The 45,361-nt window shown below is 67.0% G+C and carries 49 protein-coding genes and 1 tRNA gene; 25 read left to right on the top strand and 25 right to left on the bottom strand.

Features of this window, described 5'->3' with window-relative positions; all coding sequences use genetic code 11:
- The 3 genes from JZ792_RS27180 to JZ792_RS27170 form a co-directional block, all read right to left on the bottom strand.
- The coding region (locus JZ792_RS27180) for an SRPBCC family protein (protein WP_216914730.1) at positions 1–1,012 on the bottom strand (1,012 nt) is incomplete at its 3' end.
- Between the two features lie 110 nt (positions 1,013–1,122).
- Positions 1,123–1,980, bottom strand: a complete 858-nt coding sequence (locus JZ792_RS27175) for a M23 family metallopeptidase (RefSeq protein WP_308165478.1) — start codon at positions 1,978–1,980, stop codon at positions 1,123–1,125.
- A gap of 370 nt (positions 1,981–2,350) precedes the next feature.
- Positions 2,351–3,616: a M23 family metallopeptidase gene (locus tag JZ792_RS27170; protein WP_216914728.1), complete on the bottom strand. Its 1,266-nt coding sequence runs from the start codon at positions 3,614–3,616 to the stop codon at positions 2,351–2,353.
- A gap of 556 nt (positions 3,617–4,172) precedes the next feature.
- On the opposite strand from JZ792_RS27170, the gene sucC reads away from it, so the two are divergent.
- The 7 genes from sucC to JZ792_RS27135 all read left to right on the top strand — a co-directional run bounded on the left by sucC (position 4,173) and on the right by JZ792_RS27135 (position 13,040).
- Positions 4,173–5,336 (top strand): ADP-forming succinate--CoA ligase subunit beta, encoded by a 1,164-nt coding sequence (gene sucC, locus JZ792_RS27165; RefSeq protein ID WP_216914726.1) that lies wholly within the window; start codon positions 4,173–4,175, stop codon positions 5,334–5,336.
- Positions 5,337–5,365: 29 nt separating this feature from the next.
- Complete coding sequence (gene sucD, locus JZ792_RS27160) at positions 5,366–6,280, top strand: succinate--CoA ligase subunit alpha (protein ID WP_109528718.1); 915 nt, start codon at positions 5,366–5,368, stop codon at positions 6,278–6,280.
- 210 nt (positions 6,281–6,490) lie between these two features.
- Entirely contained in the window at positions 6,491–7,582 is a 1,092-nt protein-coding gene (locus JZ792_RS27155; protein ID WP_308165477.1) for a DUF5336 domain-containing protein, read from the top strand.
- A 179-nt stretch (positions 7,583–7,761) separates the two neighbouring features.
- Complete coding sequence (locus tag JZ792_RS27150) at positions 7,762–9,360, top strand: cell division protein PerM (RefSeq protein WP_216914722.1); 1,599 nt, start codon at positions 7,762–7,764, stop codon at positions 9,358–9,360.
- A 105-nt stretch (positions 9,361–9,465) separates the two neighbouring features.
- On the top strand, positions 9,466–10,134 hold the full coding sequence (gene purN / locus JZ792_RS27145) for a phosphoribosylglycinamide formyltransferase (protein ID WP_254190423.1): 669 nt from the start codon (positions 9,466–9,468) through the stop codon (positions 10,132–10,134).
- Complete coding sequence (gene purH / locus JZ792_RS27140; RefSeq protein ID WP_308165476.1) at positions 10,127–11,728, top strand: bifunctional phosphoribosylaminoimidazolecarboxamide formyltransferase/IMP cyclohydrolase; 1,602 nt, start codon at positions 10,127–10,129, stop codon at positions 11,726–11,728. The genes purN and purH overlap by 8 nt, the downstream gene beginning before the upstream one ends.
- A gap of 427 nt (positions 11,729–12,155) precedes the next feature.
- Complete coding sequence (locus tag JZ792_RS27135) at positions 12,156–13,040, top strand: TIGR01777 family oxidoreductase (RefSeq protein ID WP_216914716.1); 885 nt, start codon at positions 12,156–12,158, stop codon at positions 13,038–13,040.
- A 75-nt stretch (positions 13,041–13,115) separates the two neighbouring features.
- Here JZ792_RS27135 and JZ792_RS27130 read toward each other — a convergent pair whose 3' ends face one another.
- Genes JZ792_RS27130 through JZ792_RS27110 form a run of 5 tightly spaced genes read right to left on the bottom strand, consistent with a single transcriptional unit; the run spans position 13,116 to position 17,377 of the window.
- The gene (locus JZ792_RS27130; RefSeq protein WP_254190417.1) at positions 13,116–13,571 is read right to left on the bottom strand and encodes a hypothetical protein; all 456 of its coding nucleotides are present in this window, start codon (positions 13,569–13,571) and stop codon (positions 13,116–13,118) included.
- A gap of 48 nt (positions 13,572–13,619) precedes the next feature.
- Positions 13,620–14,414, bottom strand: coding sequence for an AAA family ATPase (locus JZ792_RS27125; protein ID WP_308165475.1), 795 nt, complete (start codon positions 14,412–14,414; stop codon positions 13,620–13,622).
- Between the two features lie 12 nt (positions 14,415–14,426).
- Positions 14,427–15,101, bottom strand: a complete 675-nt coding sequence (locus JZ792_RS27120; RefSeq protein ID WP_216914714.1) for an HAD family hydrolase — start codon at positions 15,099–15,101, stop codon at positions 14,427–14,429.
- A 1-nt stretch (position 15,102) separates the two neighbouring features.
- On the bottom strand, positions 15,103–16,707 hold the full coding sequence (locus JZ792_RS27115) for an MFS transporter (RefSeq protein ID WP_216914712.1): 1,605 nt from the start codon (positions 16,705–16,707) through the stop codon (positions 15,103–15,105).
- A gap of 40 nt (positions 16,708–16,747) precedes the next feature.
- Positions 16,748–17,377 (bottom strand): AAA family ATPase, encoded by a 630-nt coding sequence (locus JZ792_RS27110; RefSeq protein ID WP_216914710.1) that lies wholly within the window; start codon positions 17,375–17,377, stop codon positions 16,748–16,750.
- A 150-nt stretch (positions 17,378–17,527) separates the two neighbouring features.
- Between JZ792_RS27110 and JZ792_RS27105 the strand changes: the two genes are divergently transcribed.
- Positions 17,528–18,133 carry a TetR/AcrR family transcriptional regulator gene (locus JZ792_RS27105; protein ID WP_109529090.1) on the top strand — a complete coding sequence of 202 codons (606 nt, stop codon included), beginning with the start codon at positions 17,528–17,530 and terminating at the stop codon, positions 18,131–18,133.
- On the opposite strand, the gene JZ792_RS27100 is transcribed toward JZ792_RS27105, so the two are convergent.
- The 6 genes from JZ792_RS27100 to rpmB form a co-directional block, all read right to left on the bottom strand.
- Entirely contained in the window at positions 18,107–19,096 is a 990-nt protein-coding gene (locus JZ792_RS27100) for an AvrD family protein (protein WP_216914708.1), read from the bottom strand. The two genes, JZ792_RS27105 and JZ792_RS27100, sit on opposite strands and share 27 nt — an antisense overlap.
- Before the next feature lie 36 nt (positions 19,097–19,132).
- On the bottom strand, positions 19,133–20,107 hold the full coding sequence (locus JZ792_RS27095; RefSeq protein WP_216914732.1) for a beta-ketoacyl-ACP synthase 3: 975 nt from the start codon (positions 20,105–20,107) through the stop codon (positions 19,133–19,135).
- Between the two features lie 478 nt (positions 20,108–20,585).
- Positions 20,586–20,840, bottom strand: a complete 255-nt coding sequence (rpsR, locus tag JZ792_RS27090) for a 30S ribosomal protein S18 (RefSeq protein ID WP_011211513.1) — start codon at positions 20,838–20,840, stop codon at positions 20,586–20,588.
- Positions 20,841–20,872: 32 nt separating this feature from the next.
- On the bottom strand, positions 20,873–21,178 hold the full coding sequence (gene rpsN, locus JZ792_RS27085) for a 30S ribosomal protein S14 (RefSeq protein ID WP_216914706.1): 306 nt from the start codon (positions 21,176–21,178) through the stop codon (positions 20,873–20,875).
- On the bottom strand, positions 21,178–21,348 hold the full coding sequence (gene rpmG, locus JZ792_RS27080) for a 50S ribosomal protein L33 (protein ID WP_216914704.1): 171 nt from the start codon (positions 21,346–21,348) through the stop codon (positions 21,178–21,180). Before rpmG ends, rpsN begins: the two co-directional genes overlap by 1 nt.
- 10 nt (positions 21,349–21,358) lie before the next feature.
- A complete protein-coding gene (gene rpmB, locus JZ792_RS27075) occupies positions 21,359–21,595 on the bottom strand; it encodes a 50S ribosomal protein L28 (RefSeq protein ID WP_216914702.1) in 237 nt (78 codons plus the stop codon).
- 100 nt (positions 21,596–21,695) lie between these two features.
- Here rpmB and mrf point away from each other — a divergent pair, with 100 nt between their 5' ends.
- From mrf to rpmF, 3 genes are read left to right on the top strand one after another with little or no spacing between them, the layout of a single operon-like run.
- Positions 21,696–23,015, top strand: a complete 1,320-nt coding sequence (mrf, locus tag JZ792_RS27070; RefSeq protein ID WP_216914700.1) for a ribosome hibernation factor-recruiting GTPase MRF — start codon at positions 21,696–21,698, stop codon at positions 23,013–23,015.
- Positions 23,012–23,275, top strand: coding sequence for a type B 50S ribosomal protein L31 (locus tag JZ792_RS27065; protein ID WP_216914698.1), 264 nt, complete (start codon positions 23,012–23,014; stop codon positions 23,273–23,275). Before mrf ends, JZ792_RS27065 begins: the two co-directional genes overlap by 4 nt.
- Before the next feature lies 1 nt (position 23,276).
- Positions 23,277–23,450 (top strand): 50S ribosomal protein L32, encoded by a 174-nt coding sequence (gene rpmF, locus JZ792_RS27060; protein WP_216914696.1) that lies wholly within the window; start codon positions 23,277–23,279, stop codon positions 23,448–23,450.
- A 45-nt stretch (positions 23,451–23,495) separates the two neighbouring features.
- On the opposite strand, the gene JZ792_RS27055 is transcribed toward rpmF, so the two are convergent.
- The 7 genes from JZ792_RS27055 to JZ792_RS27025 all read right to left on the bottom strand — a co-directional run bounded on the left by JZ792_RS27055 (position 23,496) and on the right by JZ792_RS27025 (position 29,680).
- On the bottom strand, positions 23,496–23,717 hold the full coding sequence (locus JZ792_RS27055) for a hypothetical protein (protein WP_216914694.1): 222 nt from the start codon (positions 23,715–23,717) through the stop codon (positions 23,496–23,498).
- 468 nt (positions 23,718–24,185) lie between these two features.
- Positions 24,186–24,707, bottom strand: coding sequence for a hypothetical protein (locus JZ792_RS27050; RefSeq protein WP_216914692.1), 522 nt, complete (start codon positions 24,705–24,707; stop codon positions 24,186–24,188).
- 64 nt (positions 24,708–24,771) lie between these two features.
- Positions 24,772–25,545: an MHYT domain-containing protein gene (locus tag JZ792_RS27045; protein WP_216914690.1), complete on the bottom strand. Its 774-nt coding sequence runs from the start codon at positions 25,543–25,545 to the stop codon at positions 24,772–24,774.
- 11 nt (positions 25,546–25,556) lie between these two features.
- Positions 25,557–26,186, bottom strand: coding sequence for a GTP-binding protein (locus JZ792_RS27040; protein ID WP_198654550.1), 630 nt, complete (start codon positions 26,184–26,186; stop codon positions 25,557–25,559).
- Positions 26,167–26,541 carry a DUF742 domain-containing protein gene (locus JZ792_RS27035; protein ID WP_216914688.1) on the bottom strand — a complete coding sequence of 125 codons (375 nt, stop codon included), beginning with the start codon at positions 26,539–26,541 and terminating at the stop codon, positions 26,167–26,169. The genes JZ792_RS27040 and JZ792_RS27035 overlap by 20 nt, the downstream gene beginning before the upstream one ends.
- Positions 26,542–26,549: 8 nt before the next feature.
- Positions 26,550–26,960 (bottom strand): roadblock/LC7 domain-containing protein, encoded by a 411-nt coding sequence (locus JZ792_RS27030; protein ID WP_216914686.1) that lies wholly within the window; start codon positions 26,958–26,960, stop codon positions 26,550–26,552.
- Complete coding sequence (locus JZ792_RS27025) at positions 26,957–29,680, bottom strand: sensor histidine kinase (RefSeq protein WP_216914684.1); 2,724 nt, start codon at positions 29,678–29,680, stop codon at positions 26,957–26,959. The genes JZ792_RS27030 and JZ792_RS27025 overlap by 4 nt, the downstream gene beginning before the upstream one ends.
- Positions 29,681–30,035: 355 nt before the next feature.
- Between JZ792_RS27025 and JZ792_RS27020 the strand changes: the two genes are divergently transcribed.
- The 6 genes from JZ792_RS27020 to JZ792_RS26995 all read left to right on the top strand — a co-directional run bounded on the left by JZ792_RS27020 (position 30,036) and on the right by JZ792_RS26995 (position 36,351).
- Entirely contained in the window at positions 30,036–30,722 is a 687-nt protein-coding gene (locus JZ792_RS27020) for a response regulator transcription factor (RefSeq protein ID WP_216914682.1), read from the top strand.
- Positions 30,723–30,734: 12 nt separating this feature from the next.
- Positions 30,735–32,210 (top strand): ATP-binding protein, encoded by a 1,476-nt coding sequence (locus tag JZ792_RS27015; protein ID WP_216914680.1) that lies wholly within the window; start codon positions 30,735–30,737, stop codon positions 32,208–32,210.
- A gap of 73 nt (positions 32,211–32,283) precedes the next feature.
- Positions 32,284–33,654 carry a S1C family serine protease gene (locus tag JZ792_RS27010; protein ID WP_216914678.1) on the top strand — a complete coding sequence of 457 codons (1,371 nt, stop codon included), beginning with the start codon at positions 32,284–32,286 and terminating at the stop codon, positions 33,652–33,654.
- A gap of 92 nt (positions 33,655–33,746) precedes the next feature.
- Positions 33,747–34,241 (top strand): MogA/MoaB family molybdenum cofactor biosynthesis protein, encoded by a 495-nt coding sequence (locus tag JZ792_RS27005; protein WP_232840176.1) that lies wholly within the window; start codon positions 33,747–33,749, stop codon positions 34,239–34,241.
- Between the two features lie 693 nt (positions 34,242–34,934).
- Positions 34,935–35,609: an MspA family porin gene (locus tag JZ792_RS27000; protein ID WP_216914674.1), complete on the top strand. Its 675-nt coding sequence runs from the start codon at positions 34,935–34,937 to the stop codon at positions 35,607–35,609.
- A 70-nt stretch (positions 35,610–35,679) separates the two neighbouring features.
- The gene (locus JZ792_RS26995) at positions 35,680–36,351 is read left to right on the top strand and encodes an MspA family porin (protein ID WP_216914673.1); all 672 of its coding nucleotides are present in this window, start codon (positions 35,680–35,682) and stop codon (positions 36,349–36,351) included.
- Positions 36,352–36,429: 78 nt separating this feature from the next.
- Here JZ792_RS26995 and mscL read toward each other — a convergent pair whose 3' ends face one another.
- The 4 genes from mscL to JZ792_RS26975 all read right to left on the bottom strand — a co-directional run bounded on the left by mscL (position 36,430) and on the right by JZ792_RS26975 (position 38,739).
- The gene (gene mscL, locus JZ792_RS26990) at positions 36,430–36,834 is read right to left on the bottom strand and encodes a large conductance mechanosensitive channel protein MscL (RefSeq protein WP_216914672.1); all 405 of its coding nucleotides are present in this window, start codon (positions 36,832–36,834) and stop codon (positions 36,430–36,432) included.
- Between the two features lie 135 nt (positions 36,835–36,969).
- Positions 36,970–37,638, bottom strand: coding sequence for an SAF domain-containing protein (locus tag JZ792_RS26985; RefSeq protein WP_216914670.1), 669 nt, complete (start codon positions 37,636–37,638; stop codon positions 36,970–36,972).
- Between the two features lie 100 nt (positions 37,639–37,738).
- Entirely contained in the window at positions 37,739–38,062 is a 324-nt protein-coding gene (locus JZ792_RS26980; protein ID WP_216914668.1) for an FmdB family zinc ribbon protein, read from the bottom strand.
- An 80-nt stretch (positions 38,063–38,142) separates the two neighbouring features.
- Entirely contained in the window at positions 38,143–38,739 is a 597-nt protein-coding gene (locus JZ792_RS26975) for a 5-formyltetrahydrofolate cyclo-ligase (RefSeq protein WP_254190416.1), read from the bottom strand.
- A 79-nt stretch (positions 38,740–38,818) separates the two neighbouring features.
- On the opposite strand from JZ792_RS26975, the gene JZ792_RS26970 reads away from it, so the two are divergent.
- The 8 genes from JZ792_RS26970 (at position 38,819) to JZ792_RS26935 (ending at position 45,095) form a co-directional block, all read left to right on the top strand.
- Positions 38,819–39,775 carry a UTP--glucose-1-phosphate uridylyltransferase gene (locus JZ792_RS26970; protein ID WP_109528690.1) on the top strand — a complete coding sequence of 319 codons (957 nt, stop codon included), beginning with the start codon at positions 38,819–38,821 and terminating at the stop codon, positions 39,773–39,775.
- Between the two features lie 171 nt (positions 39,776–39,946).
- Positions 39,947–41,206: a molybdotransferase-like divisome protein Glp gene (gene glp, locus JZ792_RS26965; protein ID WP_109528689.1), complete on the top strand. Its 1,260-nt coding sequence runs from the start codon at positions 39,947–39,949 to the stop codon at positions 41,204–41,206.
- A 12-nt stretch (positions 41,207–41,218) separates the two neighbouring features.
- Positions 41,219–41,869: a GNAT family N-acetyltransferase gene (locus tag JZ792_RS26960; protein ID WP_216914664.1), complete on the top strand. Its 651-nt coding sequence runs from the start codon at positions 41,219–41,221 to the stop codon at positions 41,867–41,869.
- A 300-nt stretch (positions 41,870–42,169) separates the two neighbouring features.
- Entirely contained in the window at positions 42,170–43,378 is a 1,209-nt protein-coding gene (gene sepX, locus JZ792_RS26955) for a divisome protein SepX/GlpR (RefSeq protein ID WP_216914662.1), read from the top strand.
- 85 nt (positions 43,379–43,463) lie between these two features.
- Positions 43,464–43,539 (top strand) — tRNA-Ala (locus JZ792_RS26950).
- A gap of 195 nt (positions 43,540–43,734) precedes the next feature.
- Positions 43,735–44,043: a type II toxin-antitoxin system Phd/YefM family antitoxin gene (locus JZ792_RS26945; RefSeq protein ID WP_216914740.1), complete on the top strand. Its 309-nt coding sequence runs from the start codon at positions 43,735–43,737 to the stop codon at positions 44,041–44,043.
- On the top strand, positions 44,030–44,569 hold the full coding sequence (locus JZ792_RS26940) for a type II toxin-antitoxin system RelE family toxin (protein ID WP_216914660.1): 540 nt from the start codon (positions 44,030–44,032) through the stop codon (positions 44,567–44,569). Before JZ792_RS26945 ends, JZ792_RS26940 begins: the two co-directional genes overlap by 14 nt.
- A gap of 229 nt (positions 44,570–44,798) precedes the next feature.
- Complete coding sequence (locus tag JZ792_RS26935) at positions 44,799–45,095, top strand: hypothetical protein (protein ID WP_216914658.1); 297 nt, start codon at positions 44,799–44,801, stop codon at positions 45,093–45,095.
- Positions 45,096–45,361: the final 266 nt, after the last annotated feature.

Raw genomic sequence — 45,361 nt, 5'->3', positions numbered from 1 at the left:
GGCCCGCTCGCACCAACTGGGTCAGCCGTTTCAGTGCCGGAGCCTGCGGATCGAGCACGATGGACGTGCGAAGGACGGTCGATCGGACGGCGGCCGCGTCATCGAAGGCCCGCTCCCATGGTTCGGCAACGCCGGTCATCTGCGGCAAGCCATCGGGCAGGGGAGTTGTTTCCGTGCAACGCTTCTCGCCCGCGTCCGACCAGATCGCGGTGGTACTCGCCTGCACCCAGTAGTCGACGGGGGCGGGCAGTGAGGCCACCGCGTCGACCAGCGCGCGCGTGGAATCGACTCGGCTGCGGCGTAATTCGTCGACATTGCGTTCGGTCGGGCGGCAGTCGACGATCTTGCCCGCCAGGTTCACGATGGCGGTGCGGCCCGGATTGCGTAGTGCCCCCGTCCATTCGCCCACCGTCCGGCCGTCCCATTCGACCTGGTCGAAGGGGGATTCGGGATCGCGTCGGCGGGTGAGGACGGTGACCCGGTGACCTCGGCAGAGCAGGTCGGCGGCGATCTGCCTGCCGAGCGCGCCGCTGCCTCCGGCTATCACGACGTTCAGCGCGGATTCGGCGGCGGTGATTCCCGCCGACCGCGCGAGCCGCGCGAAACCCACCCGGCCGTCGCGTTCCAGCAGACCGCCGACCATCGCGCGTGTGACCGAGGCCGACGGCCCGTCGAACGTGAGTCGTTGCTTCACAAGGGTTCCGCCGTCACGCGCCGACAATTCCCAGCTCAGTCGCATCACCCCGGCGGGCTCGGGCTGCTCGAGCGCGAGTTCGCGTCCCGGCACCACCGACGTCAGGACGAACGGGGCGGCGGCGCGTGTGTGCAGCGCTTCGAACAGTCGTCCGCGCGGCACGTAATCCCCGGTCGTGCCGGTCTCGACCGGTCCGTGCAACACCACCGACGTCACGCCGGGGTTCCACTGCGGCCACCGCACCGGATCTCCCACGACCTCCCACACCCGATCGGGAGGTAACGCGATGAACTGGGTGTACGTCGATGTACGAGCCATGAGCCACACGCTAATCCGCGCGATCACCGCACCGGTAGGTGTGCTTGCTCACCGGCCGGTCGCCCGACTGGATGACACCGGCGGCTTCGACCGCCCCACCGGCCGTGCCGTCAGTCGCGCTCCGGCCCCAGACTGATCCCGCGAGTCGCGAGCCAGGGGATCGGGTCGATGCGGTCGGTGCCGTTGAGCCAGACCTCGAAATGGCAGTGCGGACCGGTGGATTCGCCACGATTGCCGACCGTGGCGATCTCGTCGCCCGCGGTGACGTACTGGCCGACGGTGACCAGCGCGGTGTTGATATGCCCGTAGACGGTGACGGTCCCGTCGTCGCCCCGCACTCGGACCCACATGCCGAAGCCGCTGGCCGGGCCGGCGTCGATGACAGTGCCGTCCTCCACCGCGTAGATCGGCGTGCCGATCGGTGCGGCGACGTCGACGCCGGGATGCAGCGTGCCCCAACGGGCGCCGTAGCCGGAGGTGAAGGTACCCGAGGTGAATTTCGTGAACAGGGGGCGTAGTTTTGCGGCTTCCTCGGCGGCGAGTTCCTGCGCGTACCGTGCGCCGCTGTCGAGGAGTTCAGAGAACTGCGTGGGATCGCTGGGCCGCACCGTGTCGAGCAGTTCCGGGGTGTCGGGTGTGGCAGGTGTGTCGATGACCGCCGGTGCGCCCGCGGGGAGCTGATCCGCCGCGGACGCCTGACCCATCGCCTCGTATTCGACGGTCGGTACGGACTGACCTTTTTCCTGGAGCAGGGTGTGTCCTGCGGAGACGAACGCTCCGGCAGCCACGGCGAAGGCGACGACCCGGCCGCGCAGCGAATGCGGGGGCGGCGGTGGGCGATGTGCGCCGCGACGGCGGCGCGAGGTCCCCGTGTCAGGGTAATAACTGAAAGATTGCTCGCCGCTGGATTCTTCGTACCATGACGATTGTCCCCAGCTGTCGACTTCGTGGTCGCGCCCTTGTCTCACGGTGCGATCCGACGTTCGCGCGAAAAATGACCGAATTGCCGGAGAATCGAAGATTGTCCGTTAATTCCAGGTCCCGCAGCGGATCTCGCGATGTGTGCGACGATCTTCACGCGCATCGAGTTCTTCATCCTCCGAATACCCGCATCGTTAGGTCAGCGAACTATCGACGGTAACGAATCAATTGCTGTAAAGCAACACCGGAATGCTGTGAATTTTCGTGTCGCGCTGCGGGATTGATACTTCCGAGATTCGGATCCGGTAGGGCGAACGACAGTTCGACGGCCGGGTGCACCGAACAACGCGGAACGGTCCCGGGGCGCGTATTTACGCGTCCCGGGACCGTTCCGGAATTCGATGGAGGGGAGGGTGACTAGTCCCCGCGCGGGCCGAGGCTGATGCCGCGAGTGGCCAGCCAGGGCAGCGGGTCGACCTTGTCGGTCCCGTTGAGCCAGACCTCGAAATGGCAGTGCGGGCCGGTGGAGAAGCCGCGGTTTCCGATGGTGGCGATCTGGTCGCCCGCCATCACGCGCTCACCCTGCTCGACGGTCGAGGTGTCGATGTGGCCGTAGATCGTGACGGTGCCGTCGTCGTGCAGCAGTCGCACCCACATGCCGAAACCGGCGGCGGGGCCGGATTCGATGACGGTGCCGTCGGCGACCGCGTAGATCGGGGTGCCGATCGGACCGGCGATATCGATGCCGAGATGCTGCACGCCCCAGCGTGCGCCGTACCCGGATGTGTAAGTGCCCGCGGCGAATTTGGTGAAGAGCGGACGAAGTTTGGCGGCCTCCTGGGCTGCCAGATCGTCGGCGAACCGCTGGCCCTTCTGGAGCATGTCGTTGAACTGGCCCAGATTGGCCGGTGCCGAAACATTCAGAACCTGGGGCGAATCGGGGTCAAGACTCGGATCGGCGAGGCTCACCGACTGCGCGGCGATCTCGTGGATCTGACCGGATGCCTCGTAGTCGATCGTGGACGACGGCTGGTCGGGCGAGGCGAACGCGGCCTGGCCCGCGGCGACGACCGCGCCCGCTGCCACGGCGACGACAGCGGCCCTGCCCTTGAAAGCGGCGGGCGGGGCGGGCATGCGGTGCGCGCCGCCGCGCCGGTTGGTGCCCTTGCCGGGGATGAAGGCCGGTGAAGCGATGGCGTCGGGATCAACCGGTTCCGGCGCCCACGAACCGTCGGCGTCCGGGGTCCAGCCCTGGTCGGTGGGGGACCACTGACCGTTGGCCTCGGGGGTCCACGCACCGTCGGAATCCTGCGCCCAGGAGGCGTTGGAATCCGGTGTCCACGAATCGTCGGTCTGCGCGCTCCACGTGCCGTCCGCGTCGGGCGTCCAGGCGTCGCCGGAGGACCACGCGCCGCCGTCGGTCCACGAATTCTGTTGGGACCAATCGGCATTCGCGGCCCACTGGCCCGTGTCGCAGGTCCCGGTGTAGGGGCCGCCGTCGTGCTGCGCGTCGTAGGCCGCACTCGCTCCCGCCGCCGCGCCGCCCGCCGCGGGGGCGTAGCGGTGGTCGGAGGGGAAGGCGCGTCCGCTCCGGTCGGCATGGGGGAAGGGCTCGTTGTCGTCGCGATAACGATGACCCGACCGCGCGCGATTACCGGGAGCGAGGGTGGAGCGATTAATCATCGGCTATGCCACATCGTGAAGCTGGAGTGGACGGACCGAAAGGTCACGCTGCCGGGAGTCCGGCGAAATGTCGATGTCGGGTCGATCAACGCTGAAACGGCTCTCTACCTGCGGAGCAATGTGCATCAAGGCTTGCCGTCCTCCTAGTCGTGACCTGGCTGTGACATCGACCGCATTGACGGTAACGAAACGATCGCGAAGTCCGCAAGCGCTGCGATCCATCTGTACTAACATGTGAGATTGATCACGGTGGTGGCGGGGAATTTCTCACTGTGCATCGGGCGGTCGGGTGAGGTCGGCCGACGACGATTCGTAGTAGGCGTGAGCGGGTCCCGGCTTACCGGCCCCTACCTGGCGCACGGTCAACAAGCTACTCGCCAGTAGCGTTGGCCAGCGGTTTTCCCGCCTCGAGTATCGGCCCGTGACCTGCGCCACTTAGGATGAACGTGGCCGATTGGCCCTCCATGTGACTGGTTAGAGTCCGACCCGACCCGCTTCCGACGTCGGGCCGCCAACAAAGACGTTGTCATGACAACGCAGACGAGACGGTGAGTACATGGATCTCTTCGAATATCAGGCGAAGGAGCTCTTCGTTAAGCACGGAGTGCCTTCGTCCGAGGGCCGCGTCACGGACACGGCCGAGGAAGCCCGCGTCATCGCGGAGGAAATCGGCAAGCCGGTGATGATCAAGTCCCAGGTGAAGGTCGGTGGACGCGGAAAGGCGGGTGGCGTCAAGTACGCGGCCACCCCCGACGACGCCCTGACGCACGCGCGGAACATCCTGGGCCTGGACATCAAGGGCCACGTCACCAAGAAGATCCTTGTCGCCGAAGCCAAGGACATCGCGGAGGAGTACTACATCTCCTTCCTGCTCGATCGTTCCAACCGGACCTACCTGGCCATGTGCTCGGTCGAAGGCGGCATGGAGATCGAAGAGGTCGCCGCCACCAAGCCGGAGCGCCTGGCCAAGGTCCCCGTCGACGCCGTCAAGGGCGTCGATCTCGCGTTCGCGCGTTCGATCGCCGAGCAGGGCCACCTGCCCGCCGACGTGCTGGACGCGGCGGCCGTGACCATCCAGAAGCTGTGGGAGGTGTTCGTCAACGAGGACGCCACCCTGGTCGAGGTCAACCCGCTGGTGCGCACTCCGCAGGACGAGATCCTCGCCCTCGACGGCAAGGTCACCCTGGATGAGAACGCCGAGTTCCGGCACGAGGATCACGCGGCCTTCGCCGACGTCGACGCGACCGACCCCCTGGAACTCAAGGCCAAGCAGAACGACCTCAACTACGTCAAGCTCGACGGTGAGGTCGGCATCATCGGCAACGGCGCGGGTCTGGTCATGTCCACCCTCGACGTCGTCGCCTACGCGGGCGAGGCCCACAACGGCGTCAAGCCTGCCAACTTCCTCGACATCGGCGGCGGCGCCTCGGCCGAGGTCATGGCGGCGGGCCTGGATGTCATCCTGGGCGACGCGCAGGTCAAGAGTGTCTTCGTGAACGTCTTCGGCGGCATCACCGCCTGTGACGCCGTCGCCAACGGCATCGTCAAGGCGCTGGAGATCCTCGGCGCCGAGGCGAACAAGCCGCTGGTCGTCCGTCTCGACGGCAACAAGGTCGAAGAGGGTCGCAAGATCCTCGTCGACGCCGCGCATCCGCTCATCACGCTTGCGCAGACAATGGACGAAGGCGCCGACAAGGCCGCCGAACTGGCTTCCCGGTAATCGCCGAGCCGAGTAAGGAAAAACCTGACATGTCTATCTTCGTGAACAAGGATTCCAAGGTCATCGTCCAGGGCATCACCGGCGGCGAGGGCACCAAGCACACCGCACTGATGCTCAAGGCCGGCACCCAGGTCGTCGGCGGCGTCAACGCGCGCAAGGCGGGCACCACCGTCGCGCACACCGACAAGGACGGCAACGCGGTCGAGCTGCCGGTGTTCGGCACCGTCGCCGAGGCCATCGCGGCGACCGGAGCCGACGTCTCCATCGCGTTCGTGCCGCCGAAGTTCTCCAAGGACGCCATCATCGAGGCCATCGACGCGGAGATCCCGCTGCTCGTGGTCATCACCGAGGGCATCCCGGTGCAGGACACCGCCTACGCGTGGGCCTACAACCTCGAGAAGGGCAACAAGACCCGGATCATCGGCCCGAACTGCCCCGGCATCATCACCCCCGGCGAGGCGCTGGTCGGCATCACCCCGGCCAACATCACCGGCAAGGGCCCGGTCGGCCTGGTGTCCAAGTCGGGCACCCTGACCTACCAGATGATGTACGAGCTGCGCGATTTCGGCTTCTCCACCGCCATCGGCATCGGCGGCGACCCGGTCATCGGCACCACCCACATCGACGCCATCGAGGCGTTCGAGAAGGATCCCGAGACCAAGCTGATCGTCATGATCGGCGAGATCGGCGGCGACGCCGAAGAGCGTGCGGCGGCCTACATCCAGGCCAACGTCACCAAGCCGGTCGTCGGCTACGTCGCGGGCTTCACCGCGCCGGAGGGCAAGACCATGGGCCACGCGGGCGCGATCGTCTCGGGCTCGGCGGGCACCGCCCAGGCGAAGAAGGACGCGCTGGAAGCGGCGGGCGTCAAGGTCGGCAAGACGCCGTCCGAGACCGCGGCGCTGGCTCGCGAAATCCTGGAGAAGGCAAGCATCACCGCCTGATCCCGCCGGGAAGCGGGAACTCCCGCATATCAGGACAAGGCCGCCGTCCGGTACGAACCGGTGGCGGCCTTCGTCGTATCGGTCGGGGGAGGTGACCCGGGCGGAGCCGTGCAGTAGCGTCAGAAGGGTCAAGCCGAACACGACGAACGACTCGATCGAGGAGACGACGACATGTCATACCCGACCGGAGGCTCCGGGTACAACACGCCCGTGACGCCCTCCGCACCCTCCGATACCGGCCAGTCGGCGGTTGGTGCAGCAGGGACAGGTTCGAGCGGTTCCGCTTCCGATGCCACGGCGCAGCGGGGTCTGCCGTTCTTCCTCGTGGTGGGTGTCGCCGCACTCGGTGTGATCAATTTCCTGCTCGGATTCCTGCCGTTCTTCGGCAGTGAGTTCGTCAACCCGGTCACCGGCGCGATCCTCGCCGAGGGCAGCGCGAACGCGTTCGAGGCGCGGGTCACCAGCCTGCTCGCCGTCCTGTTGTTCGCGGGTGTGCTGGCCGGACTCTCGTTGCTGCCCAAACAGAATTGGAAGGGCGTCGCGGCCGCGGCCTCGGTGGCCGGATTCCTCGGCCTGGTCTTCCAGGCACTGTTCCTCGGCGAGGGTTCCGCGCTGAAGATCGGCGCCTTCCTGCTGCTGTTCCTCTCGTTCGTGCAGGCCGCGATCGCCGTCGCCGCCGTGCTGTTCGAGGCGGGCATCCTGAAACCGCCCGCGCCCAAGCCGGTTACGCCGCCCGCGCAGCAGGGCGGATACGGACAGGGATACGGCCAGCAGGGTTACGGGCAGAGCCAGCCCGGCGGTGGCTACGGCCAGGCGCAGGGCGGCCAGTACGGTCAGCCCGGCTATGGTCCCCAGTCCGGCACCGGGGCGCAGTACCCGGCGCAGCAGCCCTACGGTCAGAGTCAGCCGAGCCAGCCCGCCTACGGGCAGAGCCAGCCGAGTCAGCCGACCTATCCCGGTGCGCCCGGTCAGTCCTACGGTCAGCCCTCCTACGGCCAGCAGCCCGGATACGGGGCCCAGCAACAGGGTTCGCCCTACGCGGGCGGCCAGCCGCGCCCCGACGAGAGCGCCACGCAGCACTTCGGCGGAAACCTGGGCCAGCCGCGCCCCGACGAGAGCGCGACCCAGCACTTCGGTGGGAACCAGGGCCAGCAGTACGGCGCGCCGAGCTACGGCCAGCCCCCGCAGGCTCAACCGCCGCAGCAGCCCCAGCAGCCCCAGCAGCCGTTCGGCGGCGAGCAGAGCAAGGACCCGTCCTCCGACGCGACCCGGGCGTTCCGGCCCTCCGACGACAACAAGTAGCCGTCGACGACCAGAAGTCGACACGATTCCCCGCGAGCGCTCGACCCGATCGGGTTGGGCGCTCGCGGTGCGCGCGGACCCTGTCGCACGCACCGATTTCCGCGTGTCGCGTCACCGCACCGGCCGGTCGCGGCGCGCCTGCACCGATCCCCTCGGCAGAACTGACACGCTGAATTGCCATGAGCTCCACGAGAAATTCCCTTGTCCGCCGGAGCCCGGGAGAGCGCGGTGGACCCGATGACGCGACCGGGCGCGGCGGCGATTCCCGATCGCGGCGCGCCAGGCCGACGCCGGAGGAGCACGACGACGCCGGATTCCTCTCGCTGACTCCCGAACGGGCCAGGGTGCTGCTGTTCGTCGCCGCCCGCCCCGCGACGCTCGCTCTGACCGTCATCGCGGTGCTGATGCCCGCCGCGCTGCTGTTCGCAGACAGCGGACTCGACGGCACCTCCGGTGCGATCGCGTCGGGCTGGCTTGTGGCGCACCAGGTTCCGTTGGTGATCGGCAAGACACCGCTCGGCCTGCTTCCGTTGCTGCCCACCGCGCTGCTGGCCTGGCTGTCCGCGCGCGATTGCGCGCGCGCCGTCGAGCCGGACAGTTCGCGCGCCGATCTCGGCTGGATCGTCGGGGCCGCGCTGTCGGGTCCGTTGCTGGTCACCGCGGTCTGTCTCGCGGTCGCCGAGGACGCGTCGGGTGTGGTCGCGCTGCAACCGCCGAACACGCTGTCGGCGTTCGCGTGGGTCGGCGGTCTGTATTCGGTGGCCGCGACGGCGGGGATCGCGAATCGCGATCGCCGCCGGTTCTTCGCGCTGCTGCGCGCTCCCGATTGGGCCGTCGCCGGGGTCTACGGCGCGGGCCGCACGGTGGTGCGTCTGCTCGGGTGCGCCGCCGTCGTCACGCTGGTGTCGTTGCTCGCGCACGGGTCGCGCTTCCTCGAGGGCTATCGGGCGTCGGGCAATTTCGCCGGTGTGCTCGGGCTGACGTTGCTCTCGCTGGCCTATCTGCCGAATGTGGTCATCGGAGCGACGGGGATACTCGTCGGCTCCGGGGTCGAATTCGGCGATGCGTCGGTCGGGGTCTTCTCGGTGGTCGGCGGACCGGTTCCCGCGGTGCCCGTGCTCGCCGCGCTGCCGTCGGGACCGGCGGCGGGCTGGTGGGTGGTGTTGCTGCTCATCCCGGCCGCGGTCGGGGTACTGGGCGGCATCGACGCCGGACGGACGTCGGCCGACCGCGCCACCGCGCCCTGGGCGACGCTGAGTTCGGCCGGATTCGCGACGCTGGCGCTCGTGCTGCTCGGCGCCGTCGCGGGCGGTGAACTCGGCACCTTCGGCAGCGTGGGTATCGATCTACCGGTCTTCGCCGTGGTCACCTTCGCGTGGCTCGCGCTCGCCGGATACGCGGGTCTGCTGTTCGCGCGGTGGTTCGTGGTCCCGGTCGGGGCGCCGATCGCGGGTCGCGACCTGCACGGGGCGTACGAGGAAACCGACTACGACGATCACGACGACGCCTACTACGACGACCGCCACAACGACGGTGACCACGGCGGCGACTACGAAGCCGACGAGTACGACGAGCACTACCCGGACGACCACTACGACGAAGACGATTACTACGACTACGCCGACCATCCCGAGGACGACGCGCTGGAAGGCGAGCTGGTGGACGAACAACCCTCGCTGCCCGCACGGCCCGCTCGCCCCTCCGCGCCCCCCGACATCGTCGACGCCGAGGTGGTCGAAACCCCGCACGACGACCTGCCTCCGCTACGCGAGCGCTGACGAGCCGAGGGCCCCCACCGGTCGAAAGTGAGCTGACCGACACCACTAGGCTCGAACCCGGCGGTGTATCTCCGCCGCCCCGACTCGAGACCCAGGAGTGGAGCGCTGACGTCCTCCGACGCCCCGTCCAAGCCCGCTGAGCCCTTCGGGGCCGCCGCCACCGTCGTCGTGCTCGCCTCGGGCACGGGATCGCTGCTGCGCGCGTTGCTCGAGGCGGCGTCCGCGGCGGACTACCCCGCGAAGATCGTCGCCGTCGGCGTCGACCGGGTATGTGACGCCACCGGCCACGCGGACGCGGCGGGCGTGCCGCACTTCCTGGTGGCGCTGAAGGATTTCCCCGACCGCGCGGCCTGGGATCTGGCGCTGACGGACGCGGTCGCCGCCTACGAGCCCGATCTGGTGGTCTCGGCCGGATTCATGAAGATTCTCGGCCCGGCCTTCCTCGAGCGCTTCGGCGGCACGATCGTCAACACCCATCCCGCGCTGCTGCCGTCCTTCCCCGGCGCGCACGGGGTACGTGACGCCCTCGCCTACGGGGTGAAGGTCACCGGCTCCACGGTTCATCTGGTCGACTCGGGCGTCGACACCGGTCCCGTCCTCGCGCAGGAGGCCGTACCGGTGCTGCCCGACGACGACGAGAGCACCCTGCACGAGCGCATCAAGGTTGTCGAGCGACGGTTGTTGGCGGAGGTTGTCGCCGCTGTCGCGACGCGAGGCATTGTCTCCGACGGACGAAAGGCAGTTATTCCAGTGAGCGAGTATGCCGGTGACTGACAACAGCGAACGATCGATCACTCCTGGCGTGCGTCGGACGATCCGCCGCGCGCTGGTCAGCGTCTACGACAAGACGGGGCTCGTCGAACTCGCGACCGGTCTGCACGCCGCGGGTATCGAACTGGTCTCGACGGGTTCCACCGCGGGCCGGATCGCCGACGCGGGCATTCCGGTCACCAAGGTCGAGGATCTGACCGGTTTCCCCGAGACCCTGGACGGGCGGGTCAAGACCCTGCACCCCAGGGTGCACGCGGGGATTCTCGCCGACACCCGCAGGCCCGAACATCTCGAGCAGCTGACCGAACTCGGTGTCGAGGCGTTCGAGCTGGTCGTGGTGAATCTGTATCCGTTCACCGAGACGGTGGCCAGCGGTGCGAGTCAGGACGAATGCGTCGAGCAGATCGATATCGGCGGGCCGTCGATGGTGCGCGCCGCCGCCAAGAATCATCCGTCGGTCGCCGTCGTCGTCGACACCGGCGATTACGACGAGGTGCTCGACGCGGTGAAATCCGGCGGATTCACCCTGGCCGAGCGGACCGCGCTGGCGGCCAAGGCCTTCCAGCACACCGCCTCCTACGATGTCGCGGTGGCGAGCTGGATGACCGGCGTCCTCGCGCCCGCCGTCGCGCAGGAACCGCCGAGCGCGCCGTTCCCCGGCTGGATCGGTGGCAGCTGGGAGCGCGCCGCGGTGCTGCGCTACGGCGAGAATCCGCATCAGGAGGCGGCGCTCTACACCAACGGCGACGGCCGGGTCGGTCTGGCGCAGGCTCGGCAGTTGCACGGCAAGGAGATGTCGTACAACAACTACACCGACGCCGACGCGGCCTGGCGTGCCGCCTACGACCATTCCGCGCCCGCGGTGGCGATCATCAAACACGCCAACCCGTGCGGTATCGCGGTCGGCGCGGATATCGCGCAGGCACACCGCAAGGCGCACGCGTGCGACCCGGTCAGCGCCTTCGGCGGGGTGATCGCGGCGAATCGTGAGATCACCGTGGACATGGCTCAGCAGGTCGCGGAGATCTTCACCGAGGTCATCGTCGCGCCGTCGTACGCCGACGGCGCCGTCGAGGTGCTCCAGCGCAAGAAGAACGTGCGCATCCTCGTCGCCGAGCCGCCACGTCGACCGGGTATCGAATTGCGGCCGATCAGCGGTGGTGCGCTGGTGCAGCGTCGAGACATCCTCGACGCCGAGGGCGACGACCCGGCCAACTGGACCTTGGTCTCCGGTGAGGCCGCCGACGCCGACACCCTGACCGATCTCGAATTCGCCTGGCGCGCGTGCCGCGCGGTGAAATCGAACGCCATCCTGCTCGCGCACGACGGTGCGTCCGTCGGCGTCGGCATGGGGCAGGTCAACCGGGTCGACGCGGTGCAGCTCGCGGTGCAGCGGGCGGGCGATCGGGCCAAGGGTTCGGTGGCCGCCTCCGACGCGTTCTTCCCGTTCCCGGACGGACCGCAGCAGCTCATCCAGGCGGGTATCCGCGCCATCGTGCAGCCGGGCGGTTCGGTGCGCGATCAGGAGACCATCGACCTCGCCCGCGAGGCGGGGGTCACGGTGTACCTCACGGGTTCTCGGCACTTCGCGCACTGAACGCGCGGATCGGATGGTCCGAACGCCACGTCGGGATCGACGTGGCGTTTTCCGTACCCGGACACGGTGTTCCGGAGTGTGCCGTATCGAGGTGAATTCGATGTCGGCGATGTCCTCGGGCGAATTCGTGGACAACTTCACGACGGTGCCGCGGCCGTGACGGTCGCTGTCGCGACACTTTCGGTGCGGGCGGGACGGATGGCGACCGTCGCGTTGCCTCGGTAATCACCGGCAAAGTTGACATATCACAAGCGGTCGCGTCCCTCGCGGCGACGAGACCAGCGCAGACCGCGTGTTTGCGGCGACGCTCTAGCGGGTATATTTGTGCGCCTTCACGATTCGAGCCGATTCAGCGTTTCGGCGGCGACCGTTGAGATTGCGTTACGTGCGGTGCGTGTCCGAATTGTCGTGGTGCACAATAGGCGGCATGCGCATAGTCATCGTGGGATCATCCGGCTTTCTGGGCAAGCATCTGGTGACCGCTCTCGGGGCCGACGGTCACGAGGTCGTTCGACTGGTGCGGCGTGAGCCCGACGCCGCCGACGAAATCCGTTGGGATCCCTACACCTCCGAACTCGATCCGGCGATCCTCGCCGGCGCGGACGCCGCGATCAATCTCTGCGGCGCGGCCATCGCGGGCGACCGCTGGACCCCCGAATACAAGAAACTGCTGCGCGACAGCAGGATCACCACCACCGCGGTGCTGTCCGAAGCCGTCGCGCAGGCGCGGGTGCCCGTTCTGCTCAACGCCTCGGCGGCGGGTTACTACGGCGACACCGGTGACGCCGACGTCGACGAATCGGCCCCGGCCGCCACCGATTTCCTCGGCACCATGTGCGGGGAATGGGAAGACGCCACCGCCGTCGCCGCGGCGTCGGGCGCGAGGGTCGTCCTGCTGCGCACCTCCAACGTGCTCGCCTCCGATTCCGAGATCATCACCAAACTGCGCCCGATCTTCGCGCTCGGCCTCGGCGGACGCTTCGGTACGGGTCGGCAGTACATGCCGTGGATCTCGTTGCCCGACTGGGTGGCGGCGGTGCGTAGCCTGCTCACCGGTTCGGTATCGGGCCCGGTCAACCTGGTCGCGCCGGAAGCGGCGACCAACGCGCAGTTCGCCAAGGCCTACGCGAGCGCGCTGCGTCGCCCGTCGTTCATGGTGCTGCCGGGCGCGGTGCTGAAGATGATCGGGGGCGAGGCGGGCGCGGAACTGCTGCACGGCCACAAGATGCGCTCGAAGGTGCTGGAGAGCACCGGATTCCGGTTCGAGCACCCCACCCTGCGCGAAGCGCTCGCCTGGACCGTGGCCCGCTGACCTCTCGTTCGAACAGCGCCGTGGAGTCCGTGCGTACCGAAGGGGTTTTCGGTACCGGCTCCGGGGGACGGCGCGTCACGCCGCGCTGAGTACCGGGCGATCGCCGAGGGAAGTCTTCAGCGGCACTTCCAGCGTTCCGAAGACCGCCACCATCGTGCACATCTTGCCCACCGCGTCGGCCCTCTTACCGGAGCGCAATTCCACCACGACCGTCTTCGACGTCTCGGTCACCTCGGCGTCGACGCCGTAGCATTCGGGCGCGCCGGTCTGGAAATCGACCGCGATCCGGTCGTCGGAGATTCGCGTCCACGACGTGAACGGGATGGAATGCGCCCCGACGATCGTCGGATCGGCAATGAACGGCCTGCCCTGGTTCTGGCCCGCGTTCTCGGTCGGAGTACTCGGTGTCGCGGTGCCCGAGGTCGGCGGCGCGGCACTGTCGTCGTCGGAAGCGCCGCAGCCCGCCACGGCGATCGCGGCGAACAACGCCACGACGGTTGCGGTGATCCGTGCTCCCGGGTTCCGATCCATACGGCAAACCCTAGTGGTGGGGCTCCGCCGGGTTCCGGCTCGGTGGCGTCAGTAACGCATGGCGTAGGAAAGCTTGCGCCACAACGATTTCTTGCGCTGGGCGGATTTGAAGCGGTCGTCCTCCTCGAGAATCTTGGTCGCCGCCCTGACGCGGCGCTGCGATTCCTCGATGGCCTCCTCCACCGGCATCACGGTGTCGAGATCGAACAGATCGATGATCCTGGCGACCCGTTCGGCCACCGTGCCGCCGACCACCTCGTAGGGCAGTCCGAGTTCGCGGACCACCGAGAGCAGGCTGTCGTCGGAGAGCGCGCGGAACGGCTCGGACACCGGTCGGTGGCCGTCGGCCCTCATCGGAAACTCCACGGGCAGATGGACATAGGCGTCGTAGAGATGCCTCGCCCGCTCCTTGACGACATCGCCGACGATATCGGTGTACTCGTGCAGCGGTTTCTTGCGGCCGATCCCGGCGACGGTCTTGATCGCGCGCAGCGCGAATCCGGCTCCCGGGTTGATGCCGACCGCCATCCTGGCCGTGCCGTACACCCATTCGTGCACCACCGAGCCGTCGGAGATGAAGGACCCTTCGATCGACTCGTTGTGCACCCGCTCCTCGAACCTGCGCAGACCGAGTTGGAGCAGTTCGATCGAATTGAGTTCCATCACGGTCTTGCCCGGCGCGAGGTCGACGAGCAGTTCGCGCGAGGTCAGCGCGTGCGTGCGCGGGATACCGGTCGCGATCGACAGTGCCTCGGTGGTGGTGCTCTTGCCCACACCGTAGGTGCCGGAAATCGCCAGTTTGATGTTGTCGCGATGTTGTCCGCCGACTATGTACACCGTCACGCCTCCGATCGATCAACGCTGGTCATCACGCAGAATCTCCCAGCCACGTTCCCGCGCCACCGATTCCAGTGCCGGGTCGACCGGGATCACGGCCGGATGACCGACACTCTCCAGGACGGCCACATCGCTGATGTGGTCGCCGAATCCGTAGTCCTGCGCGAGGTCGTGACCGGGATATCCGGCCGCGAACGCCTCGACCTCGGTGCGCTTGGCCGGTCCGATGAGCGAACGCAGGACTTCGCCGGTGAACAGCCCGTCGGCCTGCTCGAGTTCGGTGCACAGCACGGCGGCGCAGCCGAGTTCCTCTTCGATCGGGCGCAGGCAGGCGCGGAAGGAGCCGGAGACGAGGACCGTCTCGACTCCCTCCGCCCGCAAGGCGCGCAGCCGGGTGAGCACCGAGGTGCGATACAACCCGGCCGCGCGCAGTTCGTCGTGCCAGATCACCGCGGCGGCCTCGACCTCGCGTACCGGGATATCCGCCCAGAGCAGGTAGTAGCTCTCGTTCAGCGTCGCCCGGTCCGCTCCGGTCTCGGCCAACCGCCGCATCCGCGTCCGGTGGCCCGCCAGCACCTCGCCACGCCCCGTCGTCTCGAAGAAGTACTCCCCGAAATGATGCAGCGTGCTCACGCGCAGCAGGGTGTGGTCCACATCGGTGAACGCGAAGCGCGGTCTGGTCGCGAGCGTCAACTCAGGCCACCGGGGCCTTGTCGAGTGTCAGTGCCTCGGTGGGCACACCGGGGGTGGCCAGCGCCGCCTCGTCCAGATCACCGCTGCGCAACGTGAGGAACGCGATGACACCCGAGATCGCCGCCAGCACCGCCGCGAGCACCATGGCGTTGTGCAGGCCGCTGACGAACGCGGATTCCGCCGCCGAGCGCACCGCGTCGGCCGCGTTCCCGAGTTCGTTCGTGCCGAGCACCGACGGTCCGCCCGCGGCGATCGCGTCGCCCGCCTCGGCGGCCTTGTCGCCGAAGACGGTCTTGGCGGTCTCGGTGTCGGCGAAGGCGCCGCCGACCCGGTTCTGGAAGAACGCGCCGACCGCCGCGATGCCGATCGCCAGACCCGCCTGCTGGAAGGTCTCGTTGATGCCGGAGGCGGCGCCCGCCTTGTCGGGAGTGGTCACGGCGATGGAGAAGGCGGCACGCGGCGGATTGAACAGGCCCATGCCGAGCCCGATCAGCACCATGCCGGGAATAAGGGCCGTCCACGAATCGCCGACATCGACCAGCAGGACCGCGAAAAGTCCTGCCGCGATGAGCAACTGCGACGCGCCGACGAGCAGGGCGGGGGCCAGTTTGGCGACCAGGCTGCCCGCGACCGCCGCCGCGACGAACAGCAGCAGGGTCAGCGGCAGGAAGCGGACGCCGCTGGCGAAGGCCGAGTATCCGAGCAGATTCTGCACGTAGGAGATGAGCAGGAACAGCGCGGGCATCACCGACAGCGCGCACAGGGCGGTCACCACGGACAGGCCGTTGAACGTCTTGTTGCCGAACAGCGTGAGATCGAACATCGCGCGGCCCGGTCGGGTGAGCTGCAAGTACACGAAGGCGACCAACAGCAGGATCGCCACGACGAAGCAGCCGATGATCCGCGCGCTGCCCCAGCCGTCCTGCTGGCCGCGCATGAAGGCGAGCACGAGGAAGAACAGACCCGCCGAGAAGGTGGCCATACCCGGCCAGTCCAGCGGAGGCGGTGTCTCGCTGCGGGATTCGCGCATCTTCAGGAAGCCGACCGCGAGCGCGGCGATCGTCACCGGGACATTGATCAGGAAGATCCAGCGCCAGCCGAGGGATTCGGTGAGGCCGCCGCCGATGAGGGGGCCGAACGCGATGGCCAGACCGGCCACGCCGCCGAAGACACCGAAGGCCATGCCCCGGTCCTTACCGCGGAACTCGTGTCCGAGCAGCGCTGGTCCGACCGCGAAAAGGATCGCGCCGCCGAGGCCCTGGACGAGCCTGGCCACGATCAGCGTCAGGTCGTTCGGCGCGAGACCGCACGCGAGCGAGGCGAGTACGAAGATGACAAGGCCCGCGTCGAACACCTTCTTGCGGCCGATGCGGTCGGCGAGTGATCCGGCGGCGAGCAGGACCGCGGCCAGCCCGAGCGCGTAGGCGTCCAGGATCCACTGCAACGACGAGAACGACGAATCGAAGGCGGCGCGGATATCGGGTAGGGCGACGTTGACGACCGTCAGGTCCAGCATGAGCATGAAGGTCGCCAACGCGACCACGACGAGCGTCCATATCGAGCTGTCGGAACGCTGTCCGGTTTGTTCGGCACCGGCTGTTGCCATCGGTTTACCCTTCTGATTTCCAGTACGGCGGTGTCGGGTGTCAAGCGGCTCGGAGCGCGGCGTTCACCGCATCCGTGACGGGAATGACCTGTGGTAGCTCGAACATCCCCGCTACCCGGGTGACGATTTCCTCCAACGGACCCCCGGTCACGAGATAGGGGACCGACGTTTCGTGCAGGGTGTCGAGCAGGAGGCGATCTATGACAGTGTGAAATTCCGACTCCGGCTCGGCGGTGGCCGCCTCGCCGTCCAGCCGGAGATGGACGAAACCGTCGTAGGTCGTCCGTGCGCGGCGTACGACGATGCCCGCGTGCGCCACGAGGTAACGCTGTTCGAAAACGCGATAGGGCAGATCCTGCGGACGGCGCAGCCAGTGCCCGAGCCGCCTGGTGCTTCGCAGGGTCTCCGCGACAGCCCATTCGTGCAGAACCGAACCGTCGGAGACGAATCCGGTTCCCAGCCTCGCCTCCGAATCCACCCGTTGCTCGAAACCGCGCATCGGCGCGTCCACCGTCGCGGCCAGTCGGCGATCGGCCACCGGCTTCGCGAGCTGCTCGGAAATGGTCGCGAACGACAGTCCGGTGGCCAGGGACAACGCGGTACACACCGCGGTCTTCCCACTGCCCGGGGCACCGGTGACGGCTAGTCGTAACGCGGGTGAATCCTTCATCGGGTGTCCTCGTATCGCGGCGATCGTTCCGCGGAACTCTCACCGAGCGTGCGAATGACACGACTCGTCCGGAGTTGCTTCACAATGTCAGCCGAAATCTAGTAATCAAACGATAACTTGTCAATATTTGGGCGTGGTAACTTGAAGTACATGATGGCCAGACTGAGCGCGGCCGAGCGCCGCGAAAGGATTCTGGAGGCTGCGGGGCGGGCATTCTCTCGTGGCGGCTACGCCGGGACCAGTACAGATTTGGTCGCGCTGGAGGCAGGTGTGTCCCAGCCGTATGTCGTGCGCATGTTCGGTAGCAAGGCTGATCTCTTCCAGGAGGTGTTCGATCGGGCGGTCGAGGAACTGATCTCGGCTTTCGCGGCCGAACTCGACGATCCGGCGGCGGCGACCGCGCCGGATGTGTGGGACCGTCTCGGCGCGGTGTACAGCAGGTTGGTCGAGGACCGCGACGTGCTCGTCGTGCTCCTGCAAGGTTTCAGCGCGGCGGCCGCGCACCCGCAGATCGCCGCGGCGGCGCGGCGCTGCCTGGTCACCCTGTTCCACCTGCTGGTCGAGCGCACGGGGAGCCCGGCCCAGCAGGTGCAGCAGTTCATCGCCAACGGCATGCTGCTCAACGCGCTGCTCGCGATGGACGCGCCGGAGCACGCCGCGGAGGAACCCGCCCTCGCGGCGCTCGCCGACTGCGCGCTGGGCCAGCACACCGGCTATACCCTCGGCCCCTCAGTCCGGAAGTTGATGGGCAAGTAGGCAGGAGCCGGTCACGCCCTGGAACTCCTTGATCAGCAGATCGGCGCTGCGCCAGCGCTGACCGCCGCGGTCGATGACCGACGAGCGTTTGATTTCCACCGTGCCGTCGAAGGTCTCCTCGGAAGGGCGATGCGGACCGTCGGCGAAGAATTCCAGTTTCCGCATCCACAGGGTGTTGCTGCTCGTGCGGTCGAGCGAATCCATCGCGTAGAGCAGGATCTGCGACAGCTGGGCCGCGCCGACGACCGCGTCGATCGGCGAGACCGAGTTCCAGTAGGCCGATTCGGCGCCGACGTATCCGCCCTCGATCCCGGTACGGACCTGCTGGCGCCCGGTGATCCTGGTCGAATCCGCGCTCACGACGAGGTCGGTGGCGGTCAGCGTGTGGTCCTTCACGCCGTTGAGGTAGTAGTGCGGAGCGGGACCGAAGATATCGCCGAGGGCGGCGATCCGGTCGACGCCCGGCACGGTCGACGTGCCCGCTCCGATCGGATGGACCACGGTCATGGTGCCGCCGAGATTGCCGACCTGGAATTTGAAGGTGGTCTCCGACTCGTCGTCGGCGGTCTCGGCGGTGGCCGTGATCGTCGCGGTGACGGGGATGCGATCGAGATCCTCGTGCGGCTGTGCGCCCGCACGCACCGTCGCGTGCCTGATCCACATACGCGCGGATTCGGCGGGATTCAGATCACGGGTGTGAACGATCGCCGCGTCGCAGAGCGTGGCCGCGAGCATGATCGTGTCCACGCTGCTGACATGGGGTACCAGTTCCCGGTGCTCTTTGCGTGACCAGGCCGCGGGGTAGGTCAGGCTGGCGAGCCCGGAATGCTCGGCGCCGGTTTCGGTCGACCGGCTGATTCCGAGGGCGGACAGTTCGGGACTTACTTTCTTGTAACCCTCACCGAAGTAACGATCGGACCGTGGTCCGAGGGGCTCGTCGTAGCTGGAGAATGTAACGGTCATCGCACAACACTTTCGAGGAGCAATTCGATAATTCGGTCAGGCAACCTTGGGAAGGTCGAAAACTTGGCCCGCATAGGAAAGACCGGCGCCGAATGAGACTTGGAGCGCGAGTTGTCCTGGTTTTGCTCGACCGGAGGAAATGAGGTCGGCAATGGCGAGCGGCAGTGCGGCAGCGGAAGTATTTCCGGCTCGCCGTACGTCATCCGCGACGACTACCGATTCATCCGTCCAACCGAGTTTACGGGCGACGCCGTCGATAATTCGGAGATTTGCCTGATGGGGAACGAATACCTCGATATCGGAAAGTGCGATGCCCCCGGCTTCGGCAATTTCGGAAACTATTTTCGGAACGGCGGTCGTGGCCCATCGGAAAACCTCGGTACCCTCCATCATCAAGAAGGGAGTCGGGGTGCCCGCCGGATCTGCGCGCTGTTGTTCCCAGGTCGGTTCCTGACGGATCAGATGCGATTGCTCGCCGATGCTGCCCCAGATCGTCCGGCGGATGTATCCGGACTCGGTGCGGGTTATCAGCGCAGCTCCGGACCCATCACCGAAGATGGGGGCGACCGATCGGGAATTGCGATCGATGACGTTGCTGAGCTTCTCGGATCCGATCACGAGAATGGTGTCGGATTGTCCGGCATTGATGAGTGCGGCGGCTTGACCGATACCGTGTGCGTAACCGGAGCACCCCGCGGAAATATCGAACGCGGCGGGCCGGTCGCATCCCAGCTCGGCGGCGATAATAGGCGCGGCGGCTGGGGTCTGATTCAAGTGGGTGGAACTCGCCAATATGACGACATCGACCTGACCGGCGGATAGTTTGGCGACATCGAGCGCGGATTGCGCAGCCTGTACCGCCATCGAAATTACTGTTTCATGCCCCCCCGCAAATCTTCTTTCAGTTATTCCGGTCCGCGTGGTTATCCAAGCTTCGTCGACCCCTAGTTCAGGTGCGAGTTCGGAATTGGAAACGATTCGATCGGGCCGGTAGGTTCCGATCGTCAACATTCCGGCGGATAAGGCCGTCATAGTTCCACCCCCGAGAGGTGTTACGTGTCAATTATGTATGCATCAATGTATCACCCGTCCAGATTTATGGAATCAGATCACATGGCTATAACGCCAGTATAACAGCAACGTGTGACGAAGGTCACGTTTCTTCATAGGCGCTTGACATCGTTCGATTATCGGCATTCGAATTCGAGTTAGCCGATCGATAGCAGTACGTTAACTATTGGCTCGATCGTTGCCGTTCGGATACGTGCGGTCCGCCGATTGTTTGATCTTCAACCAGCGTTGTGGGAATTCTCCCGAACGGGGGTAATTCGATAGCTGCTGGTTCTCTCCGTGGTGCGAACGACCTCGCCGGGCCGGACGGCGGGAGGTCGGCGCGGGGCCGTGCGCCGCGCACAAGGGCGGGAGCCGGGGCCGACGCGCGACCCCGGCTCCCGCCGTCAAGTTTTCCGGGGCTTGCACCCGTACGCGACTACCTACTCGTGAAGGGCAGCAGGGCCATCTCGCGGGCGTTCTTCACCGCGACCGCGACCTGGCGCTGCTGCTGCGGTGTGAGTCCCGTCACCCGCCTGCTGCGGATCTTGCCGCGATCGGAGATGAACGTGCGCAGCAGGTTCACGTCCTTGTAGTCGACCGTCTCGATGCCCGCGGCGATCAACGGGTTCTTCTTCGGGCGGCGGGCCTGTTCGGCGCGAACCTTTTTCGAGGGTGCTCGCTTGACTGCCATATCAGGTTTTCCTTCTGCGGGATCGGTGGTTGCTACCAACTCGACTTGTGCACACCGGGCAACTCGCCTCGGTGGGCCATCTCGCGCACACGCACACGGGAGAGTCCGAACTTCCGGAGGTGACCGCGCGGACGTCCGTCCGCGGCGTCCCGATTGCGCAATCGTACCGGACTCGCATCGCGCGGCAGTCGTTGTAGCGCGGACTGCGCGACCGCCCGATCGGCCGGCGGCGTCGCCGGATCGCGGATGATTTCCTTCAGTTCGCCGCGCCTGATCGCGTAGCGTTCGACGATCCGCTCGCGCTGTTCGTTGCGGGCGATCTTCGACTTCTTCGCCATCAGCGCTCCTCGCGGAAGTCGACGTGCCCGCGCACCACGGGGTCGTATTTCCGCAGCACCATGCGGTCGGGATCGTTGCGCCGATTCTTGCGGGTGACATAGGTGTAGCCGGTGCCCGCGGTGGACTTCAGCTTGATGACCGGTCGGATGTCGGTCGATTTCGATGCCATGGGCTGTCTCCTAGATCTTGTCGCCGCGGGCGCGGATGCGGGCGACGACGGCCTCGATCCCGTCCCGGTCGATGGTTTTGATGCCCTTCGTCGAGACGGTCAGGGTGACGCGGCGGCCTTCGCCGGGCAGGTAGTAGGTCTTGCGCTGGATGTTGGGGTTCCAGCGGCGGCCGGTCCGTACGTGCGAGTGCGACACGGATCTACCGAAGCCGGGTTTGCGTCCGGTGACCTGGCAGTGGGCCGACATGCGACTCCCTCCACGAGATGATAATCATTTTCGACAATGTCGGATCCGCACTGTACTCTCGGCGATCGGTAAATGAAAATCATTGTCGAAAGGGGTTTCGGTGGTTGTGTCAGATCCCGGCCCGGTTCCGCCCGAACCCGATCGTCGGGTACCGGTGGTCCTGGTCACGGGCTTTTCGACCGAGGCGAACACGGCGGTGGACCGCGTCGCCGACGCGCTGGCGGCGCGCGCGGGTACGGCGGTGGTGCGGCACGAACTGGGTGCGTTGCGCGAGGGCGTGGTGCGCCGCACACTGCGCACCGGCGCGCGATCGGTGACGTCGGTACTGGAATTGGCCCACGGCTGCGTCTCGTGCACGCTGCGCGCCGATCTGCTGCCGCTGCTCACCACCCTGGCCGCGCGCGATTCGATCGACCGCATCGTGCTCGCACTCGATCAGGCCTTCGAGGCCGAGGCGATCTGTCGGGCGATCGATGACGTGGAGATCACCGGAGTGGTCGGCCGGGTCGACGGCCCGGCGGGGCGTGACGTGCGCGTCGAAGCGGTGCTGGCCTGCGTGGCCGCGCGGAGCTGGCTCGGTGACGCGACCGGCGACGAGACGCTGGCCGAACGTGGCATGGCGACCGCGGACGACGACAGGACCGTGGCGCAGGTGGCCGTCGGCCAGGTCGACGTCGCCGACGCCGTGCTGGCACTCGGCCACTCCGAGCCCGATCGCACCCGCGTGGGTGCCGTGCTGTCCAGGCTGGCGCCCACCGCGCCCGTGCTCTGGCTCGACGATCCCTCGCGCTTGCGCCCCGCCGACGCCGAGGCGCTGCTGTCCTCGATCTCGGCGGGCGCGCGTCGCGGGCGGATCTTCGACGCGCACGCGCCCCTACTGCGCGGTCAGCCGCCGCTGGTTCCCGAGGACGGGGTGTCGCTGATCGAATTCGCCGCGGATCGGCCGTTCCATCCCGCACGCCTGCACGAGGCGCTGGACGTCCTGTTCGACGGCGTGGTCACCGCGCGCGGGCGGATGTGGTTGGCGACGCAACCCGACGAGGTGGTGTGGCTGGAATCGGCGGGCGGCGGCCTGCGGGTCGGCGGTGCCGGACGTTGGCTCGCCGCGATGAGCGACAGCGAGATCGAACAGGTCGATCCGGCCAGGCGCGCGCTCGCGTCGCTGCGCTGGGACGAACGTTTCGGCGACCGCCACGTCTCGCTGGTCGTCCTCGCGCACGAGGCCGACCCCGTCGAGATCAGGGCCGCGCTGCACTGGGCGCTGGTCGAGGACGAGGAACTGCGCCTGGTCGAACGGTCGCCGGAGCGGGTGGCCGACTGGGACGACCCTTTCGGGGCATGGCATGCCGATCCGTGCGCGACGGACGAACCCATCGACGTGGCACAGCCGAACGATCGACAGAGCGGAGAGAAACGGTGAAACAAGGCATCCATCCCGACTACCACCCGGTGGTCGTCGAAGACGTGAACACGGGTAAGAGGTTCCTCACCCGATCGACCGCGACGAGCCCGCGCACCATCGAATGGGAGGACGGCGGAACCTATCCGCTGCTCGTGGTCGACGTCACCGCCGACTCGCATCCGTTCTGGACCGGCGCGCACCGTGTGCTCGACACCCAGGGGCGGGTCGAGAAGTTCGAGCGCAGGTACGGCAAGCGCCGTCGCGCCGGGCAGGCGTGAGATGGCGGTCCCGAAGCGCCGGATGTCGCGCTCGAACACGCGCGGTCGTCGCGCGCAATGGAAGGCGGTCGCGCCCGATCTGGTGGAGGTGACCGTCGCCGGGGTGACCTACCGGGTTCCGCGTCGGCTGGTGAAAGCGATGCGTCTCGGTCTGATCGACGTCGATCGCCTCTGATCGCCCGGCGGGGCCGGATCACGATCCGGCCCCGCCGGGCGGAACTCAGCCCTGCTTGCCGGCGAGTTCGACCAGGGTGGCGGCGAGTTGGAAGTACTTGTTGCCGCCGAGGTCGGCGATGGTCTTGATCTTCAATCCGGCCAGCACCTTGTCGTGCTCCGGCGTGAGACCCGCCAGGGCCGACGGCGGGGCGGACAGGATCTCCGCGAGTGATTTGTTCTCGTATTCCTTGTCGAGAACCTTGTCGAGCACCACGTTGACCGTCATAGGAACTCCTTCGGAACGAACCTTCGGAATGAACCTGACTGTGCCGCGTCCGGACGTAGTCTGTCCGCGTGCTGCTCGCCGACGATAACGCGCGGGACCGTGCGGCGGGTAGTGAACGCGCCGGGCCCGAACACGGTCGTCGGGGGTGGTGTCGTCCCGATGAACTAGGGGCCTGGTCGGCTTAGCGGGGATTCCAAGGCAATTTATCGGCAAACGTCTATGCAGCTTCTAGCTGGGTGTACTCTGAAATTCACGCTTGCGAAAAGATTGCTCTACGGTGAAATGCATACCGAGAGTTGGATTTTCGGGGGTGTAAAAGTCCTGGGGAAATGATGAAATCGAGCTCACAGCCCGGTACCCTCGTGCGAGAGGGCGGGTTCTCCCGGTTTCCGAGAGAACCCGCTCATCGCCAAAGTTCCGGTCTTCGACCGCAGCCCCCCGAACAGACCGCGTGAGAGCGCGTGCCGCTCATGCGTCGGGCGCGGCCGGTTTGCCGTCGGCTCCGTGACCCGGCAGCAGCGCTTCGAGTCGATTCAACTGCGCCCCCACGAATTCCGCGGGTCCTTCGATCAACGACAACGGCCACGGTAACTGTCTGGATTCCAGATTGCGGACCTCGGCGGCGAGTTCGGCGGATGTGGCTTCCAATTCGCTGATCTCCGTGCGTAATTCGCCCACCTGCGCACGCAGTGCCGTGGTCTGCGCGCGCAGCGCCGCGGTCTGCTCCTCCAGCTCGCCGATCCGGCGCAGCGCGGCGGCGATGCCCTCGACCAGCGTGCGGTGGTTTCCCTCGGCGTCGGAACCCAGTTGCGGCCAGCCCGCCGATCCGGGGCCGCGCAGCTGGGTCTGGATGTCGTGCAGCACTGCCTCTTGTTCCGGCGTCACGTCCGGCTCCTCCTGTACGAGATCCCACTGGCGAGCTCGTCCGAGCACGACCTCGTCCACCACGGCGTCATCGACCACGGTGTCGATCACCACGGCGTCGATCACCGAACCGCCTGTCTGCCACTGTAGGTCGGTGCGACGCGGAATTCGCGGCGTTTCCCCGCAGGGGTCAGCGGATCAGCTCGGATTCACCACCGCGCGCGGCCGACGGCGCGGTCCCGGCACTGCGACGGTCGGGGGCGACCAGCACGGCCGTGATCGGAATCGCCAGCGAGAGCATGCCGATCACGAACATCGGCACCAGGAACGTGAACAGCTCCTCGCCGTCGGGAGCGGACACGCGCGAATCGACGTGCACCTCCAGACCGGCCAGCCACAGATAGTGCGCGCCGATCACCGTGAGGCCGACGACGATCGCCGCGCCGATCATGGCGGGCAACGGCCACCGGTGCAGGACGAACCACAGCGTGGCGACCGAGAGGGCAACCAGCAGCACGATAGAACCGATGATGGGCGCCCAGCGCAATTCGACCGAACCTCTGACCTGGAGCGCGTCCATGCCCACGTACATCGCCAGCGAGAGTCCGGCGCCCATGGCGAGCGCGCAGCCGATCAGCCGCGGCCACACCAGGGTTCGTCCGAGGAAGATCAGCCCGGCGAACACCGCGAGCCCGGCGAGGATGGCGGCGCCGAGCAGGCGCGCCACGTCGTAACGGAACGAGACGCCACCGGGACCGTTGACGCCGAGCATCGACACGAAGATCGCGAGCCAGATACCGATCGCGCCGATGGACACGGACGCCGCGGTGAGCCACACCGTCCTGAACCGGGCCGTCACCGATTTGGTGGACTCCTTGATACAGGTGAAGCCGACCAACGCACCGGCGGCCGACACGAGAACCGAGAGCCCGAGCACCCAGTAGCCCATAGCGAAATAGCTCACGCGAAGGTTCCTTACCCCTGCCGTACCGGCTGCTCGCGGTTCTGTTCGGCGAGGCGCGCGATGGCGTATTCGGTGACGGCCGCGAGCGACTGACGGACTTCCATGGCGTTGCGGGCGTCGATGTCGACGATCGGAACACCCGCGCGGACCGACAGCGCCTCACGCAGTTCGGCCACCGGGAATCGCGGCGCGTCCGGGAATCGGTTGACCGCCACCAGGAACGGCAGTTCCCGTGCCTCGAAGAAATCGACGGCGGCGAAACTGTCCTCGATACGGCGGGTGTCGACCAGGACCACCGCGCCGATCGCGCCGCGGATCAGGTCGTCCCACATGAACCAGAACCGGCGCTGGCCCGGCGTGCCGAACAGATACAGCACCAGATTGCCCGGCAGCACGATGCGCCCGAAATCCATGGCGACGGTGGTGGTCTCTTTACCGGGGGTCGCCGCGAGATCGTCGATGCCGTCGGAGAACCCGGTCACCATGGCCTCGGTCCGCAGCGGAACGATCTCCGACACCGCACCGACGAAGGTCGTCTTACCCGCGCCGAAACCGCCTGCGACAACGATTTTCGTCGAGGCGGTGCGGTTGTCCGTGGGTGCCGAGCCGTAGGGCTGGGCGTTATAGGGCGCGGAGTCCACGCAAAGTCCTCTCCATCAGTGTTAGGCGCTCGTCATATGTTGCCTGATCGCTCAGTGTCGAGTGCACCCGCAGCGTCCCTGCGACGACCAGATCCCCGATGACGACACGGATCAGGCCGAGTGGCCGTTGTAGTTTCGCCGCCATCTCCGCGACCGAGAGTCGCGCGGTGCCGAGCCGCACGATGTCGGTGCGCAGGTCGCCGACAGGCCATTCGAAATGGGCAGTGTAGGAGATGGTCTCGATGACCGCCTCCAAGGGAAGATCGACCGCCGGCTCGGTACGCCCGGAGGTCAGCGCATAGGGGCGGACGCGGGTCGGGGGTGTTCCCGGCCCCCCGCCGGAAGGGTTGGGCATCGCACTTCTCAGACAGCCGTACGGGCGGTGGCCGAGACGACGGACCCGACCCGATCGACGAGCAGAGCCATCTCGTAGCCGATACGGCCGATGTCGTGGGTCTTGTTGGCGAGCACCGCGAGATGCGAGCCGTTGCCGACCGTCATCACCAACAGATAGCCGCGCTGCATGTCCACGATCGACTGCATGACCTTGCCGCCGTTGAACAGTTGCGCCGCGCCCGCCGCCAGACTCGCCAGACCCGCGGTCACCGCCGCGAGCTGTTCGGCCCGATCGCTCGGCAGGTGCGGGCTGGTCGCCTGCAACAGGCCGTCGGCCGACACCAGCACCGCGTGGGTCACGCCGGGTACGTCCCGGGTGAACCGGGTGACGAGCCAATTGAGGTTCTCGTCCGTCGTGTTGCTCGGGTTCTCGCTCATACAAGCCCTCCGTCGTTGTACTGGGCGTCGGCCCGCCCACTGCGGACCCCGCTGAGATGCCTGGTCAGGCTGTTTCGGATTTCATCCGGATTCCTGGTGTTGGCTTCTTCGGCGGGAGAGAGCCCGCCGGGCACCAACTGGGCGCCGGGCTGACGAATCGGCAGCCCGCCTGAGGTGCGCCCCGACGTCGTCGGATTGCTCGCCTCGGCGGCGGCCGCCCAACCCTCGTCGGCGCGCGAGGTCCACGGTGTGATGTCGTCGCTGCCGTCCGACCCCGACGACGCGGGTTCGACCAGCCACTCCGAAACCATGCGCTGATAGATCGGGGTCGGTGTCTCCGCGGTCACCGGGCGCAGACCGGTCACGGTGGTGGTCGAGGTGATCGCCACCGGTTCGGGCTCGGGTGCGGGGGCTTGCCGCGGTGCGAGCGTTTCCGGAGCGAAGGTCTGGGTCTCGGCCCAGATATCGATCTTCTCGGGTTCTGGGGAGTACGAGGACTGGTTCCGATCGGCGGGCGCGGGCAGCGCGAGCGGTTCGGACCGGAGGTAACCGTCGTTGTTCCGCTCGGGGTACCGGCGCGAGGCGCGGCCGGGATCGGTGGCTTCGACATCGATGACGGGGGCGGGCCCGGAATTGTCCCGCTCGCCCGGCACCGCGACCCGGATCGCGGGCCTGCGCTGCGGCAGACCGCCGCCCATGTCGTAGGCCTGGGTGTTGGGCCCGGACTGGTCGAAACCGGAGGTGTGCTCGGGCAGCGCCAGACTCGGCACCGGCACCAGCGCGCGCGGCGGCTGCGGATTGGCCTCGGGGCGCGCGATCTGCAACGGCGGGGCCGACATCTGCGCGGGCCCGTTGTCGTGCGAGATCGGGACCGGGGAGACGAGCGTCCCCGGCAGGTGCACGCTCGCGGTGATGCCGGGCTGCTGGGCCATGGCCGAGGTACGGCGCAGGTTGACGGTGATGTTGTGACGCTTGGCGAGCCGACCGACGACGAACAGGCCCATGCGGCGGGCGGTCTCGACGGTGACCTCACCACCGGAGGCGAGGTGGTCGTTGGTGGTCTGGAGATCCTCGGTCGACATGCCGAGGCCGCGGTCGATGATCTCGATCAGGTAGCCGCCGTCGACCGCGCGCGCGACCGAGACCGCGACCGGGGTGGTCGGCGGCGAATAGCGCAGCGCGTTGTCGATGAGTTCGGCGAGCAGGTGCTCGATGTCGACGGCGGGTTCACCGGGGACGATGCCGTCGGGGGCGGCGCCGATCTCGACGCGCTGGTAGTCCTCGACCTGCGAGACCGCGCTCCAGAGCATGTCCGAGAGCGGGACCGGGGGCAGGTGGCCGCGCCGCAGCGCCGTGCCCGCGAGCACGAGCAGGTTGTCGCCGTTACGGCGCATGCGGGTCGCGAGGTGGTCGAGGCGGAACAGGCTCTGCAAGCGTTCCGAATCGTCCTCGTCGTGTTCGAGTTCCTCGATGAGCGAGAGCTGCTGCTCCACGAGGGACTGGCTGCGCCGCGACAGGGTTTCGAACATGCTGCCGATCTGCAGGCGCAGACGGGCCTGTTCACCGGCCAGGTGCAGCGCGGCCTGGTGGATATCGTCGACGGCGCGGGCGAGCTGGCCGATCTCCTCGGTGGTGTGCACGTCGATCTGGCTGGTCTCCGGGGTCGAACCGCCGGAGCGCACCACCTCGATCTCGTTGGGCAGGTCGACGTGGGCGACCTGCAACGCGCCGTGCCGCAGCCTGCGGATCGGGACGACGAGCGAGCGGGCGACCGCCAGCGCCAGCGCCAGACCGGCGAGCAGGGTCGCGACCACGATCGCGATATCGCGCAGCACGATGCCGCGCAGTTCCGAGGTCCGGTCGGCCAGCCGCTTGTCGATGGTGTCGACGAGGGCGAGCGTGGTCTGGTCGTAGGAGGCGGCGCTGGTACGCAGCGAATCCACGACCGCGGGGTTGGTCGTCGGATCGCCGACGTTCTGACCGAATGCCCCTAGTCGGGTGTTGATCGCGTCGATCAGCGTGTTGGCGTTCAGCGCCGAAGACGGTTGCAGCTGGGCGAACTGCATGATGAGCACGAGCTCGCCACCCGCGGTGGTGAGAACCGTCGGCTGCACGGCGGGGTTCTTGGCCGCGCCCGGCGAGCCGATCAGCATGTACTGCTGGGCCAGCAGGCGGCGGGCGTTGGTGGTCACGCCGAGTTGCAGGAAGTAGCGCTGCACGGAGAGTTCTTCGATCGTGGTCGAGACCGCGATCGCGTTACCGATGCGCGCCGCCACGTCGTCGGCCTGCTGACCGATGGTCACCGGCGACGAGCTGCGCAGGCTGTTGCGCATCGCGCGGCCTGCGACGAGCGCGAGATCGAGCTCCTTGCTCACACTGTCGGGCGCTCGGGTCGATTTGAGCGCTGTTTCGAGATCGGCCGCCGCCTGGTCGAATTTGCCCGCGACCCTGTCGATGGCCGAATCCGGCTGATCCTCCCATGAGGTCGCCGCCGACAACGCGAGTTGCTCGGTCGCCGAACCGAACCCGAGCATGGGGCGGATGATCCTTGCCTGTTCCGAGGCAGCGTCCAGCTGCGAGATCATGTCGAGCTCGTCGTTGATGCGCAACACCGCGAACGTCGAGGCGAGTACTACCGGTAGCAGCAGTACGACGCCGACCTTGCGGGTGACGGACCAGTTGGACAGCCTGAATTGCCTGGAACGCGGTGCTGATTCCATCCGCTTCCGTCGCCTCCACTCCGCGCGGGGTCCCCGGTGGCTTGTGGCTGTTCAACATGAGGAAGGGATGAACCTGCTGAGAACCAACTCGAGGTCTTCTTTTTACCGCTGGGAACATACCGTGATAGCTGGTTATCGGCAATCTGAGACACCCGCTTTGAGAACTCTCGAATATGGCTGAGCAGAACGCCTTTCGTATGCCGAACGGACCCGGCTCTAGCGGAAATCGGCCGATGCTGAAGAAAGGTGCTGGTCACGCTGTTGGTTGACCCGGCCACGAGGTCGCGCGATCGACACGGCGTGTCGGATGCGGCCCTCTCAGTGGACTCTCAGTCGATACGGTCAAACTGGGGGCATGCGCATTCTGGTAGTCGACGACGATCGCGCCGTCCGTGAATCGTTGCGCCGGTCGTTGACCTTCAACGGTTACTCCGTCGATCTCGCGGTGGACGGGGTCGACGCGCTGGAGAAGGCCACCACGCAGCGTCCCGATGCCCTCGTCCTCGATGTGATGATGCCGCGACTGGACGGGCTCGAAGTTTGCCGGAGACTGCGCAGCACCGGAGACGATCTTCCGATTCTGGTTTTGACAGCGCGGGATTCGGTATCGGAAAGGGTTGCCGGACTCGATGCCGGGGCCGACGACTATTTGCCGAAACCCTTCGCGTTGGAAGAATTGCTCGCCCGATTGCGCGCGCTGCTCCGCCGCAGGGCGACCGATCCCGGTGAGGGTTCGGAGGCCATGCAGTTCGCCGATCTGTCACTGGATCCGGTGACGAGAGAGGTCGCCAGGGGCGATCGGTCGATCAGCCTGACCCGCACCGAGTTCTCGCTACTGGAAATGTTGATGGCGAATCCGCGTCGGGTGCTGACGCGCAGCCGAATTCTGGAAGAAGTCTGGGGCTACGATTTCCCCACTTCCGGCAACGCGCTCGAGGTCTATATCGGCTATCTGCGCCGCAAAACCGAGGCCGAGAGCGAACCCCGGCTCATCCATACGGTTCGTGGAGTCGGGTACGTACTCCGCGAAACTCCTCCGTAAGCCGGCTCGACAATGGCCAGGACTGTGCCCCGGCGACCGGTGGTCGCCACACTCGGTCAGCAGCGTGCGCCGGATTCCGCGGAGATGCGGCCGCCGATGCCGCTGACCAGGTCGGTCTCGTTGCGCTGGCGGGTGACCCTGCTCGCGGCCTCGCTGGTCGCGGTGGCGGTGGCGGTCACCTCCATCGCCGCCTACGCGATGGTCGCGCGCGCGCTCTACGCCGACGTCGATTCGCAATTGCGGGCGCGCGCGGACACGATGATCACCAATAATTTCGAGAATCTCGGTTTTCAATCCATTGTGCTCGCCGGGCTTTTCTCCAACGATGTCGGCGTCGCGCTGATCTTCGCCGATCACAAGCCGTATATGCCGCCCCAGCAGACCACGCCGCCGGTCGGTAGCCAGGAATTGGCCGTCGCCGACGGTCAATTGCCATCGTCGCTGCGCACGGTCAACAATCAGCGAGTGCTCGCGGTGCCGACCCATTCCGGTGCCACCCTGATCATTTCGCAGCGCCTGGAGCCGACCAGGGAGGTGCTCGACCGGTTGGCCTGGTTGCTCTTCGTGGTCGGCGGCTGCGGCGTGGTGCTGGCCGCCGCGGCGGGCACGGCGGTCGCCCGCACCGGGCTGCGCCCCATCGCCAGACTCACCGCGGCCACCGAGCGGATCGCCCGCACCGACGACCTGACACCGATCCCGGTCACCGGTGACGACGAATTGGCGCGGCTGACCGAGAGTTTCAACACAATGCTGCGGGCGCTCGCCGAATCCCGCGACCGTCAGCGCAGGCTGGTGGCCGACGCGGGCCACGAATTGCGCACACCGCTCACCTCGTTGCGCACCAATATGGAACTGCTGATCGCCTCGGGACGGCCGGGAGCGCCGCAGATCCCCGACGAGGACATGGCCGAACTGCGCGAGGACGTGGTCGCCCAGATCGAGGAACTGTCCACCCTCGTCGGCGACCTGGTCGACCTCGCGCGCGAGGACGCGCCCGAAACCGTCTACGACCGGATCGATCTCGGCGAGGTGACCGAGCGAGCGCTCGAACGGGCCCGCAGGCGTCGCGGTTCCATCGAATTCGTCGCGGAACTGCGCCCGTGGTTCGTCTACGGCCACGAGTCCGGGTTGGAGCGCGCGGTGCTCAACGTGCTCGACAACGCGGCCAAATGGAGCCCGGAGGGCGCGCGGGTACTGGTGACCATGCGCGAAACCGGACGCGGACTGCTCGAACTCGACGTCGACGACGCCGGTCCCGGTATCCCGTCGGGGGAGCGCGAACTGGTTTTCGAGCGCTTCTACCGGACCACGGTGTCCCGGTCGATGCCGGGTTCCGGACTCGGCCTCGCGATCGTCAAACAGGTGGTGACCAAACACGGCGGCACCATCACGGTCGACAACTCGGCGCGCGGCGGCGCTCTCATCCGCATCGTGCTGCCCGGTGAGGCCGGGACCGCCCAGATCGACAAACAGATCTCGGAAAACTGATAGCGGGGTCTCAGTCCCCTCTAAGCCGTCATCGCCAGACTGGGTGACAGACGTTCAGGAGAAACGAGAAGCGATGACCGAGGATTTCCAGAACCGCCGGGGGGAGCAGGACGGCGCGGGCACAGGCCACCATCCGACCGAGCAGTTCCCCGCCGCGCACCATGATCCGCAGACGGCGTGGCAGCGGCCCGACACCGGCGCCACCTACTCGATGCCGCAGTACCAGACCGGTCCCTACCCGGAGTACGGGCAGGGGCCGCAGATGCCGCCGCCGGGCCAGGTGCCGCCGACGGCGTTCGGGCACCCGACACCACAGACACCTCAGCCGCAGCGTCGTCCGGTGCGTGCCGGGCTGGTCGCGGGAGCGGTGGTACTAGCCTTGGTCAGCGGTGGCGTCGGCGGTGCGGTCGGCACGCTCGCCACCCGCACCGACGACGGCCGCGCGCCGGTGACCAACGCGCTGGACGCGCCGAAACCCAATGTCAGCAATGTCGCCAACGCCCCCGCCGGTTCCACCCAGGCCGTCGCGCAGAAGGTGCTGCCCAGCGTCGTGATGATCAAGGTCGCGAGCAGTCGCGCCGAGGGGGAGGGTTCCGGCGTCGTCCTGTCCTCGGACGGGCTGATCCTCACCAACAACCACGTCGCCGCGGGCGGTGGTCGCGACGCCACGATGGAGGTCGTCTTCTCCGACGGCAGCACCGCGCCCGCCACCCTCGTCGGCGCGGACCCGGTCTCGGACCTCGCGGTCATCAAGGTCACCGGCAAATCCGGGCTGACCCCGATCGAACTCGGCGCCTCCGGTGCTCTCCAGGTCGGTCAGTCGGTCATCGCGGTCGGTTCCCCGCTCGGACTGGCGGGCACGGTCACCACGGGTATCGTCTCCGCGCTCAACCGTCCGGTCTCCACCCAGGGCGAGAGCGAGTCCAGCCAGGTGAATCCGGTGATCGACGCGATCCAGACCGATGCCGCGATCAACCCCGGCAATTCCGGCGGCGCACTGGTCGACGGCAACGGCAAACTGATCGGCATCAACACCGCCATCGCCAGCCTCGGGGCCGGTGAGGGTTCGGGTGCGCAGAGCGGGTCCATCGGCCTCGGCTTCGCGATCCCGGTCGATCAGGCCCGTCGGGTGGCCGACGAACTGATCAAGACCGGCCACGCGACCTACGCGCAGATCGGCATCAAGTTGCGACCGCAGGACACCGCGGCGCGGGTGCTGGAATCCACCGCCGACGGCCCGGCCGCCAAGGCGGGAATTCCGTCCGGCGCGGTGATCACCTCACTCGACGGACGGGTCATCGATTCCGGCAACGCGCTCATCGCCGCCGTCCGCTCGCACCAGCCGGGGGACAAGGTGAAGGTCACCTACACCGACGAACAGGGCGGCAATCCGAAGACCGTCGAGGTCACCCTGACCGCGGCGCCCGCCGAGGGCGGCCGGTGATGCGTTCCAAGCCCCGCGGTCTCGTGCTGCTCCCACCCGGTTTGACCAGCATCGAGGTCGAACTCGACGGCGTAGGCGCTACGGTGAGCACCATGGAAATCGATGCTCCTGTGGCGGGGCGTGCACTGGTGGTGGTGGTCGATGATCGAACGGCACATGGAGGTGTGGACGCGCTCGGGCCGCTGGTCACCGAGCTGCTGACCGAGGCTGGTTTCCTCGTCGACGCATCGGTGTCGGTGCAGGCCGACGAGGTGGAGATCCGCAACGCGCTCAATACCGCCGTGATCGGCGGCGTCGACCTGGTGATCTCGGTCGGCGGCACCGGAATGTCGCCGCGTGATGTCACCCCCGAGGCGACCTCGCAGGTTCTGGATCGTGAGTTGCAGGGCATCAGCGAGGCGCTGCGCGCTTCCGGCCGGGTCGCCGGATCGCTGGACGCCGGCCTGTCGCGCGGCCTCGCCGGAATCTCCGGCAGCACCCTCGTCGTCAATCTGCCCGGCACCCGCGCGGCGGTTCGCGACGGAATGGCGACGCTGGGTCCGCTCGCCAGCAAAGTAATCGGTGAACTCTCCGGATTGGTCGAATAATTTCCGCCGAGGGATCTTCCGACGACCCTCGCCCGGCGCAGCGCCGGGCGAGGGATATCGCGCGCGCGGCCCGTATTTTCGGTGACGTCCTCCCGGAAACCACGTCCGACGAACGCGATCCACAATCCGGAGGCGACAGCTCATCCGATGATTGGTTCCGCTCCCAGGTGCCCCCGCACCACGGTTGAGCGATACCGCTAACGCGGTCGGCAACTCCGCCGTAATGTTTTCGTGATCCCTCACAACTTTCTTCGATATCGCGTTGTGATATACCCCACCGGCCGTGTCAGGATTCCGTAAGGGCCGGTCGGCGCGGTCCGGCCGTGAATCCGGTGGCCAGCGGTCCGCGAGCCCCCTGTCTGCGCATATGCACAGCGATTGATATGGGCATGCGTTCATCAGTGATCTACATCACAGCTCACAATGTGAAAGCTCGCGTTGCCAGGCTGTTACCGACGGTTTAACCTTCGCGAGAGCCATTCAACACTGGACCCCGAAGGCCCGGGCGAGACAGTTATTTCGTCCTTCCCGGTGGAACCCGGCTCGGTTCCGATTGCCAGCTGAGGCCGTTGCGCCGAAATAACAGCCGGTTACACACCGGCAACAAAGGGGCGACACACTGAGCTGGGCCTGAGAGGACCAATGTCCACCTCGATGGTCGAGGTCGACTGTTTGAACCTGATGAGGGGAAGTATGAGCGAGAACCGCACCAACGGTCTGCGCCGCGGTGCCCGCGTCGCGGGCGTCGGCGCCGCCGCGGCCGTTGCCATGGGCCTGCTTTCGACCGGAGCTGCCAATGCCGATACCTTCGTTCCGTTGCCGGACGGACAGAAGATCGGACCTGGCGTCACTGTCACCCGTACCGGAGAGCACGCCCTGATTTCTCCGTCCCTGTCCGGGAACGGCGCGGGTCGCGTCGTCTGGGTCTCCGGAAACGCCAGCGCCGATGTCACCGTCACCCCCGAGGGTGAAGTGGGCCCGAACAACGGTCCTGCCGGTGGCCCGGGTAGCAACAACTCGTCGACGCACGGTGCGTCGCAGCTGAGCACCGGCTACATCGTCGGTTGCCAGGTCAGCATCGCCGACGACGCCATCTCGGCGGGTTTCTCGGGCGGCGTCAGCCTCGACGGTGGCAGCCTCGGCGGCTCCATCGGCCTGGCTCTCGGCCCGGGTGAAGTGAAGTTCGTGCAGATCGACTACAAGGACATCCTGAAGCCGGGTGTCTACTCGGTCGAGTACCAGGACGCCGAGATCGAGATCCAGGGCTGCGCCGGTTACGCGCAGGCGCGCTCGTACACCGTCGTCGAGATCATCGGTGACCACTACTCGAAGACGAGCCTCTACGGCCTGCCGTTCAGCATCGGCTGACCTGTATCGACTCTCGCACGAACAATCTTCTCGCTGAAGCGAATTCACAACCCTCGAGGGGCATAATCAAATGATCAACCGCAAGATCTTGGCGCGGGTGGCCGGTGTCGGCGCCGCAGCCACTGTCGCCATGGGCCTGTTCTCCACGGGCGCTGCCAATGCCGATACCTTCGTTCCGCTGCCGGGCGGCGAAATCGTCAAGACCCTCTCCGACGGCACCGTTGTCACGGTCCGCCTCGTCGGCGAGTCCGCCAACATCAACCCGTCCCTGGGCTCCACCCCGGTGCACCGCAACGCGTGGGTCTCCGGTAGCGCTCAGGTCGAACTGTCCGGTACCGGCTCCGATTCCGGCGGCCGGATCTTCCCGGGCTACACCGTGGGCTGCCAGGTCAACATCGCGGGTGGCGGCACCTCCGGTGGTGTCGACGGCGGCGTCGCATGGGCGGACGGCACGCCGAGCGTCGGTGCCACCGGCGGCGGCGATCTGTCGCTCGGCCCCGGCCAGGCGCAGTCGTTCTACATCCTGGATCTGGAGCAGGCCGACGATTTCGGTAGCGAGACCCACAAGAAGCGCAACGTCTTCAGTGGCTCGAACGGTTCGGTCACCTGGGCCGATTCGACCATCGGCCTGAGCGGCTGTGGCGGTTACGCGCAGGCGCGCGCCTTCGTCAGCGTCGAGGTCGAGACCGAGAGCGTCGTCACCTGGATCACCCTGTACGGTCAGCCGTTCAGCATCGGCTGATCCTCGGGTCACTCGCAGAACGGGTCCGTCGCTTCGGTGACGGGCCCGTTCGCGTTGTCGCACAGGTGAACTCGCCGGTCAGAATTCGTGCTTGCCGCCCGCGTCGCGCTTGCCGTCGGCGACCAGATCGCGGATCTGGATCAACACCTCGACGTCGCTGAGTTTTTCGTCGCCGTCGCCGTAGCGCTTCTTGGCACGTGTCGCGGGAAGTACCAGGACGAAATAGAGCACTGCCGCGATGATGACGAAATTAATGGCCGCGGTAATGATCGGACCCACCTGAATGAAGGTCGCCGGTTTATCGGCAACCAGCTGGAAACCGAGTCCCATTTCGTCATCGCCGCCGAATATGGCCAGGATCGGATTGACGATCCCGGTGGTGAACGCGGTGACGATTGCGACGAACGCGGTGCCGATGACAACGGCAACGGCCAGGTCAACGACATTTCCGCGTAGTAGAAAATCCTTGAAACCCTTCAGCATTGCCGGTGTCTCCTTCGAGTGGGAGCCTGTGCGCTGCGCTCTCCGGTGGGGATTCTTGCCGTATATACGATGCTAGTTCAGGTCTCAGGCAAATTCTTGGTAATCATTTGTGGGCGGGGCTCGACAGCCGTGCTCTCAGTGGAATACGACGGTGAGCGCGGTGCGCAAGGACGCCGCGGCGACCGTGGTGGCGTGTTCGGAGTCCATCGCGACCAGGACCACCCGCTCGCTCGCGGTACGCCGATCGCCGGGGGCCGAGACGAGGACGACCGCGGCGTCGGTGGCCAGAATTCGCGCCGGTTTCGAGGAAGTGCCGGTCTGCTCCTCGGCGCCGATCACGTCGACCCGGTCACCTGCCCGAAGGATTTCCGCCACGGCGGTGTCGGCGAGACGGATCGGGACGATACGGGCCTCGTGATCGCCGGTCGCCGCCGCGGCGAGCCTCGGTCCGACGACGCGCAGATCGGTGAAGACCTCGCCCGACCGCATCGCGGCGGTCAGCGTCGCGCCGATCAAGGTGGAGGTGTCGCGCACCGCGCCGTCGGGCAGTGTGCCGGATTCGTGCGGGACGATACGCAGATCGCCTGCTTCGAGCGCCCGCCCCGGTGCGAGGTCGCGCCCGGCGACCACGATCTCGGCGCGCCCGGCGTCCGGATCGCCACGCACGAAGAGCACCACGGCCAATACCGTCAGCCCCGCGGCGAGCAGTCGACGCGCGAGTAGTTGATCGGCCCACTCCGGCCGATTCCACAGGGCGAATCGCAACGGGCTGCCGCGGCCGAGGTCGGCGCGAGATCGGATCATGGCCGGAGCCTATGGCCGCGTGACGTCACCTCGACGGTGCGAACGGGCGAATGTGGACAACACGCGGCCTGTGGACAACGGTGCGACTAGCGCACCGGCCTCAACTGGCGACGGCGGTGCTGCTGCTGGAGGACGAGCTGCTGCTCGACGATCCGCCGCTGTTGTTCGACGAACTCGAATCCGAGCTCGTGGAACCGGACCCGCTCGAACTGTCCGACTTCGCGGGCTCGCTCGCGGTGGACGCGCCGCCGCGGCTGTCGGTGCGGTAGAAGCCGCTGCCCTTGAAGACGATTCCGACGGAGTTGAACAGCTTGCGCAGCTTGCCCGAGCACTGCTCGCAGACGCTCAGCGCATCGTCGGAGAAGGACTGAACGATGTCGAAGCGGTTGTCACACTGGGTGCACGCATACGAATAAGTTGGCACAGCATCCTCCGCGGTGGTTCGTCAACTGGCACTCTACAGCCGACAGTGCCAACACGGGTAATCGAGGTTTCATTCCGCCGTCATTCCGCGACGCCCGCGATGCCGAGCTGTTGTAATCCGCCGCCGGGCGTGAGCGCCCATCCCATATGGAAATCATGCGGTTCGGCGGGCAGTTCGTCGACCACCTCGTCGTCGCGGACCACGGCGACCAGACGGGCGTCCACGCGAGCCGCGCTCAGCGTGCGGTCGTAATGGCCCGCTCCACGACCGAGGCGCACACCGCGGCGGTCCACGGCGAGCGCGGGGATCAGCACCAGTTCGGCCCGGGTGATGGCCTCGGGAGGCAGGACGGGGCCGTCGGGTTCGAGCAGACCCCAGCGGGCGGCGTGCAGTGCGTCCGCGCCGGTGTACTCGGCCCACTCCAACGGACCCGGCGGACCGGCGATCGGCAGCAGCAGCCGCGCGCCCGCCTCACGCACGGCGTCGAGCATGGCCGTCGAACCGGGTTCGCCGCGCACCGGGACATAGGCGCAGACCCAAGCGGGGATCTCGAGTTCGCGAACCGCCCGCGCGAGTGCCGCGGCTTCGGCGGCGTGTGTGCGCGCCGTCACAGCCTCGCGGCGCGCGAGAATTTCGGAGCGCCATGCATGTTTGTCGCGCTCAACGGGCATCTCCATGCTGATCACCATAAGCTCACCGGCATACCTGGCCGTCGCGACGGCGATGGGTCGAGTGATGGATGGATAGGGTAGACGAATGACAGCAAAGGCCGGAAAGTCCGCCGACGGCGCACCGGTGTCGTGTTTCCGCACCGCCATCGTGCCCGCGGCGGGGCTTGGCACACGGTTCCTGCCGGCGACGAAGACGGTGCCCAAGGAATTGCTGCCTGTGGTCGACACCCCGGGCATCGAACTGGTCGCGACCGAGGCCGCCGAATCGGGCGCGCAGCGCTTGGTGATCGTCACCTCTCCGGGCAAGGACGGTGTCGTCGCGCATTTCGTCGAGGATCTCGTGCTGGAGGGCACCCTCGCCGCGCGCGGCAAGTTCAAGTTGCTCGAGAAGGTGCGCAAGGCGCCGGGACTGCTCGACGTGACCTCGGTCGTGCAGGAGGAGCCGCTCGGACTCGGGCACGCGGTGGCCCAGGCCGAAGCCGTCCTCGACGACGACGAGGACGCCGTCGCGGTCCTGCTGCCCGACGATCTCGTCCTGCCCAGCGGTGTCCTCGATGTGATGAGCCGGGTGCGGCGCAAACGCGGCGGAACCGTGCTGTGCGCGATCGACGTGCCCAAGGACCAGGTCAGCGCCTACGGCGTCTTCGATGTGGCGATCGTGCCCGACGCGGTGAACCCGAACGTGCTGCGCGTCAACGGCATGGTGGAGAAGCCCGCCCTTCAGGACGCGCCGTCCACCTACGCCGCGGCCGGACGCTATCTGCTCGACCGCGCGATCTTCGACGCGCTGCGCCGGATCACCCCCGGCGCGGGCGGCGAATTGCAGCTGACCGACGCGATCGCGCTGCTGATCGCGGAAGGTCATCCGGTTCACGTGGTGGTCCACCGTGGGTCGCGCCACGATTTGGGCAACCCGGGCGGTTATCTTCGTGCTGCGGTCGATTTCGCCCTGGAGAGGGAGGAATACGGCCCCGCCCTACGGGAGTGGTTGGAGCATCGGCTCGGCCCGGACTGGGATCCGCAGCTGACGACCTACGACTGAGCAACGCCCGCCCCGGCCCGGGGGCGACGGCCGGATGGCGGCCGGGTTTCGCCGCCGACGTTCGGTCGGGTACGAATGATGGTTCCACCGTCGGCGCGGGACGTGGTGTGCGCGTTCGTCCGAGCGTCGGCGGCGCACTCGTGAAGCGCGGAGAGAATCAGGAAGGGCTGGATGCGCTCGGTTGAGGATCAGCAGATCAAGGTGACCGCGGCGGCGGTCGCGCCCCGGCCGGTCCGGGTCGCGATCTCCGAAGCCCAGGGCCTGCTGTGTGCCGAGGATGTGATCACCGAGCGTCCACTGCCCGGATTCGATCAGGCCGCCATCGACGGCTACGCGGTGCGCAGCGTCGACGTGGCCGCCGCCGGCTCCGATATCCGCAACGAAGAAGGCGATCTCGTCGATCTGACGCTGCCCGTCGTCGGCGAGGTGGTGGCCGGTTCACGGCAGCCGATCCGGCTGCAACCCCGCCAGACCGTGCGCGTCGACACCGGAGCCCCGCTGCCGACCCTCGCCGATGCCGTGCTCCCCCTGGATTTCACCGATGGCGGCCGGGCCAGGATCAAGGTCTACGAATCCGTGCGCTCGGGCGACTACGTCCGGCGCATCGGTGACGACGTGCAGCCGGGCGATGTCGCGGTGCGCGCGGGCACCATCATCGGTCCCGCGCAGGTCGGTCTGCTCGCCGCCGTCGGCCAGGACAAGGTGCTCGTGCACCCGCGCCCTCGGCTCTCGGTGATCTCGGTGGGCGGCGAACTCATCGATATCGACCGCACCCCCGGCCCCGGCCAGGTCTACGACGTGAACTCCTACGCCCTGGCCGCCGCCGCGCGCGACGCGGGCGCCGATGTGAACCGCGTCGGCATCGTCAGCGACGATCCGCGCCGATTGCGCGATGTCGTGGAGGGACAGCTGGTTCGGTCCGAGGTCGTGGTGATCGCGGGCGCTGTCGGCGGCTGGGCCTCCGAACAGGTCAGGGAGGCGCTGGAAGGTCTCGGTGAACTCGAGGTCGCCCGCGTCGCCATGCATCCCGGTTCGGTCCAGGGTTTCGGAAGACTCGGCCGCGACGAGGTGCCGACCTTTCTGCTGCCGTCCAATCCCGTTGGCGCGCTGGTGGTTTTCGAGGTGATGGTGCGGCCGCTGATCCGAATCGCGCTGGGGCGAAGGCATCCCATGCGACGGATCATCCGGGCCAGGACCATCACCCCGATCAGTTCGATGGAGGGGCGCAAGGGTTTCCTGCGCGCGCAATTGATGAGAGACGAATCCACCGGTGACTACCTGGTTCAGCCGCTCGGCGGCGCGGCCGGATCCTCCTCGCACCTGCTCGCGACGCTGGCCGAGGCGAACAGCCTCATCATTCTGGACCCGGACGACACCGAGATCAGGACCGGCGACGAGGTTCGCGTCGCTTTTCTCGCACAGCGCGGTTGAGGCGTGGAGACGATGAATGTTTTCCGGGTGACCCAGCATCCGGGGTGGCCCGCTCATCTCGGCCCGGTGACCGCCGCGGCGGGCCGGGTGACGTTGCGCCCCGTCCGGTTACGCGACGCGTCGGCGTGGAGCCGGATCCGCCTGCGCGACAGGGAACATCTCGAACCGTGGGAGCCCACCGGCCGCGGCGCCTGGGAAGCGCGCAATCACGCGTCGAACTGGCCCTCGCTGTGGTCGAGTCTCAAAGCCGAGGCGCGGCGCGGCGCGATGATCCCGTTGGTGATCGAGGTCGACGGTAATTTCAGCGGGCAACTGACGGTGGGCAATATCGTGCGCGGCGCGCTGCGTTCGGCCTGGATCGGCTATTGGGTCGCGAAAGATCTGGGCGGACAGGGAGTCGCGACGGCGGCGCTGGCGCTCGGACTCGACCATTGCTTCGGACCGGTCGGCCTGCACCGCGTGGAAGCGACGGTGCGTCCGGAGAATCTGCCGAGCCAGGCCGTATTGCGCAATGTCGGATTCCGCGAAGAGGGTTTGCTGCGGCGCTACCTCGACGTCGACGGTGACTGGCGCGATCATCTGCTCGTCGGCCTCACCGCGGAGGAGATCACCGGCACCGTCGTGGATCGTTTGGTCCGCGACGGACGGGTCATCCTCCCTTAGTCATCGCATCGGAAATGAGGGCGAACCGCCGCGTTCACACGTGTCGCATTGATGGGGAGTTTGTTACCAGTGTGACTTGTGTGCACGGCGCGCCTGCCGGAAAGTCCCGCTGCGCGGAATTAACCTACGGACGTCGGAGGTGCGTCCCGCATCTTCGGCAGGGAGCCTGCGAGGCGACCGGCGACCGGACTCGGGTCCGTCCGTTTTGCATCGAGCGAACGCACGGCAGCGGGGGCGCGGTGCGGGAAAGTCGCGGGCCGAATGGACAATTCACGCGGGGACGGAGGTAGCTGAGGCGAGATGCCGAATTCGATTCTGTGGATCGGCCTGGTCGTGCTCTGGGTCTTCGTCCTGTTCCCGATACTCGCCGACCGGCATCCACGGATCCGGCAGACCACCGATGCTGCCCTGGCGACCCGCGTGCTGTACCGCGGCGGTGCCAAGCGGCGCCCACGAAAAGGGCCGGCCGCCGGTCACGACAGCGACCCGGACTATCGGCCGACCCGAGTGCACAGAAAGCTTTCCCATAGCGATGATGCGGAGGACCGGATGAATGCACCGGCCGACGAACTAGTCACCGAGGCCGACCAGGAGTCGGGGTACGCGCCCGAACTCGAGACGGGCGCCAACCCGCCGGACATCGTCGCCGCCGCTGTCGACGCGCCACTCGCCGCCGATATCGCCGACACCGACATCACGGACGCCGAATTCATCGACGACGATTCGGGCGACAGGGATTCCGACGACCGCTATTACGCCGACGACGACATCGCCGACGCGGAACTCGCCGAAATCGCCGATGACGGATACATCGAAACGCATTCCGAGGATGCCGATTCGGACGACATCGCGCAGACCGCGGCCGGAAGCGCTGCGAACCACGACGAACCGGCCGATGATGACGACGTGGCCGACGAGTACCTCGAACCGTCCGCGGCGCGCATCCCGCCCGCCCGGTCGACGGATCGGGCCGACGATACCGAATACGACACCGACGACACGGAATTCGTGCCGTCGCGCCGCGGCCGCGGCGGCTACGACCCCGAAGCCGATGCCATCGCCCGCGCCGCCCGCTACACCTTCCGCCAGCGCGCGGTACTCGGCCTCGTCCTGGCCGCCCTGCTCTTCGGCGGATTCGCCATCGTCTCCGATCAGCGACTGTGGTGGGGCTGCGGCCTGTCCCTGGTCGTCCTCGCCGGGTACCTGGCCTACCTGCGCAAGCAGGTCCGCATGGAAGAGGATATCCGCCGCCGCCGCGCCGCCCGCCTGCTGCGCGGCCGCGACTCCGACGACGATGCCGAAGCCGACGAAGCCTCCGTCCGCGTCGAACAACATTTCCGCCGCCACATGGACCGCGAGACCGCCCGCGCCCTGCGCCGCCGCTCCGTCCTGCTCGAAGCCGACGACGAGGACCCCGCCTTCATCGACCTCGACCATTTCGACCCCGCCGTCGCCCGCGCCCTGCGCCGCGGCCGATCCGCCGAGATGCGCCGCGCCGCCGGCGCCTAGTATTTTCGCAGCTCAACCCACCGATTCGGAGTCTGGCCGCAACGTTTGCTACAGTTACCCAGCGCGGTTCCCAAGGGATCCGCACGGGGCTATAGCGCAGTTGGTAGCGCGTCTCGTTCGCATCGAGAAGGTCAGGGGTTCGATTCCCCTTAGCTCCACCAAATAGCGAAGCCGCAGGTCGATGACCTGCGGCTTCGCTATTTGGTGGCATTGCACGAACACGACGCATGCTCGTAGCCGATGAGCGAATGTTCAGACCAGTGCGACAGAAGTGCGGAATCCTACGTGCCGTAGGTGGTTCCCGACAAGTAGCACGGGGTATCGAGAATCTAGCTAGAATTCTGTACATTTACGGTATGTCGATCTTACGCAACACGCATGAGCTCAGCGTTTCCGATGCCGCGCAGCGAGGGGTCGCTGGACTGGTAGCGGATGCCGAAGGTGGTACCGACCTGGTGGTCACCCGCCATCGCCGGCCGGTTGCTGCTGTGGTCAGCATGAATCGGCTCGCCGAGCTGGATCGTGCGGAGTCCGACCTGCGCGACCTCGCGCTGGTGCTGGCCCGGGCCGCGACCGACAGCGGGAACCGAACGTCACTCGATGATGTGCTCGGCGCCTTCGGTCACACAAGGCAATCCCTCGCCGAACTCGATGACAGCGAGTAAATCGATGGTCGAGGTCCTTTTCACCGATGCAGCAATCGACGACCTTCGAAAACTCGGCCCTGACGCCGTGCCCAAGATCCTTAAAAAGGTGCTCCTGCTGGTGGATTCACCGCAAGCCGGCTATCCGCTCGGCGGCGAATTGACCGGGTTCCGCAAGCTTGTCGTCGGACGCAACACCTGGCGGATCGTGTATCGGGTTATCGATCAGCAGACGATCGAGATCTGCGAGATCTGGGCAATCGGAGTACGTGCCGACTCCGAGGTCTACGCGGAAGCAACTGCGCGCATCGTCGCGGCCACCGGTCGGCTACCGGAATTCAGCAAACTCGGCGCAGTGGTCGAACGGCTCGGCCGCAGTGCCGAATCGCTCGACCTTCTACCAACAGTGATACGCGAACCTGTTCCCGATTGGCTCGCACAGCGATTGATCCACACGGTAGGCATGGCTCGCGCCGAGGTTGCGGCACTCGATCTCGAACAGGCCGTCGACCGCTGGGCCGAATACACCTCGCGGCCATCAACGTAACCCCGCCGATCACGATCCTGCTCTACCGGCTCCACCCGTCGCCGGGGCACGCCTGTCACCGCGTACCAGGGCCGATCGCTTGCCAACCGGCACGATCCGAATCACTGGCCCATCGATCATCAAAGTGTTCGGGTTGTGGCACATCAGGCCCACAATTTGCAGGTCAGGCCGTGGCCACGCTGATTCACCCGGCATCGCGGCGCGGCTGCGGTAGAGGGGTAGGGATCGGATGGCATTGGACATCGTCGTGCAGGACATCAACCATGCCGAGATATACCACTTCGGTGACGATGCGGACGAAACGCTGTCCAGACTGTGCGCGGCGCAACCCGACACCAATCCGGTGCGAAGTATCCGGCGGTACTGCGACACGATGTTCAACCGGTACCAGCTCGGCGTGATCCTGGATCGGATCGATGAGATCGAGGTGCGGACCGATGCCGAGCGGCAGGCGGTCGACCTGCTGCGGAGGGTGTCGACGATCGCGCTTCGCGCCAACGGATATCTCCTGTTCGTCGGCGACTGATCGGAGCGGCTTTCCGCTGACCGCGTGAGCGTCCTGCCATTCGTTGTGTAGGCGTCCAGTGCTGCCGATGTGCGGTGTCGGCCGCATCGTTCGGGTGGATGTGACGGTGGTGGATCCGGCGTCGTCGAAGTGCGTTCTGTTTAGGAACGGCGTTGAGCGGAAATGCTTCCAGTCGACGTCGTGACGGAAGGTGAACGCATGAAGGTACGTACGGTTTTCGGGGCCGCGATAGTGGCGGTCGGGGTGTCGACGGGGGCGTTCTCGAC

The organism is Nocardia noduli (genome assembly GCF_019038455.1).
GTDB classification, from domain to species: Bacteria; Actinomycetota; Actinomycetes; order Mycobacteriales; family Mycobacteriaceae; genus Nocardia; species Nocardia noduli.
The sequence above is the reverse complement of the archived record's forward strand: the minus strand, read 5'-3'. Positions and strand labels throughout refer to the sequence as shown.

What these genes read in the sequence shown, in the direction of transcription:
- JZ792_RS27170 (WP_216914728.1), bottom strand. Translation starts at nt 3,616, where the DNA reads ATGATTAATCGCTCCACCCTCGCTCCCGGTAATCGCGCGCGGTCGGGT.
- sucC (WP_216914726.1), top strand. Translation starts at nt 4,173, where the DNA reads ATGGATCTCTTCGAATATCAGGCGAAGGAGCTCTTCGTTAAGCACGGA.
- sucD (WP_109528718.1), top strand. Translation starts at nt 5,366, where the DNA reads ATGTCTATCTTCGTGAACAAGGATTCCAAGGTCATCGTCCAGGGCATC.
- JZ792_RS27150 (WP_216914722.1), top strand. Translation starts at nt 7,762, where the DNA reads ATGAGCTCCACGAGAAATTCCCTTGTCCGCCGGAGCCCGGGAGAGCGC.
- JZ792_RS27135 (WP_216914716.1), top strand. Translation starts at nt 12,156, where the DNA reads ATGCGCATAGTCATCGTGGGATCATCCGGCTTTCTGGGCAAGCATCTG.
- JZ792_RS27130 (WP_254190417.1), bottom strand. Translation starts at nt 13,571, where the DNA reads ATGGATCGGAACCCGGGAGCACGGATCACCGCAACCGTCGTGGCGTTG.
- JZ792_RS27115 (WP_216914712.1), bottom strand. Translation starts at nt 16,707, where the DNA reads ATGGCAACAGCCGGTGCCGAACAAACCGGACAGCGTTCCGACAGCTCG.
- JZ792_RS27110 (WP_216914710.1), bottom strand. Translation starts at nt 17,377, where the DNA reads ATGAAGGATTCACCCGCGTTACGACTAGCCGTCACCGGTGCCCCGGGC.
- JZ792_RS27105 (WP_109529090.1), top strand. Translation starts at nt 17,528, where the DNA reads ATGATGGCCAGACTGAGCGCGGCCGAGCGCCGCGAAAGGATTCTGGAG.
- JZ792_RS27100 (WP_216914708.1), bottom strand. Translation starts at nt 19,096, where the DNA reads ATGACCGTTACATTCTCCAGCTACGACGAGCCCCTCGGACCACGGTCC.
- JZ792_RS27095 (WP_216914732.1), bottom strand. Translation starts at nt 20,107, where the DNA reads ATGTTGACGATCGGAACCTACCGGCCCGATCGAATCGTTTCCAATTCC.
- rpsR (WP_011211513.1), bottom strand. Translation starts at nt 20,840, where the DNA reads ATGGCAGTCAAGCGAGCACCCTCGAAAAAGGTTCGCGCCGAACAGGCC.
- rpsN (WP_216914706.1), bottom strand. Translation starts at nt 21,178, where the DNA reads ATGGCGAAGAAGTCGAAGATCGCCCGCAACGAACAGCGCGAGCGGATC.
- rpmG (WP_216914704.1), bottom strand. Translation starts at nt 21,348, where the DNA reads ATGGCATCGAAATCGACCGACATCCGACCGGTCATCAAGCTGAAGTCC.
- rpmB (WP_216914702.1), bottom strand. Translation starts at nt 21,595, where the DNA reads ATGTCGGCCCACTGCCAGGTCACCGGACGCAAACCCGGCTTCGGTAGA.
- rpmF (WP_216914696.1), top strand. Translation starts at nt 23,277, where the DNA reads ATGGCGGTCCCGAAGCGCCGGATGTCGCGCTCGAACACGCGCGGTCGT.
- JZ792_RS27055 (WP_216914694.1), bottom strand. Translation starts at nt 23,717, where the DNA reads ATGACGGTCAACGTGGTGCTCGACAAGGTTCTCGACAAGGAATACGAG.
- JZ792_RS27035 (WP_216914688.1), bottom strand. Translation starts at nt 26,541, where the DNA reads ATGCCCAACCCTTCCGGCGGGGGGCCGGGAACACCCCCGACCCGCGTC.
- JZ792_RS27030 (WP_216914686.1), bottom strand. Translation starts at nt 26,960, where the DNA reads ATGAGCGAGAACCCGAGCAACACGACGGACGAGAACCTCAATTGGCTC.
- JZ792_RS27025 (WP_216914684.1), bottom strand. Translation starts at nt 29,680, where the DNA reads ATGGAATCAGCACCGCGTTCCAGGCAATTCAGGCTGTCCAACTGGTCC.
- JZ792_RS27020 (WP_216914682.1), top strand. Translation starts at nt 30,036, where the DNA reads ATGCGCATTCTGGTAGTCGACGACGATCGCGCCGTCCGTGAATCGTTG.
- JZ792_RS27015 (WP_216914680.1), top strand. Translation starts at nt 30,735, where the DNA reads ATGGCCAGGACTGTGCCCCGGCGACCGGTGGTCGCCACACTCGGTCAG.
- JZ792_RS27010 (WP_216914678.1), top strand. Translation starts at nt 32,284, where the DNA reads ATGACCGAGGATTTCCAGAACCGCCGGGGGGAGCAGGACGGCGCGGGC.
- JZ792_RS27005 (WP_232840176.1), top strand. Translation starts at nt 33,747, where the DNA reads ATGGAAATCGATGCTCCTGTGGCGGGGCGTGCACTGGTGGTGGTGGTC.
- JZ792_RS27000 (WP_216914674.1), top strand. Translation starts at nt 34,935, where the DNA reads ATGAGCGAGAACCGCACCAACGGTCTGCGCCGCGGTGCCCGCGTCGCG.
- JZ792_RS26995 (WP_216914673.1), top strand. Translation starts at nt 35,680, where the DNA reads ATGATCAACCGCAAGATCTTGGCGCGGGTGGCCGGTGTCGGCGCCGCA.
- mscL (WP_216914672.1), bottom strand. Translation starts at nt 36,834, where the DNA reads ATGCTGAAGGGTTTCAAGGATTTTCTACTACGCGGAAATGTCGTTGAC.
- JZ792_RS26985 (WP_216914670.1), bottom strand. Translation starts at nt 37,638, where the DNA reads ATGATCCGATCTCGCGCCGACCTCGGCCGCGGCAGCCCGTTGCGATTC.
- JZ792_RS26975 (WP_254190416.1), bottom strand. Translation starts at nt 38,739, where the DNA reads ATGGAGATGCCCGTTGAGCGCGACAAACATGCATGGCGCTCCGAAATT.
- JZ792_RS26970 (WP_109528690.1), top strand. Translation starts at nt 38,819, where the DNA reads ATGACAGCAAAGGCCGGAAAGTCCGCCGACGGCGCACCGGTGTCGTGT.
- glp (WP_109528689.1), top strand. Translation starts at nt 39,947, where the DNA reads ATGCGCTCGGTTGAGGATCAGCAGATCAAGGTGACCGCGGCGGCGGTC.
- JZ792_RS26960 (WP_216914664.1), top strand. Translation starts at nt 41,219, where the DNA reads ATGAATGTTTTCCGGGTGACCCAGCATCCGGGGTGGCCCGCTCATCTC.
- sepX (WP_216914662.1), top strand. Translation starts at nt 42,170, where the DNA reads ATGCCGAATTCGATTCTGTGGATCGGCCTGGTCGTGCTCTGGGTCTTC.
- JZ792_RS26945 (WP_216914740.1), top strand. Translation starts at nt 43,735, where the DNA reads ATGTCGATCTTACGCAACACGCATGAGCTCAGCGTTTCCGATGCCGCG.
- JZ792_RS26940 (WP_216914660.1), top strand. Translation starts at nt 44,030, where the DNA reads ATGACAGCGAGTAAATCGATGGTCGAGGTCCTTTTCACCGATGCAGCA.
- JZ792_RS26935 (WP_216914658.1), top strand. Translation starts at nt 44,799, where the DNA reads ATGGCATTGGACATCGTCGTGCAGGACATCAACCATGCCGAGATATAC.